Source organism: Paenibacillus sp. LS-5 (assembly GCF_056121505.1).
Genome location: NZ_JBWAVA010000005.1, coordinates 229,514 through 287,184 on the forward strand (window position 1 = coordinate 229,514; position 57,671 = coordinate 287,184).

Annotated in this window: 54 protein-coding genes (2 of these 54 running past the window's edge); 25 read left to right on the top strand and 29 right to left on the bottom strand. The window is 51.6% G+C overall.

Annotated elements, in window-relative coordinates:
- On the bottom strand, positions 1 to 1,157 hold the 5' portion of the coding sequence (locus AC0MA3_RS10655) for an MFS transporter (protein ID WP_379155861.1). The gene continues 46 nt to the left of window position 1, outside the view; only the first 1,157 of its 1,203 coding nucleotides appear in the window; it begins with the start codon at positions 1,155 to 1,157; its stop codon lies off the left edge, out of view.
- Between the two features lie 267 nt (positions 1,158 to 1,424).
- On the opposite strand from AC0MA3_RS10655, the gene AC0MA3_RS10660 reads away from it, so the two are divergent.
- On the top strand, positions 1,425 to 2,000 hold the full coding sequence (locus AC0MA3_RS10660; RefSeq protein ID WP_474656139.1) for a TetR/AcrR family transcriptional regulator: 576 nt from the start codon (positions 1,425 to 1,427) through the stop codon (positions 1,998 to 2,000).
- On the opposite strand, the gene AC0MA3_RS10665 is transcribed toward AC0MA3_RS10660, so the two are convergent.
- The 4 genes from AC0MA3_RS10665 to AC0MA3_RS10680 form a co-directional block, all read right to left on the bottom strand.
- The gene (locus AC0MA3_RS10665; RefSeq protein WP_379154868.1) at positions 1,974 to 2,153 is read right to left on the bottom strand and encodes an aspartyl-phosphate phosphatase Spo0E family protein; all 180 of its coding nucleotides are present in this window, start codon (positions 2,151 to 2,153) and stop codon (positions 1,974 to 1,976) included. The genes AC0MA3_RS10660 and AC0MA3_RS10665 overlap by 27 nt on opposite strands.
- A gap of 166 nt (positions 2,154 to 2,319) precedes the next feature.
- On the bottom strand, positions 2,320 to 3,081 hold the full coding sequence (locus tag AC0MA3_RS10670; protein ID WP_379154865.1) for a DUF3600 domain-containing protein: 762 nt from the start codon (positions 3,079 to 3,081) through the stop codon (positions 2,320 to 2,322).
- Positions 3,071 to 3,655, bottom strand: a complete 585-nt coding sequence (locus AC0MA3_RS10675) for a sigma-70 family RNA polymerase sigma factor (RefSeq protein ID WP_379154862.1) — start codon at positions 3,653 to 3,655, stop codon at positions 3,071 to 3,073. Before AC0MA3_RS10675 ends, AC0MA3_RS10670 begins: the two co-directional genes overlap by 11 nt.
- A 282-nt stretch (positions 3,656 to 3,937) precedes the next feature.
- The gene (locus AC0MA3_RS10680) at positions 3,938 to 5,341 is read right to left on the bottom strand and encodes a family 43 glycosylhydrolase (RefSeq protein WP_474656140.1); all 1,404 of its coding nucleotides are present in this window, start codon (positions 5,339 to 5,341) and stop codon (positions 3,938 to 3,940) included.
- A 532-nt stretch (positions 5,342 to 5,873) separates the two neighbouring features.
- Between AC0MA3_RS10680 and AC0MA3_RS10685 the strand changes: the two genes are divergently transcribed.
- The gene (locus tag AC0MA3_RS10685) at positions 5,874 to 7,013 is read left to right on the top strand and encodes a stalk domain-containing protein (protein WP_474656141.1); all 1,140 of its coding nucleotides are present in this window, start codon (positions 5,874 to 5,876) and stop codon (positions 7,011 to 7,013) included.
- The gene (locus AC0MA3_RS10690) at positions 7,006 to 7,785 is read left to right on the top strand and encodes a TatD family hydrolase (protein ID WP_474656142.1); all 780 of its coding nucleotides are present in this window, start codon (positions 7,006 to 7,008) and stop codon (positions 7,783 to 7,785) included. The genes AC0MA3_RS10685 and AC0MA3_RS10690 overlap by 8 nt, the downstream gene beginning before the upstream one ends.
- Before the next feature lie 61 nt (positions 7,786 to 7,846).
- Here AC0MA3_RS10690 and AC0MA3_RS10695 read toward each other — a convergent pair whose 3' ends face one another.
- The 11 genes from AC0MA3_RS10695 to AC0MA3_RS10745 all read right to left on the bottom strand — a co-directional run bounded on the left by AC0MA3_RS10695 (position 7,847) and on the right by AC0MA3_RS10745 (position 18,657).
- Positions 7,847 to 9,127 (bottom strand): B12-binding domain-containing radical SAM protein, encoded by a 1,281-nt coding sequence (locus AC0MA3_RS10695; protein WP_474656143.1) that lies wholly within the window; start codon positions 9,125 to 9,127, stop codon positions 7,847 to 7,849.
- Between the two features lie 115 nt (positions 9,128 to 9,242).
- Positions 9,243 to 10,499 carry an MFS transporter gene (locus AC0MA3_RS10700; protein ID WP_474656144.1) on the bottom strand — a complete coding sequence of 419 codons (1,257 nt, stop codon included), beginning with the start codon at positions 10,497 to 10,499 and terminating at the stop codon, positions 9,243 to 9,245.
- Positions 10,500 to 10,583: 84 nt separating this feature from the next.
- On the bottom strand, positions 10,584 to 11,738 hold the full coding sequence (locus AC0MA3_RS10705; RefSeq protein WP_474656145.1) for a winged helix-turn-helix domain-containing protein: 1,155 nt from the start codon (positions 11,736 to 11,738) through the stop codon (positions 10,584 to 10,586).
- Positions 11,739 to 11,783: 45 nt separating this feature from the next.
- On the bottom strand, positions 11,784 to 12,491 hold the full coding sequence (locus tag AC0MA3_RS10710; RefSeq protein ID WP_474656146.1) for a YjgB family protein: 708 nt from the start codon (positions 12,489 to 12,491) through the stop codon (positions 11,784 to 11,786).
- Between the two features lie 253 nt (positions 12,492 to 12,744).
- A complete protein-coding gene (locus AC0MA3_RS10715; protein ID WP_474656147.1) occupies positions 12,745 to 13,296 on the bottom strand; it encodes an RDD family protein in 552 nt (183 codons plus the stop codon).
- A gap of 14 nt (positions 13,297 to 13,310) precedes the next feature.
- Positions 13,311 to 13,796 (bottom strand): hypothetical protein, encoded by a 486-nt coding sequence (locus AC0MA3_RS10720; RefSeq protein WP_474656148.1) that lies wholly within the window; start codon positions 13,794 to 13,796, stop codon positions 13,311 to 13,313.
- 26 nt (positions 13,797 to 13,822) lie between these two features.
- Positions 13,823 to 14,251 (bottom strand): hypothetical protein, encoded by a 429-nt coding sequence (locus tag AC0MA3_RS10725; protein WP_474656149.1) that lies wholly within the window; start codon positions 14,249 to 14,251, stop codon positions 13,823 to 13,825.
- A gap of 130 nt (positions 14,252 to 14,381) precedes the next feature.
- Complete coding sequence (abc-f, locus tag AC0MA3_RS10730; RefSeq protein WP_474656150.1) at positions 14,382 to 16,208, bottom strand: ribosomal protection-like ABC-F family protein; 1,827 nt, start codon at positions 16,206 to 16,208, stop codon at positions 14,382 to 14,384.
- Positions 16,209 to 16,660: 452 nt separating this feature from the next.
- Entirely contained in the window at positions 16,661 to 16,978 is a 318-nt protein-coding gene (locus AC0MA3_RS10735; protein ID WP_474656151.1) for a hypothetical protein, read from the bottom strand.
- A 3-nt stretch (positions 16,979 to 16,981) separates the two neighbouring features.
- Positions 16,982 to 17,539 (bottom strand): P-loop NTPase family protein, encoded by a 558-nt coding sequence (locus tag AC0MA3_RS10740; protein ID WP_474656152.1) that lies wholly within the window; start codon positions 17,537 to 17,539, stop codon positions 16,982 to 16,984.
- Positions 17,540 to 17,679: 140 nt separating this feature from the next.
- On the bottom strand, positions 17,680 to 18,657 hold the full coding sequence (locus AC0MA3_RS10745; RefSeq protein WP_474656153.1) for a L,D-transpeptidase family protein: 978 nt from the start codon (positions 18,655 to 18,657) through the stop codon (positions 17,680 to 17,682).
- A 243-nt stretch (positions 18,658 to 18,900) separates the two neighbouring features.
- Here AC0MA3_RS10745 and AC0MA3_RS10750 point away from each other — a divergent pair, with 243 nt between their 5' ends.
- Positions 18,901 to 19,377 carry a hypothetical protein gene (locus AC0MA3_RS10750; protein WP_379154821.1) on the top strand — a complete coding sequence of 159 codons (477 nt, stop codon included), beginning with the start codon at positions 18,901 to 18,903 and terminating at the stop codon, positions 19,375 to 19,377.
- A 119-nt stretch (positions 19,378 to 19,496) separates the two neighbouring features.
- Here the strand turns inward: AC0MA3_RS10750 and AC0MA3_RS10755 are convergent, their stop codons facing one another.
- The 3 genes from AC0MA3_RS10755 to AC0MA3_RS10765 form a co-directional block, all read right to left on the bottom strand.
- Positions 19,497 to 20,480 carry a diacylglycerol kinase catalytic domain-containing protein gene (locus AC0MA3_RS10755; RefSeq protein ID WP_379154818.1) on the bottom strand — a complete coding sequence of 328 codons (984 nt, stop codon included), beginning with the start codon at positions 20,478 to 20,480 and terminating at the stop codon, positions 19,497 to 19,499.
- Complete coding sequence (locus AC0MA3_RS10760; RefSeq protein WP_474656154.1) at positions 20,477 to 21,532, bottom strand: SPFH domain-containing protein; 1,056 nt, start codon at positions 21,530 to 21,532, stop codon at positions 20,477 to 20,479. Before AC0MA3_RS10760 ends, AC0MA3_RS10755 begins: the two co-directional genes overlap by 4 nt.
- 229 nt (positions 21,533 to 21,761) lie before the next feature.
- Positions 21,762 to 25,121 (bottom strand): Ig-like domain-containing protein, encoded by a 3,360-nt coding sequence (locus AC0MA3_RS10765; protein ID WP_474656155.1) that lies wholly within the window; start codon positions 25,119 to 25,121, stop codon positions 21,762 to 21,764.
- Between the two features lie 327 nt (positions 25,122 to 25,448).
- Between AC0MA3_RS10765 and AC0MA3_RS10770 the strand changes: the two genes are divergently transcribed.
- The gene (locus AC0MA3_RS10770; protein ID WP_474656156.1) at positions 25,449 to 25,958 is read left to right on the top strand and encodes an N-acetyltransferase family protein; all 510 of its coding nucleotides are present in this window, start codon (positions 25,449 to 25,451) and stop codon (positions 25,956 to 25,958) included.
- Between the two features lie 258 nt (positions 25,959 to 26,216).
- Here the strand turns inward: AC0MA3_RS10770 and AC0MA3_RS10775 are convergent, their stop codons facing one another.
- The 5 genes from AC0MA3_RS10775 to AC0MA3_RS10795 all read right to left on the bottom strand — a co-directional run bounded on the left by AC0MA3_RS10775 (position 26,217) and on the right by AC0MA3_RS10795 (position 30,854).
- A complete protein-coding gene (locus AC0MA3_RS10775; protein ID WP_474656157.1) occupies positions 26,217 to 27,185 on the bottom strand; it encodes a sugar phosphate isomerase/epimerase family protein in 969 nt (322 codons plus the stop codon).
- On the bottom strand, positions 27,186 to 27,917 hold the full coding sequence (locus AC0MA3_RS10780) for a ThuA domain-containing protein (protein ID WP_379154802.1): 732 nt from the start codon (positions 27,915 to 27,917) through the stop codon (positions 27,186 to 27,188).
- A 316-nt stretch (positions 27,918 to 28,233) separates the two neighbouring features.
- A complete protein-coding gene (locus tag AC0MA3_RS10785) occupies positions 28,234 to 29,310 on the bottom strand; it encodes a Gfo/Idh/MocA family protein (RefSeq protein WP_474656158.1) in 1,077 nt (358 codons plus the stop codon).
- A 6-nt stretch (positions 29,311 to 29,316) separates the two neighbouring features.
- On the bottom strand, positions 29,317 to 30,264 hold the full coding sequence (locus AC0MA3_RS10790; protein ID WP_474656159.1) for an AraC family transcriptional regulator: 948 nt from the start codon (positions 30,262 to 30,264) through the stop codon (positions 29,317 to 29,319).
- Between the two features lie 137 nt (positions 30,265 to 30,401).
- Complete coding sequence (locus AC0MA3_RS10795; protein ID WP_474656160.1) at positions 30,402 to 30,854, bottom strand: NanQ anomerase/TabA/YiaL family protein; 453 nt, start codon at positions 30,852 to 30,854, stop codon at positions 30,402 to 30,404.
- A 206-nt stretch (positions 30,855 to 31,060) separates the two neighbouring features.
- Between AC0MA3_RS10795 and AC0MA3_RS10800 the strand changes: the two genes are divergently transcribed.
- The 3 genes from AC0MA3_RS10800 to AC0MA3_RS10810 all read left to right on the top strand — a co-directional run bounded on the left by AC0MA3_RS10800 (position 31,061) and on the right by AC0MA3_RS10810 (position 33,791).
- On the top strand, positions 31,061 to 31,660 hold the full coding sequence (locus AC0MA3_RS10800) for a hypothetical protein (RefSeq protein WP_379154790.1): 600 nt from the start codon (positions 31,061 to 31,063) through the stop codon (positions 31,658 to 31,660).
- 189 nt (positions 31,661 to 31,849) lie between these two features.
- Positions 31,850 to 32,587: a glycerophosphodiester phosphodiesterase gene (locus tag AC0MA3_RS10805; protein WP_474656161.1), complete on the top strand. Its 738-nt coding sequence runs from the start codon at positions 31,850 to 31,852 to the stop codon at positions 32,585 to 32,587.
- Between the two features lie 4 nt (positions 32,588 to 32,591).
- Positions 32,592 to 33,791 carry an SLC45 family MFS transporter gene (locus tag AC0MA3_RS10810; protein ID WP_474656162.1) on the top strand — a complete coding sequence of 400 codons (1,200 nt, stop codon included), beginning with the start codon at positions 32,592 to 32,594 and terminating at the stop codon, positions 33,789 to 33,791.
- 27 nt (positions 33,792 to 33,818) lie between these two features.
- Here the strand turns inward: AC0MA3_RS10810 and AC0MA3_RS10815 are convergent, their stop codons facing one another.
- Both AC0MA3_RS10815 and AC0MA3_RS10820 read right to left on the bottom strand, forming a co-directional pair.
- On the bottom strand, positions 33,819 to 34,736 hold the full coding sequence (locus AC0MA3_RS10815; RefSeq protein ID WP_474656163.1) for a diguanylate cyclase domain-containing protein: 918 nt from the start codon (positions 34,734 to 34,736) through the stop codon (positions 33,819 to 33,821).
- A gap of 179 nt (positions 34,737 to 34,915) precedes the next feature.
- A complete protein-coding gene (locus AC0MA3_RS10820; protein WP_474656164.1) occupies positions 34,916 to 35,506 on the bottom strand; it encodes a histidine phosphatase family protein in 591 nt (196 codons plus the stop codon).
- Positions 35,507 to 35,791: 285 nt separating this feature from the next.
- Here AC0MA3_RS10820 and AC0MA3_RS10825 point away from each other — a divergent pair, with 285 nt between their 5' ends.
- From AC0MA3_RS10825 to AC0MA3_RS10890, 14 genes are all read left to right on the top strand, one after another.
- Positions 35,792 to 36,946 (top strand): phosphodiester glycosidase family protein, encoded by a 1,155-nt coding sequence (locus AC0MA3_RS10825; protein ID WP_474656165.1) that lies wholly within the window; start codon positions 35,792 to 35,794, stop codon positions 36,944 to 36,946.
- 119 nt (positions 36,947 to 37,065) lie between these two features.
- Complete coding sequence (locus AC0MA3_RS10830; protein WP_474656166.1) at positions 37,066 to 37,764, top strand: response regulator transcription factor; 699 nt, start codon at positions 37,066 to 37,068, stop codon at positions 37,762 to 37,764.
- The gene (locus AC0MA3_RS10835; RefSeq protein WP_474656167.1) at positions 37,761 to 38,759 is read left to right on the top strand and encodes a sensor histidine kinase; all 999 of its coding nucleotides are present in this window, start codon (positions 37,761 to 37,763) and stop codon (positions 38,757 to 38,759) included. The genes AC0MA3_RS10830 and AC0MA3_RS10835 overlap by 4 nt, the downstream gene beginning before the upstream one ends.
- A gap of 185 nt (positions 38,760 to 38,944) precedes the next feature.
- Positions 38,945 to 40,570 carry a spore germination protein gene (locus AC0MA3_RS10840; RefSeq protein WP_474656168.1) on the top strand — a complete coding sequence of 542 codons (1,626 nt, stop codon included), beginning with the start codon at positions 38,945 to 38,947 and terminating at the stop codon, positions 40,568 to 40,570.
- Positions 40,567 to 41,670: a GerAB/ArcD/ProY family transporter gene (locus AC0MA3_RS10845; RefSeq protein ID WP_474656169.1), complete on the top strand. Its 1,104-nt coding sequence runs from the start codon at positions 40,567 to 40,569 to the stop codon at positions 41,668 to 41,670. Before AC0MA3_RS10840 ends, AC0MA3_RS10845 begins: the two co-directional genes overlap by 4 nt.
- Positions 41,667 to 42,899, top strand: coding sequence for a Ger(x)C family spore germination protein (locus AC0MA3_RS10850; RefSeq protein WP_379154764.1), 1,233 nt, complete (start codon positions 41,667 to 41,669; stop codon positions 42,897 to 42,899). Before AC0MA3_RS10845 ends, AC0MA3_RS10850 begins: the two co-directional genes overlap by 4 nt.
- Before the next feature lie 254 nt (positions 42,900 to 43,153).
- Complete coding sequence (locus AC0MA3_RS10855) at positions 43,154 to 44,251, top strand: GerAB/ArcD/ProY family transporter (RefSeq protein ID WP_379154759.1); 1,098 nt, start codon at positions 43,154 to 43,156, stop codon at positions 44,249 to 44,251.
- Positions 44,252 to 44,417: 166 nt separating this feature from the next.
- Entirely contained in the window at positions 44,418 to 45,188 is a 771-nt protein-coding gene (locus AC0MA3_RS10860; RefSeq protein WP_474656170.1) for an ABC transporter ATP-binding protein, read from the top strand.
- Positions 45,163 to 47,112, top strand: coding sequence for an FtsX-like permease family protein (locus AC0MA3_RS10865; RefSeq protein ID WP_474656171.1), 1,950 nt, complete (start codon positions 45,163 to 45,165; stop codon positions 47,110 to 47,112). Before AC0MA3_RS10860 ends, AC0MA3_RS10865 begins: the two co-directional genes overlap by 26 nt.
- An 85-nt stretch (positions 47,113 to 47,197) precedes the next feature.
- Positions 47,198 to 48,154, top strand: coding sequence for a helix-turn-helix transcriptional regulator (locus AC0MA3_RS10870; protein ID WP_379154750.1), 957 nt, complete (start codon positions 47,198 to 47,200; stop codon positions 48,152 to 48,154).
- Between the two features lie 206 nt (positions 48,155 to 48,360).
- A complete protein-coding gene (locus AC0MA3_RS10875) occupies positions 48,361 to 48,819 on the top strand; it encodes an SRPBCC domain-containing protein (protein ID WP_379154746.1) in 459 nt (152 codons plus the stop codon).
- 307 nt (positions 48,820 to 49,126) lie between these two features.
- Positions 49,127 to 49,381, top strand: coding sequence for a FeoA family protein (locus tag AC0MA3_RS10880; protein WP_474656172.1), 255 nt, complete (start codon positions 49,127 to 49,129; stop codon positions 49,379 to 49,381).
- Entirely contained in the window at positions 49,378 to 50,109 is a 732-nt protein-coding gene (locus tag AC0MA3_RS10885) for a FeoB small GTPase domain-containing protein (RefSeq protein ID WP_474656173.1), read from the top strand. Before AC0MA3_RS10880 ends, AC0MA3_RS10885 begins: the two co-directional genes overlap by 4 nt.
- A complete protein-coding gene (locus AC0MA3_RS10890; protein WP_474656174.1) occupies positions 50,087 to 51,496 on the top strand; it encodes a nucleoside recognition domain-containing protein in 1,410 nt (469 codons plus the stop codon). Before AC0MA3_RS10885 ends, AC0MA3_RS10890 begins: the two co-directional genes overlap by 23 nt.
- Positions 51,497 to 51,562: 66 nt before the next feature.
- Here AC0MA3_RS10890 and AC0MA3_RS10895 read toward each other — a convergent pair whose 3' ends face one another.
- The 3 genes from AC0MA3_RS10895 to AC0MA3_RS10905 form a co-directional block, all read right to left on the bottom strand.
- The gene (locus tag AC0MA3_RS10895) at positions 51,563 to 52,114 is read right to left on the bottom strand and encodes a hypothetical protein (protein WP_379154735.1); all 552 of its coding nucleotides are present in this window, start codon (positions 52,112 to 52,114) and stop codon (positions 51,563 to 51,565) included.
- 211 nt (positions 52,115 to 52,325) lie between these two features.
- Positions 52,326 to 53,594: an alkaline phosphatase gene (locus AC0MA3_RS10900; RefSeq protein WP_474656175.1), complete on the bottom strand. Its 1,269-nt coding sequence runs from the start codon at positions 53,592 to 53,594 to the stop codon at positions 52,326 to 52,328.
- A 146-nt stretch (positions 53,595 to 53,740) separates the two neighbouring features.
- Entirely contained in the window at positions 53,741 to 55,153 is a 1,413-nt protein-coding gene (locus AC0MA3_RS10905; protein WP_474656176.1) for an aminotransferase-like domain-containing protein, read from the bottom strand.
- A 185-nt stretch (positions 55,154 to 55,338) separates the two neighbouring features.
- On the opposite strand from AC0MA3_RS10905, the gene AC0MA3_RS10910 reads away from it, so the two are divergent.
- The 3 genes from AC0MA3_RS10910 to AC0MA3_RS10920 form a co-directional block, all read left to right on the top strand.
- On the top strand, positions 55,339 to 56,298 hold the full coding sequence (locus AC0MA3_RS10910; protein ID WP_474656177.1) for a DMT family transporter: 960 nt from the start codon (positions 55,339 to 55,341) through the stop codon (positions 56,296 to 56,298).
- A gap of 44 nt (positions 56,299 to 56,342) precedes the next feature.
- On the top strand, positions 56,343 to 56,666 hold the full coding sequence (locus AC0MA3_RS10915) for a hypothetical protein (RefSeq protein WP_474656178.1): 324 nt from the start codon (positions 56,343 to 56,345) through the stop codon (positions 56,664 to 56,666).
- Between the two features lie 429 nt (positions 56,667 to 57,095).
- Positions 57,096 to 57,671: the 5' portion of a helix-turn-helix transcriptional regulator gene (locus AC0MA3_RS10920; protein ID WP_474656179.1), read on the top strand. The gene runs 69 nt beyond the window's last position; 576 of the gene's 645 nt are visible here — the first part of the coding sequence; its start codon is at positions 57,096 to 57,098; the stop codon falls past the right edge of the window.

Below are 57,671 nucleotides of genomic sequence, written 5' to 3' on the forward strand. Positions count from 1 at the left end.
GGAAGCATCAGTCCGATCAAAGTGGTAAGCCCCCAGCCGCCATAGGCATAGGACCAGCTTCCGAGAGAGGAGCCAATAGCTCCGCCAATGAAGAAAATTGCCATAAATAGTCCGTTCAAGCGTCCTCTGGCTTCACTGCCAAGAGAATATATTGCACGCTGCCCAAGCACTAGATTTCCCGATACTCCCATATCCAATATAATCGCCCCAGCCACCAGCAGTCCCAGCGTCACTTTGGAATCACTCTGAAATAGATAAGCGAGTAAAAAGGCTGCGGCCGCCAGTCCAAACGCAAGACCTGTGAGCGGCCGGGTCCACCCCCGATCAGCCCATCTCCCGGCAATAGGAGCGGCTACCGCTCCGGCTACACCGGCTAGAGCAAAGAGAGCAATCCCCTGCTGGGACAGATGATAGGTATCGGCCAGACGCAGTGAAACAGTTGTCCAGAAGAGACTGAAGGCTCCGAAAAGACTGGCCTGATACATAGCGCGGCGCCGCAAGACTGGAGTGCTTTTTAGCAGGGTCCCGAGGGAACGGATCAGTCCGCCGTAGTTCATTGCAGGCACAGGCTGGCGCTCTGGAAGAACACGAGATAACAGAATCGTTAGTAGAGCGATCACTACAGCAGATATAGCAAAGATCGCATGCCAGCCCCAGAGGCCGGAGATGAAGCTGGCCAGCGGACGGGCAAACATAATTCCCAGCAGCAGCCCGCTCATCACATTTCCCACTACCCGGCCGCGATGTTCATCACTCGCCAGATAGGAAGCATACGGTACCAGAATTTGCGCAGCTACTGAACCAAGTCCAATCAATAGAGAGGCACCCAGAAACAACGGTGCATTCGGAGCGAAGGTAGCTGCTACGAGAGCAACCACCACAACAGACAGTGAGATCGCTGTGAGGCGGCGATTTTCAATAATATCACTAAGGGGCACAACGAACAGCAGGCCAATCACATAGCCGATCTGGGTCAGTGTCACAATAAGGCCCGCTGCTCCTGAAGAGAGATGGGTAGCTTCGCTGATCGGTCCAACCAGCGTTTGAGCATAATACAGATTGGCTACAATCAGGCCACAGGCTGCCGCTAATAGAAAAGTAATCCAGCCTGGGACCGCATTCCTTTCCTGTCCTTCTTGTGCATGTGTCGCACTCATCCCTCGATTTGCCTGCTTTACCTGGTTCATGTGAATACCACCCTTCATTTAAATACTGAACGAATCGTTCATTAATTATGATTTTATAATATACTGAACGTACAGTTTTGTAAATAGACAATTTAAATTTAACCTATAAAGTATTTCCATACGATTTACCCCCCGTCAGGCTGGATTACTGCATGGATGTTTTTGTATAATGAACGTATAGTTTCTCAAGTGAACCGGAGTAAGGCTCAGGGTATATTGAAATAGGAGGATTGGATTATGGATAAAAAAAGAGGACGTCCGCGCAACAACGAAGCTGAAGCTTCCATTCTTGCCGCATCCTATGATCTGCTGCTGGAGACGGGATTTGGCGCGGTAACTGTTGAGAAAATTGCGGAGCGGGCAAAAGTCAGCAAAGCGACGATCTATAAATGGTGGCCGAATAAAGCAGCCGTGGTTATTGACGGGTATCTGTCTGCCGCTTCTGCCAGGCTGCCCGTGCCGGACACGGGTTCCATACAAGAGGATATTAGAATTCATGCGACGAATCTGGCTGTTTTTCTGTGCAGCCGTGAAGGCAAAGTCATTACCGAGCTCATAGGGGAAGGACAATCGGATGCGGGCCTGGCTGAGGCGTACCGGACGAGATTCTTTGCACCACGCCGCCAGGAAGCCAGAGACCTGCTGGAGCGTGGAATAGCCAGAGGTGAACTTAGAAAGGATATAGATGTGAATTGCAGTATTGATCTTATGTATGGTCCGATATTCTACCGCCTGTTGATCACAGGAGATACACTAAATGGGGAGTATATAGAAAAGCTGTTGGCCTTAGCTTTCGAAGGAATTCTCGCGTAACGATTCTTCCTTTGTATATTTATTAATCAATTCATCCAGCTTCATGGATTGTCTGATCACTTTCGGATCCAGCAGCCCATAGACGGTTTCGATCTCATTCAGCTTCCTGCGCTCCGTTTCGATACGCTTCTGAAGGACTTCGAGCTTCTTCATATACAAAACCTCCTTAAGGTATTTTAGAGGTTTATGTGAAATTATAGGATATAAGGGAAATTGCAGCAGTGAATGAAAAACCACCGGAATGCAAGGTTATACTTTCCGGCGGTTTTTGCTGTGCTATGGATTTGAAGCAGGACGGTTCATTAGTGCAGCCTATTCCCTACTGTGAGCTTTGCCCCAGCCTGATGCCCAGCTTCTTAAGATATGGGTTCAGCTCTTCGATCAACCGTGCTTGGCTGCTTAGTTCATCCTTAGTGAACCGTTCCGGATGAGTGCTGCCATCCGGGTCCGTTACTTTGGCATCCAGAGCCTTCCATTCGGCGATTAATTGCTGGAACTCGGCAAGCTCCTCACCGCTGAAGGTCTGCTTCGCCTTGGCAAGCTGCTGTTCCAAGAATGTACCGAAATCCAGCTGTTCTACTGATTGTCGGGGTGCTCCGGTGTTCTCCAATTTGCTGTAATAGGGTTCAAGTTCTGCCACCAGCTTGTTAAACCGGTCCTGATCCGCAGCGCTCAGCTTTTCGGGATGAAGCTTCCCGGCAGCATCAGCTATTTGCAGATTGAGGCCGCCGATCTCATGCAGTAATGAAGTCATTGCTCTAAAGTCTTCTTCACTGAGGTTCTGCTTCGCCTGCTGAAGCTTGGCTTCAATCCGGTCATACTGCTCCAGGGTGCCCCCCATTTGAATAAAATGGTCCTGCGAGCCGTACATAGAATCAGCCAAATAACTGTATCCAGCATAGACTCCGGTCGGAATAATCAGTGATGCCGCTATTATCGTAGCTATTAGCCATTTTTTCATGCGTCTTCCCCCTTGTCCGGGTGAAATCCCGTTCAGGATCTTCCCCTTCAGTTCCGGTGGAGCGCTCCAGCCTTCGGTTTCTGCTTGCAGCGTCCGCCGCAGGTTCTCTTCAAGACTCATGCATATCCTCCACCTTCCCTATCCTAATGGTGTCAGCCTTTTGTTTCCGGCGCAGCTTCTGCAGTGCAGCATGAATACGGGATTTGACAGTTCCCAGCGGAATACCGAGAATGACGGCGGCCTCTTCCTGGGAATATTCCTGCAAGTAGTGCAGAACAATGACCTGCCTCAGCTTGTATGGGAGACTGTTGACCTTATCCATCAGCATCCGGCTGGACAGCCTGTCTATGACTTCACCAGTAAAATCAGCATCCAGGACTTGGCTAGTGTGCTCCGCTTTCCTGGTGATCCGGAGCTGTCTCCAGCCTTTTCTCCGGTAAGCTTGAACCTGCCGCATCACCAGTCCTATCAGCCAAGGCCTAAACGCCCGTGCCCCATCATACTGCTTCAGCGAGCGGTGCAGCTCGAGATAGATATCCTGCACCACATCATCCGCATCGGAAGGCTCGGAAATGAGGAAACGCACGATCCGGTAGACTTCACGAACAGTCGCTTCATACAATTCCCCATAAGCTTCACGGCTGCCGGCCAGCGTGCGCGCAATGAGCTGCGAGTATTCGGTTTGATCTTCCATCTGCCTTTCCCTCCTTCAGGCTTACACTATGTATTGGAATAAATCGCTCAGATCGTTCGATTTATTTTGGGAGGCTTGGAGGGAGCCCTTTCTGCTGGAATAAATACTGGACTACTGTACCGGAGAGGCCCCATACCAGGGCTCCTCCGGATGCTACAATAATTCCTTGGGTCCTCGTCATGTGAATCAAATCCCCTTTTTGTCCAGAGTGACAAATATTAGGATTCATTATACGGGACCGCAACTGTTCCGTACCGGGATATATGTCATACGACAGGGCAGCTAATTCCCCATCAGCTTCACTTCGTATAACGTTGGGGTATACCAATTATTCGGATTATTCCATAGTACGGCTTTCACCAGATTAATCCGCACATATCTTGCGCTGAAATTGACTGCATCCGTTGTAAAGCCATACGTTGTATTGCTGGTGCGGTCTATCGTCGTCCAGTTGCTTCCGTTCGTGCTGTATTGAATGGTGTACTGATGATAAGCTTCCGAACCGTTGTACAGGAACCAGGAAATATCCACCTCCTGGACAGTTTTGACCGAACCCAGATCGACCTGCCACCAGGACGGCCAGGTTACACCGCTTGCCTTCCATTCTGTTGCATAATTGCCGTCAGCCACTCTGGAAGCATCAAAGCCGGTGGCCGATGAACTGGCAGTGGTGCTTTTACCAGCAGCTAGATTCGTCCATGACGGAAGAGTAACGGCCCCCGTTACAGCATCTATTCCCCAACTGCTCTGCCATTCGAGCGATGCCGTTCCGGTCGTTCCATCCAAAGTTAGCGGCAGCCAAATGTATCTGGAATCTCCAAGCTGGCTGGATTTCCAGCGGTTCCCCATATAGATATACGTTGTCGCTGAGGTTCCTTGAACCGGCAATATATAATTGGACTGTGAGTAAAAGGCCGAGGTGTTGCCGAGGTTCTGCAACGCTGACCAGGGTCCGCTCATGGAGCTGGCTGTCATATATTTGGCCTGGTTAGGATACCAGCCGGAGGCTCCCGAGGTAATGAGGAAATACTTGCCGCCCTGCTTGGCGACTGCCGGTGCTTCCCGGTGTCCGCTTGGTGCAATCCAGCCGAGAAAGTCCGACACATTAAGATAGTCGTCCGTCAGCTTGAAGGAGGCCAGTGAATCGTTAGCCCCGCCGCCAGAATTAGATGCGCTGATCAGATAGGCGCTCCCGTCATCATCCTTGAATACCGTCATATCTCTGGACTCATATCCCAGGGGCCTGAAGCTGCCCAAGTAAGTGTAGTTCCCCCATACCGTATCACTGGTGGCAACAGCAACACGGCCAAGCGAGTAATCGGTACCGTTCTCATAATGCATCCACATCACGTATTTGTGTGTAGCTTCATTATAGATGACCTTGGGACGTTCAACCTTGCTGCTAGCCAGCTCTGTGCTGGAGGTTGGCTTCAACGGATAGCTTACCCACTTCCAGTTCTTCAGATCGGTTGAAGAATAGCAGACTACATTGCGAAATGAAGCTGAATTATGCAGCTTATCCTCACCAATCCAGTAATAAGTAGCGCCTACTTGGATTACCGAACCGCCGTGGGCTTGAATCGTGCCTCCAGTCGTGTCATACCACACGGGTCCGTTATTGATTGTAACTGCTGCTGCAGCAACAGACCCCGGCTGTCCTGTCAGCAAGTACAATAACACAACCATGCAACCCCCAATTATCCATTGCTTCCAATTAAATTCCTTGCCAGTTTTTCGCCCTATACTCAACATACAATCCCTCCTCTTATCAGATGGAAAGCGCATTCATAAATCGTTTAGAGCATAAAACAAAGGCAAGTATAAGCCCAGTGTACTTTTCTCACTTTAGTGAAGGATCTATACCACCATTTATGCACTTTATAAATATATTTGAACAAAAAACAGGAACATCCATAAATGGAACCTCTTTTCGTTCTCCTGTATGTCTTAATGGGTTCGGCAGCCAACAGGTCTATAAATTGATGCATACTCTGCACCTCCACCCGATCATCCCTACTGGCGGCGCTAACTTCATCTCTGCTCTAAAGCAATTCATTGAAATCTGCCGCAGCTTTCCGCCTGAACTGTAGCCGGGACTTCCTACTCTGCCCAAACGTAACAGCCCTGACTTCTTATTGTTAACAGATCGTGTCCTCCGGGCGGATGATTTACAGTATAATTGAACAGATTGGAACTTTTAGTCTCTGGAGGTTATTCTGTGAAAAAAATACTGACTGCTTCTGCACTCACTCTGCTCATTGCCGGATGTGCGGCAGCTCCAACTATAGATTCAATATCCGCCGCTGCACCACTTACGCTGTCCGTGGATGGCCAGCCTGTTCTGCCCATGCTTCATCCTTTTCATTCCGGAGAGCTCCTCTATGTGCCGGCAAGAGCGCTCCTGGAATATTATCCGGTTGAATTAAAATGGGATAATATCCACAAAAAGCTCACGCTTACCGATAACAGCTCCAATACGGTTCTTTCACCTGGCAGTTCAGCCATGCAGGTTCGATATACGCAGACGGACGGAGGTTATGAAGAGAGGCTGGAGGGGCCTGTCATTCTAAGGGATGGGCACGTGTATTTTTCTGCCGATATGATATCCCTGTTAACTGGTGCCGAGCTCGCAGCCTCTGGTGACACAGTAATCATAACCTCTGGAGATGTCAGTACATCCGTGCGGGTTCCCGCTGAGCCTCTGGCAGTGGCAGTTGGAAGCTCCGGCAAGGTCAAGCTGTATGCGGCCCGGAAGGATGGCAGTACCTATAAAGGATTCATCCTCGAAGTGAACGGCAGGAAGCACAGCTTCGAGTGGGAAGCCCCCAGACAATTGTCATATTCTCCGGAGCTTTACTATGCCGATGTGGATAGCGACGGCAAGCCGGAAGCTACAGTGGTATTCAACCTTGGAACAGGCACTGGAATTTCTACGGAGGAGGTTCATGTGGTCAAACCGGAAGATTGGAAGGAGCTTGCACTACCAGCAGCGGAAAAAGCAGCCTCTGCAGGGCTCTCCTCCAAGATCTCGCTCGACAACGGCGATGTTGTGGTTCACCTGGAGCTGGCTGGCTCTGCTCCATCGAAGGTTACCTTAAGGCTTCCCGGCCGCGCCGGGGATGGCGGTCTGGAGCATTTTGGCACACAGGCAGGCATCGGGGCAGTTACTCATTATCAGGTGGTAGATGACAAGCTGAAGGCAGAGACCAGCGTAAATGCTGGAATTGAGGAAAGTATGGGGACATTGATGCTGGACTACAAAGCAGGCAATGGAGGATTAATGCTGGACTCGATCAAGTTTGAACCTTACGATACCACTAAGCAATACGTGATAAAGGAGCAGTCCGACCATGATTGATGCTCATATTCATCTGGAGCAATATACAGATTCAGAGCTGGAACCTATGCTGCGCGGACTTGCAGGGCATGACCTCCATTCGCTGGTTGCGGTCTCGATGAATCTGGACTCCTGCATCCGCACACAGGACATTGCGCTGCGTTATCCCGGCCGGGTGAAACCGGCTTATGGCTTTCATCCCGAGCAGCCGGTTCCGGCGGAAAAAGAGCTTGCCGCGCTGATGAAATGGATTGGTCAGCACGCAGAAGAAATGGTGGCTGTAGGCGAGATCGGGCTTCCCTACTATTCAAGAGCCGAGGCGCTTGAGCGTGGTGAAACATTCGAAATGGAGCCCTATCTTCGGGTTCTGGATGAGCTGCTTGCTCTGGCTGCCCGGCTGGACAAGCCAGTGGTGCTGCATGCTGTATATGAGGATGCCTTAACTGTCTGCGACCTGCTGGAGAAGCATGGCATCACCAGAGCTCATTTTCATTGGTTCAAAGGCCCGGAGGAGGCGGTGCGTCGGATGGTTGAACGCGGCTATCATATCTCCTTCACACCGGATATTGTATATGAAACGGAGATTCAGGAGCTCGCCCGCCGTTATCCGCCGGGGCTGGTCATGGCTGAGACCGACGGGCCATGGGCATTCGAAGGCCCTTTTGCCGGACAATCTACCCATCCGGCGATGGTTCATCATGTTGCGGATGCCTGGGCAGCGCTACATGGATATTCTGCCGTTCAGGCGAAGGCGATGCTGACCGCCAACACGGCGCGATTTTATCAGCTGTAGCCTGGGCTACTGAATCCCCTGCCGCTTCACGTTACCACCAGACCATCCAATCAGCTTCTTATCAGCCGCGCTTGATCGCCAGACGGTAGCCAAGATTCATGACAAAATTATAAACGGGATGTGTTCTCGATACCCGCATCCGGCGGATGAATGATGGCAGTGAATAGAAGCGACGCCGGAAATCGAGATATCCCTCATACAATTGCTCAGAAGTCATGCCCAGAGGACGAAAGACCACATCAGTCTTGCCGTTATATAGACTCCAATTCTCATTCAGTAGACGCTGCTCCCGCTTCATTTGGGCATATACCGGTGTCTGGGGCAGCGGTGTCAGCAGGCTGACCGTCACACCATCAATCCCAAGTGCCTCGCAGCCATCCAGCGTCTGCCGGAAGGAATCTGTCGTGTCCTCATCGAACCCGAACACAATGCCGGCCTGAATCATAATGTTATGCCTGTGCAGCTTGGCGATAATCTCCTGGTAGGCCCCCACCCGGTTCATCCCTTTATTGACACCGCGCAGCGCGGCTGTCGAGAAGGATTCCAGGCCCACGAACAGGTATAGACAGCCTGCGGCACTGGCTTTGGCCAGCAGCTCATCGTTACTGCAATCCGCCAGAGTTACCTGTGCCGCCCATTTTTTACGCAATGGTCTTAGCTGCTCCATCACTTCCATGGCATGGGCTTTATCTGCGAAAAAGTTGTCATCCCAGAACACAAAAAAACGTGACTTCATCAGGGAAATTTCATGAATCACTTCACTGACCGGACGGGTACGGAAACGGTTATGGTAGATTTGCTTCAAGTTGCAGTAAGAGCAGTTGTAGGGACACCCGCGGGTGGAGAATACGGCCCCTTTCATCAGTGAGTTTCTATGTAACAAATCCCACCGGGGCAATGGCAGATTCGTCAGCTCCGGAATATCCACCGAACGGTACACGATCCGATAATTCCCCTGGTAAAAGTCCTCCAGCAGCAGGGGCCAAGTGGCCTCTGCCTCTCCAATGACAAGGATATCACAATGCTCCGATACCTCCTCTGGCAGCAGTGTGGCATGGGGGCCCCCCATCACTACCTTCGCGCCTCCATCCTGGAATCTCTCCGCCATCCTGTAGCAATGCCCGCTGTTTGGTGTATTTACCGTGATCGCTACCAGATCAAACCTCTCCCCGTAGGGAACTTGCTGCTGATATTCATCCACAAGTGTGATTTCGTATTTTGTTTCATCTATGAATCCGGCCAAATAAGGCATTGTAATCTGTACGAAGTTATTGAACTGCTTTCTCCGGAATTGATTAATTTTCTGGTTCTCCGGCTGGACCAGCAGAATGCTTTTTCTCATGGGACACCTGCCTGCTTCATAAATTTATGGGGGAGAAATGGGATATGCTGCGCTTCTACCTTTTTACACATTCGCCCATACGTTCCCATTTCCTCCATAAAAGAAAAAAGCCTCTTCAAGCTTGTCCTGAGGCCAGAGTTGTCGGCCAGAGTAATCGGCCAAAGAGGATACCACCCAGCCCAAGAAGGACTTGAATGATGCCAAAACTCACGAAGATGCGGCCAGGCCCGGTAATCTGGACCAGCAGTCCTCCCAGCACCGGGGCGGAAATCATCACGAAACCAAGTACGGTGCTTAAGATACCAAAGATCCTGCCGGTCATGTGGGGCGGGGTCTCTTTTTGCAGGCAATAATTGAAGGTCACGAAAAAGGTCCCATTCCCGATACCCAGGATGAATCCGAGCAGCAGCACCCACACTACAGAAGCGCCGGACTGAAGCAGACCAAGCCCCCCCACTGAGCCACCGATCAGCACATAGCCCATCCCCAGTCTGAGGCCATAGCCCGTTCCCGGATTCAGCTTATTGAGCAGAATAATGATACATACCGCACCCGCCCCGGAGGCTGCAACCATCCAGCCCAGCAACGATTCATTCACCGGTGAGATTACCCGGAACAGGCTGGTGAACTGAAAATCAATGATCTGGATCGCCAGGGATCCCACAAGTCCAAATAACATCGTATGCAGCAGCAGGCGGCTGCGCAGCATGAAGCTCCAGCCCTCTGTCCACATCATGCGTATAGGCACCCGTTCCTCCTGAGTCTGTGCCGCGGGGAGTTCACCTTCCGTATGGATGTTTTTGACGGAGAGCAGCAGCAGGTAAGAGCCCACACGAAATGCAGCGTTCAGTAAGATACACCACTGCGGGCTAAGGAGGGTTAGAGCTACGCCGCCCAGCAGAGGACCGGCGATCTTGGAGCCCTGGTTCACGATACCGTTCAGCGAGGTGGCTTGAAGCAGTTGATCTTCCTTGACAATACTTCGGGTCATGCTCTGCTGGGCCGGAACATTCAGCGTGGAGATCGCCGAACGCAGCGCAAGCAGCGGCAGAAGCCACAGCATGTTGGGTGCGAACAGCACCAGTACGGTCAGAATCGCAGTTAACAGATCGCATAGGCGCATCAGCTTCAACTTGTCGTGCCTGTCGGCTGCGGCCCCGGCTACAGATCCGAGTAAAAGGTTCGGGAGCGCCATGGCGACTGGAATCAGCGCGAGCATCAGCGGAGTGACCTGCCAACGGTAGCCGACGAGCACCTGAATAGCCAGTGTATCGAACCAGTCACCAAATGTTGCTGTGGCGAAGGCGCTGTACACGCGCATGTATACTTTGTTGTGCAGCAGGCTGTGTCCCTGCTTCATGGAAGCTTCCATCAGTCATTCCTCCAGGTTACATGTAGATTCATGGAACAGTTTCGTTCAATGATCTAACGGTAACAGGGAAATGTCAGAGAATGATCAGAGGGATTCCAGCAACTGCTGCATTAGTTCCTCCAAAGGCTGCTCCAGCCGCTTCACCCCGGATTGCTCCAGCTCCAGCGCAAAGATATTTTCATATTTATACTGCAACGCTTGCTCAGGCGGAAACATCCGGCAGAAATGCACAATCTGATACAACGCATATAGCCGCAAGGGAAGGAACCCTGTCAGCTCCTGTACCTGCAATCCCTCATCCAGCAGCTTTTCTGCCTCACGCCACCGCTTCTGGCGGACATACCAGAGTCCCTTTACCACTTTATAGCTTCCGATCTCCCGCAGAAAAGGCTTTTCCTGCAGAATCCATCCAATATCTTCTTCCATCTTAATAAGCTCATCGTCCCCGGTCCCTGCCACCAAGTTCACTAACCATTCCGTAATCTTGATGACGGGGATGAAGTTCTCATAATGGAGCTCCGCAATCACCTGATGTGATCGCTTCAACCTTTCCAGTGCTCTCTCCGGTTGTCCCGCAAAGGTGTATAAATCCAGAATCGTAAGAATCTCCAATTCTATTTGGTGGGATGGATGCAGAAGCTTATGCTCAATCACCTGCTCGCAGTAAGCCAGCCTCTCCTTGGGATCACCGGAGAGAAAGTAGAATACACACAGATAAAAAAGCCGATTCCTGAGCGGAACCTCATCCGTATACAGCAGCCAATCCAGATCTCCCTGTACAAAATGAATGACCATCCAATATTCCGGGTCCAACTCGTAGCCCAGAATGTCCTTCTGACGCGCCAAAGTGAGCATGGATTTACCTTGACCATATACATGAAATTTGGAGAACACATCGCGCATGGTATCGCGCAGTTCCGAATCCTTCGTTGTTGGATGGATCATTACACCGGCAGGAGATCCCGGCAGGGTCAGACTGTACCCAAAGCCACGGACGGTGCGAATACCCACGCCGTTCAGGACGGCCAGCTTTTTGCGCAGGCGATAGATATGGTCATCCACTGTGCGTTCTACCGGATACTCCAGCGGCCATACATGATCCAGCAACTGCTCCCGGCTGAACGTACGCTCCCGGTTGCGGTACAGAAATTGCAGAAGAGCGAATTCCTTGGGCAGCAGTGTGATCGTTATCCCGCCTGCTGTAACCGTGAACTCGCTCCCGTCTAATTCAAGATGCATAGCCGAACCTCTTTTCCAAGGATAAGTCCATGGAAGTATTATAGCTTATCCGGCCATATTGTTAATCGAATCCTGTTCGGAAAATACAGAGATATGATCCACCTTACCCGAAGCTTCTGGAATGATGAACTTGAGATCATAGCGCTTGCCTGCCTGATAAATGTAGATTTTATCACTGCCGTTGACCGTGGTGCGATCCGGTGTGCCGAGCACCGCTTCAATCTGCTTCAGCGTCAGCTTCTGCAGATCGGCAGCACTGGAGCGGACATCAAAGATCTTGCTGCCCTTGTTAAAGCCGAATACCACGTGCTTCTTACTGTACGTTGCATAGATGCCTTTGCCCGCCGACTCCTTCGTATCCGGCTCACCCCAGGCTGCTTCCACCTCGTCAATTAATGCGGTGTGTGCGGCATATTCCACACCCGGCACTTTGCCTTGCTGTGCCAGCTGTAAAAGCTCTGCGAGCAGCTTGTTACTGTCCTGTGTTACGGAAGTTTGTGGTACGGAGGTCGCGGCGGCGCCTCCGCCTGCAGCACTTGGCGAAGCGGCGGACGGTGCTGCAGGCGGTTCTGTGGAAGGGGAAGGCGCAGACGGGCTGCTTGCTTCCGGTTGTAAGGTTGCCGCAGCTTCCGCTGTAGGAGCCGCTTCCTGGGAGTCGTTCCCCGCGTTATTATTGGAAGAGCTGCAAGCGCTAAGCCCCAGCATAGCAGCAAGTATTAGAATTCCGGCTGTCGATTTGAATGAAGTTGTCATGATTTGTTTCATCTCCTTGGGTCGTCTGTTCTCTAGAGCATTCTGTTAATCCAGACGGGTGACAATAAGTAAAAGTTGCAGCAGAGATATTAGCCGGATCAGCGAAAAAAGCGTCCCCGTCTGCTCAGCAGACGGGGACGCGCAAGGTGATTTTATCTAGATCAGATTGGACTTCTGCAAAGCGTATTGCCTGTTGGGACTATAGGCTTCACGCTTATTACCACTGGTGTTGCCGTCCGTTGACTAGTCTGCTTCACTTCAAACTATCCATCGCTTCCTTATCAACCACATACGTTCCCGCCATCAGATCATGTACGGCCCGGTTACTCTTCAAGAATGCGACGCATAGACAGTCTATGATAATCACAAAACCCAAAAATGCATTCATACCAATCACAAGCGGGAGCCATTCCCCTCCATAATTGAAAAACGACAGGTTGTCATACGCACTCAAGCTCATAATAACTGCCAGCAATGAGTTCAGTATATATATACTATACCGGATCAATGCCTGCTTCACAGAGGGCAGCTGTCCGTTCGCATTAATAATTCTGACCTTCAGAAGCAGCTTTCCGGGTGTCCCGCCATACTTGACTACCATAAAAATATTAAATGCGCCAAGCAGCACAAACTGGATAAATAACGGTATCGCCGAATGATAATGCTCTGTCGCCCAGACGAAAAACTTGTTGATTAAGTAGGCTGGAAGAAGCAGCACCAGAACATCCACTATGCTGATCAGTACTCTTTTCCAAAACCCTACAAATTCACTCGCAACCAACTGATTTTCAACACTTCGCTCCATCTTCGCCTCCAGAGTTAAGAACTGTACGCAGCCAAAATATCCTTCCCTACCTGCTTCGCTTCTTCCAGCGTGCTCGCCGGACCTGCAATATTCCCCTCTCCGTTCTTAAGGTTATAACGCTTATCCAGATCGGTCAGCGTAATCCAGAACCGGTCCAGCTTCTTCGATGCAGATATCACCCCGGTTATACGTGTAGAGTGATCAGCATCCAATGCCGTCATAACCCCAAGATAATAGCCTCCACTATCCTTCAGTTTTATTTTATAGATCAGGTCCTGATCTACAGTGAGTGTTCCGTTAAACGTACTTTTGGAGAACAGCAAGACACCCCGGACAACCTGGCCTTTAAAGTGGAGAGTTGTGCTTTTTATGATTCCGGATTCATTCGTGTAGATAATACTCCCGTATTCCCGCTCCGCATGCTGCGGCCGCATCCAAAGATAGAGCAGTACAAGTACAATTAGGGTCAGTCCAATTCTTAGCCATACTTTTTTATTCATCGTTCCTCCCATGGTGTTCTTCTAGTCTATTGCTTCTGCACTGTAAACGTGAACGTCCACGTGGCTGTGTTGCCGGAATAGCGTCCCCGGTTTTCAACGACGGTCACCTTGATGGCTTTGCTGATTGTTTTGGTTATAGCCGAAGCTTTGACAGAAGCGGTCGCCGTGGCGGAGTCCGGAATTTTGTCCTGCTCTTCCGCATATGCCTTCAGTTGAACACTTTCTGTAGACTTCAGGTCCAGAACCACGGACGAGCCCTCTCGGATCTCTTTATCGTTAATAGATGCCTCGGTATACCACTCATTACCCACATGATTGTTATCGGTCAGTTTTGCACTGACCAGGGTTACCTTCACCTTGATGTTTTTGGATGCCGCCGAAGTGGATTGTACCGGTACGGCCATACTGAACAGGAGTAGCAACAGTACCATGGTTCTGATTCCCTTAATGCGCATTTGAGAGTGCCTCCCTCATATTTTAACTGTATGAATTATACATTTCGCCAAAATGGGCCATGATCCTTCACCTCATCTGTAATTTTTTGGTTTTTTCGTTATTTCGGTACCGCCAGTTGTAAAAGGTTAGCTATTCCCGCTCACGGATCGTTCGCTGCAGCTGCACGATTTCGGCCATCAGCTCACGGTCTTCTTCCACCGTCCCTTTGGCTTCGCTGTGCATCAGTTGGTTCAGCCGCAGCTTTAGCAGCTGCAGTTCTCCTTCCCGTGATTGCTCTTCCGGAGTAAGCACCCGGCTCCGATCCTTGGCCGCATATTCCTCATAGGTACCCGTGAACAACCGGGGTTCTCCTCCACGCTCCAGTACAAGCATCCGGTTGGCCACTTTAGCATGCAAATACCGGTCATGCGAGACGATAACGAGCCCGCCGGGATAAGAAGCCAGCGCTTCTTCCACTCGCTCCCGGGTATCGATATCCAAATAGTTAGTCGGCTCATCCAGCACGAGCAGATTGGCACGGCCAAAATACAGGCGCAGAAAGACCACACGGCATTTCTCACCAAGGCTTAAATCTCCGATCTGCTTATACACATCCTCCCGCGGGAACAAGAAACAGCCCAGAATCGTCCGCGCCTCCGTCTGCGTCATACCGGGAAGCTCCAGCAAGCTATCCAGGATGGTTGATGACAGAGGCAGATCATCCAGCTCCTGGGCAAAATAACCCACCCGCGTGCGGGGATGCATGCGTACTTCTCCACCGTCAGGCTCCAGCAGACCTGCGATCAGCTTCAGCAGCGTGGACTTGCCGGCACCGTTGGGTCCAAGCACAGCAAGACGGTCCCCGCGCCGCAAAGTCAGATTGAAGTTCTCCATCAGTGCAGGGGTTTCCCCATATGCATAACGGACACCGTTCATCTCAAGCAGCGAATCTCCCCGGAAAACCTCCCCTTCCAGCTTCATCTTCAGCTGGGATGCAGCCTGCGGGAGTTCCACCCTGTTCTGTTCCAGTCGCTTCAGACTCGACTCCTTGGCATGGAGGCGGGAGACATTCTTTTTGGCTTGGGCGCGCCGGAAATCGTTCTGACCGGCAGCAAGGTGGGCCTGCTGGAACCACCGCGCGTAACGGCGGATGCTCTCCAGCAGCTTTTCCTTCTCCACCTCCTGCTTTCTGTACTGCACCATAAGCGTCCGCGACTCTATCTCCTTCTGCTCCCGGTACTGTGTATAGGCTCCCGGATATCGCCGGCAGCCCTGTGGGGTCAGCTCCAGCACTGCCGTAGCCGTCCGGTCAATGAATCTCCGGTCATGGGAAACGTAAAATACCGTCCCCGGATAATTCCGCACCCATTCTTCCAGCCAGATCATTGTTTCCTCATCCAGATGGTTCGTCGGCTCATCCAGTATGAGCAGCTTCGGTTGACGGGCCAGCAGCGCAGCTAGCTGAACTCTGGTCTTCTGACCCCCGCTTAGCTGGCGGTAAGGCAGCTTCCATACCTCCGGATTCAGCATTAGCTGGCTAAGGCATTGCTCCGCTTTGGCCTCCCAGCCATATCCATCCAATTGGAGGTAGCGTTCATATACTTCCCCGTATTCAGCTACCAGCGCTTCATCGTTACCGCCTGTCGCATGGAGCATATGCCCCAGCCGCTCTAGTCTGCGCTTAAGGTCATCTACCTCAGGGGAGCCGGACAGCACATATTCCAGCGCACTGATATCAGACCGGATCTCCAGCTGTTGGTCCAGTACGCCCCGTTCCTCCGGCGGCAGACCGTGAAAGACGCTGCCTTCCTCGAAGGCATAACGTCCGAGTATCCCCTGCAGCAGTGTCGTCTTGCCGATTCCATTGCGTCCAAAGAGCAGCACGCGTTCTCCCTCGGCAATTTCAAAAGAAACATTCGTGAACAGGGAAGTACCGTTCCATTCTTTGCGTATATTTTTAACCTTGATTATGGTCATATCCATTCCTCCGCTTCGATGAAAATACAAAAAAACCGCAGCCAGCGGCCTGCGGCAGAGCATGTATGAAGGAGGGAGGATGCCATGGAACAGCCAATAGACTAGGCACCCTCTTCAATCGTTAGGTGAGTCATCCATTTAGCTAAGTCCATCATAGCAAGCATCGTAAGGTCCCCGATCGACACACGTATCCCCTAACCGTACACCCCAAGCAGAAACATCTGCGCCGTCCTAACATAGAGACGGTACGGCTTCAGCTTATATATCAAAGGGTGTCCCGTGGCTTGTGCATAAGCACATCCCTAGTTAATGGTCTTATGAGAAGGAAACGTGTTAGTTATTCATCGCTTCGGTGAACCTCCGTAATTGTCCGAAATGGAATATCACTTATAGCATATGCATCTCCAAGAGCATAAGCAAGGTCAAGAACCTCTATATTCAAAGTTTACCCATTAGTAATTGCTTAGCAGCGGGACAGCAAATGGTAGCAGAATCAACAGCAGGGAGAAGCTCGTCAAGCTAACCGTCAAATTCCGGCCCAGCTTCTGATTCTTGTCAGATTTCAACCAGCCTTTGAACTGCCAATAATTGCGGTACAGCACAAAAAATAAAATGAAATTTCCGATCGCAGCGCTCCCGGGGTATATCGTCCAACCGTACAGCAGCTTAAATAGTACGTATTCCAAGCCACCCAGTATTCCTAGCGTCAGTACCAGCATAAGACACATACGTAATATCTCGATCACAAAGGTTACCAGCTTGCTCATCATGCATCACCTCTTCCCGTGAGTAAGAACTCGTTCTGCGGCTTGACCCAAATGGATATGCGTACTGCTCCAGCGCAGAATCTCCTGATTATTTTGGACGATCATCCGCTTGTAGGCATAATCCTCGGTCAGTTCCATAATTCTGGGCATATCCACCCGCCCATAATTCCTATTCCATTCAAACAGCATCTTATACAGATTCTTTAATGTCTGGTTGTAATTTCCCCGCTCCAGGCCGAGCCTTGTTCTGATAAATCTCTGTACCACCCGCAAGTCCTGGACTAGCCGGTTAGGCTGGATCACAATAATGTAATCTGCCTGCCGGAAGCTCTCGCTCCCCCATTTATAATGAACCCCTTCGATGATCCATGCGTTAAGAGCAGCAGTTTCAGCTAATAACGAATCTCTAACCTCCGGTGTATTCCGCAAGTTCGGAACCGTTCTGTCCCATACAAAGTTATCTGTTTCAAAGTAAGGGAGGCCATAACGCTTGGATAATTCCCTGGCCGTATAGGATTTACCGCTTCCACAGCCGCCAATAATCCGAATTCGAATCTCAATCACCTTCCAATCAACCTAATCCAGCGGATTTCAGCCTCTACCTCTCTAAGCTCTAGTATAACTGCCGTACCATTAAATGGTAACAAAAAAAACAGCAGGCGTCTGCCCGCTGCGATCCGGGGATTCTCTAGTACCGATCCTTCCTAAAAGGTGACCGTTGCCTCCTGCTTACTCCATTTGAACGGAAGACCAAACAGCTCTGTAAGGCTTCCAAGCGGAAGATAGAGACGGTTGTTCACATTTTTGGAGGCGATCATTGGGAGGGTTTGGCCCTGTACAACCGCTTGAGCAGTCAATGGGATATGTGTCACCGAACGGTCACCTATGGTGATCACCAATGCTCCGGTTCCAGCATCCTGCATCAGCGTCCCTCCTAGCAAAGCTACCGTTTCCCTTAATGGGACATACACCCGTGAATTCTCCAGAATGAAGTCATCCTTAAGTTTCAGGCGTTGGTCATCAATGATGAAGGTGCCAGTAAACGCAGTAACCCCGAGCAAATAACCATTTTGGACTGCAATGCTAACCAGACTGAGTGCTGAAGAGGTAATCACTACTTTTGTGTTCTTGGCAATCTGCGGATACAGCCAGTGGATGTCTTCATTATGCATCCGGATGCAGCCGCCACTAACATATTTACCGATAGAAGATTCGTTATTATTGCCGTGAATGGCGTACGTTGTGCCCTTTGTGCCGTTTACTTCAAGTCCCAGCCAGCGGTCCCCGAGCGGATTCGCCGGATCTCCTCCGGGAATATGATCTTTGTAATAGGGCCTGTTCTTGATCTTGACGACAATTCTGAAGCTGCCTTCCGGCGTGAGGCTCTTGGTCTTGCCTGTGGCAACCGGAAAGGTCCGGACCAGCTTGCCGCCACTGAAGTAGCCCAGCGTATTCGTCTTTTTGTTCACAATAATCAGATCAGAAGACGACGCTGCCGATGCCGTAGACACTCCCTGGAAACCTAACGTTAACAGGAGCACAAACACAATCGGCACCGTAATACTCCGTGTTAGGTGGAAACGGCTTCGCCGTCCTTGTAAGAACAGTATCCGCTTCAGTAAAAAATAGAGAGGAAATTTATGGTAAGTCCTTGGTCTGGCAACTAAATCATGCAGATTCATGCAGCCCCTCCTCCAGGTTATGGGTGATTATGGAAACTCTTTTCTAGATAGACGGAAGGTTGCAGCAAAAGTTGCAGTGCAGCTCGTACCTTTCTATTGAACCCCGTCCCACCGGCAGTGAAAGAGTAATTGTACAATTGGAGCCGCCAGATCAGGCAAATCAAGCAAATGAATATTCATTACTTTCCTCAGAGATAATAAGGGTGCAATCCAAAACCGAACATGCCAAGGAGGCAAAATATTTTGAATTCCAACATGTCCAGCCAGATCAACCAATGTGAGCAAATCATTCAGCAGCTGATCTCTCAAACACAACAAGCCACCCAAAACTACCAACAGCTGCTTCAGCAGGAACAGCAAAATGCTGCCAAGCTTGAAGAATTGGCAGACCGTGAACGTAAAGCCAGTCAAATGATTCAGCAGGCTCTGCAGGGTCATCAGACAGCTATGCAGCAGCTGCAGCATGCATCCCAACTGTGTAGACAGATGGAGCAAAACGCTCAAACGTCCAGTTTCAGCACTGGCATTCAGGGATTTGGCACAGGGGCTCAAGGCTTCAACCCCTCTTTCAACCCGGCTTTCCATTCTTCCATGACCCAACCAGCACAGATGCAGCATATCCCAATGATGCCTTCCTTCAATTCGCAGCAAATGCATTCGCCTATGTCTTCAAGCCCATCCTTTGGTTCATCCATGAATCAAGGCCGCAACTTTCAGTAATTAAATAACACTTCAACTTCAAACGGGTTCCTCAGCAGCCTATTCCGGCTGACGGGGAACCCGTTTTGAAGTTGTCAGGAGCCGGGAAGACAAGAATCCATTGCAGCTGCAAGTGGGCTTCATACCACGAGCCGTCCCCGTTTCTCGGCGAGTGTGATCGTCGCTTCAACGCCGGAGTTGAACTCCAGGAAGTCGCTTTCGACCCCGTCACTGAAGATGACTCCATCCTCCGGCATCTGTGAGGTGATCTTCAGCGGGGCCTTGCTGCCAATCTGCCCGAACACCAGCCCGGCCGAAGTATTCCGGCTGGGGAAAGGCTCCCGAACCGAAAAGTACAGGTTCGGGTGATCCCACGGGAGACGCTGCTCCATCCCGGCAGTGTCTGGCTCCACCCCGGCGGATGCCCTTTCGCCAGCGACCCCCTGCAGCTGCGCCGCGCTGCGAACAATCCCCGCCGCTCCGGCGAGCACGCTTTTGAGCCAGCCGGTGGAGCCCATACCAGTGGAGACAATGATGCCGCTGGAGGATTGCTGCTCGGTGACACCGTTCAGCTCCACCTGATAGCGGGCGGACACATGGGTCTTGCGGCCAATGAACAGATCATTGACGCCATAAAGGCTCTGCCCGTCATTGAGCTGCGCTTTGGCAAGCGTAACCTCCCGCACCTGGCGCTGTCCCCGGAACACCTCCGGCACCAGCCGCCGGAGATCTTGGACGGTGAACGGCAGCAGCACACCGTCCCAGCGCTGCGGATCGGGATTGACCCCGATCAGCGGCTGCTCCTGCAAGTATTTTAGCGTATTGGCTACAAGTCCGTCCTGTCCCAGCACCACTACAGTGTCCTGCTCCCCGAAGATGAAATTCGGCACATGCTGGCGTTCCAGCAGCTGCACCCGGCCCACCGCACCCAGCTCGATGACTGCAGTCTCCACGGCCTTCCGGTAATGAAAGTCCTCGCTGAGATAATCGCTGAAATCCGCTCCGAGCCGTTCGATATTGAACTGCGCCTGCTGAATCGTATTATAACGGACTACCAGCTCTTCAAGGCGGGACTTGCGCTTGATCAGGATGATTTTGTTCTCTGTGCTCCGGCTCCCGCTCATCGCCCCCCGCCTCCTCTCGCAGCATTCCCGCCGTTTCCTGCCGAACCGCCCATCAGTCCCTGAAGCAGATCCGGCGAAATGTTCAGCTGTCCGATCTTGCCTGCATTCTCCGCCAGCTCCTGGAAGGCAATCGCAATCAGCTTATCCGGCTTCATGCCTACATTGGTCAGGGCCTGCAGCACACCAGGCGCTACGCCCTGCAGCGAATTCATCACGGCCGACAGCTCATAGGCTTTGGCATCTGCTTCGGCCCGCTGGTTGGCTACAGTCAGCCCGATCAGCTCCTGCTTCTTCTCTTCAAGTGCGGTGTCGAAGCTGAGCTGTTCCTCCTTCATCTCATTCTGCTTCTGCTTCACCGACCGTTCGGCGTCCAGCTGGGTTTCGCGGATCTGCTTTTTCTTCGTCTCGACAGCAATTTCCGTATTCAGCTCATTCTCCTTCATGCGGCGCTCCTGTTCAATGGAAGCATTACGGCGCTCATATAACGCGTTGTCCGCCACCCGAAGAATCTCTTCTCTGGCCTGTGCCTCCAGGGCGCGCAGCGTCTCCTTATTCGGGACGATCGCCAGAATCGACAGGCCCATCAGCTCAATGCCCAGCTTCTCGATCTCCGCGTTCTGTACTATTTCCTGGGTAATGCTCTTCGCCAGACGTTCGCTCGCCTTAATCGCTTCACGCAGCGGCAGCTGCTCCAGCTGCTTCTTGGTCAGCACCTTGGCGATATTGATTACGCGCTGTGCCAGCTTGCCGGGGTCATCGGAGAGATACGTATTTTTGCGCAAATTATAAGTGTAATTGAGAATCTGTGTAGTTTTGCGGTAGTCGGCAATCCGGTAGGTCAGTTGTCCCTGTACGGTCACTGTCTGGTAATCATTCGTAATCTCTTCGAACATGAACGGAACATCAATGGAGGATACCGGCACCACAACAACCGAAGTCGTAGGCGCATAATAATGAAAAGAAAGACCCACTCCCTCACGCACAACCTTGCCGTTCTTCACCTTAAGTACATAGTCGCTGGGCTGGAATTTTACGAATCTGAATCCAAACATGATTATTTCCTCCTTTTGTCATCTGTTATTAACAATTTGTTATTAACAACATCTTAGCACAGGATTTTGATATTATCAATATGTTAATAACAAAATTATCATAAAAAAATACGCCACACTCTCCAGTTTTGGAAAATGTGGCGCAAGCAGCGGCAATCTATGCATAACCATAACAACGACTGCACACAGCTGTTTATGACTATTTATTGGTGATCATTTATTATTACCGCTATTTCACAGTAACCTTAACCTTGACGGCTTTACCGCCGTATTTCACTGTAATATAGGCCGAACCTTTGCTGTTTGCCTTGATCAGGCCGTTTTTACCGGTGGCTACCAGTTCCTTGGTCGAGGCCCACACCGCGCTCCTGGACACATCGGCTTCACTGCCGTCTTCAAAAGTAGCGGTAGCGGTCAGCTGTACGGATTGACCCGCCGTCAGCGTCAGATTCATCTGGCTGATCTCCAGGTATTTCAGCACATCTACGGTGACAGGAACCTTGACGGTTTTGCCGCCATATTTGGCCGTCACATAAGACTTGCCGTAAGCCACTGCTTTGACTGTGCCTCCGGCAACCGTGGCGATTTTGTAGCTCCCGCTTTTCCATTCTGCCTTGTCTGTAACATCCTTCGTTTTGCCGTCGCTGTACGTGATTGTTACGGCTACTTTCGAGGTATCTCCGGATTTCATCGTCAGGTTGGTCACAGACGCATTAATCTCCGACACTTGATCCACTTCAACGCTGATCGTCGTCTTTTGACCGCCATAGGAGGCAGTGATGGTTGCCTTCCCTTTCAGAACGCCCGTTACCAGCCCTTTCTTCACCGTGGCAATCGTCGCCTTGGATGTGGTCCAATCCGCATCTGCGGTCACATTCGTCTCTACACCCTTCGAGTCAGTAGCCGTCAGCGTGATCTGCTCTTTGTCTGCCGCTGCCATCGTAATCAGGCTCACATCTGCCGCAAGCTCATCCACCAGTCCAACCTTGACGGTAATGGTTGCGGATACTGTACCTAGTTTGGCCGTAATTACCGCTGTACCCGTGCCTACTCCGGTAATCAGACCGTTGTCAACGTCAGCAATTTTTGCATCGCTGGTGCTCCATTCGACTTCATCCGTCAGGATCTTGTCGCTGCCATCACTATATTGTCCGGTAGCTATCGCCTGATAAGTCTCCTCTTCCTCAAACTCTGCCGTTTTGGCTTGCAGTGTCAGCTTGTTCGGGGTCCCCGCTGTTACTTTAATGGCTGCAGTCTTGCCGCCGTAGGAAGCGGTAATCACTGCGCTGCCTGTGGCGTATGCGGTGATGGTTCCATGGCTTACATCTGCCACATCGGCATGATCCGAGCTCCAGACTGCATCATCCGTCACATCCTGAGACGTGCCGTCTTCGTAATTCGCCATAACCGTTACGTCCTTGGTCTGATCCACGCCGAGATTCAGCTTGCTGATGGTGAGATTCAGCCGGGAGGCGGTCTCGACCTTCACGGTAATAGTGACGGTTTTGCCGCCGTACACTGCAGTTACTGTAGTCGATCCCGACTTATAGCCGGTAATCAGACCTTTGGTAACTGTAGCGATATTCTCGTCTGCTGTGCTCCATACCGCGTCATTCGTGACCACACCAGGGACCCCGCTCGCATCCAGCGCGGTCAACACCAGCTGCTGCGTCTTGTTCAGTCTTAGGAATACAGTGTCATCGTCGACGCTGAGCTTGTTGCTTTTGCCTACAACTGTCGTCATGGTTACCGTCTTGGATGCGTAGGTTGCAGTAATTGTCACCGTTCCTTCCGCGTATGTTGTAATCACTCCCTTAGCCACAAAAGCCACCGCATCATCACTGGAACTCCAGACAGCCTTGCTTGTCACATCCGCCGTAGTTGCATCAGCAAAAGTAGCCGTCAGCACCAGTGCCTTGGTGGCATTCACCGCAAGATTCACGCTGGTCTCACTAAGGGCAAGATGTCTAGCCGTGCCGATATCTACGGTAACCGTTGCTGCCACACCGTTATAAGTACCCGTGATCGTGGCCGTACCTACGGAATACCCTGTGATCAGACCTTTGCTGACCAGAGCCACACTCTTATCGCTTGTGGTCCACACCGCGCTGCTTGTCACATCAGAGGAAGAACCGTCTCCGGCAACAGCCGTCAGCTTCAGCTGCTTCGTCCCTCCCGATTGCAAAAACACGCTCTCTTCACTGGCAACGAGCTTGTTGACAGCCCCAACTTCAACATCAATTGAAGTCTCTAGCGTGCCGTAAGCCGCACTGATGGTAGCCGTTCCCGCGAGCTTGTAAGTGGTGATGACTCCCTTTTTGACATAGGCAACGAGTTCTTCGCTTGAGCTCCAGGCAGCCTCTGAGGTTACGTCTTCCGTACTGCCATCGGCATAGGTTGCTGTAAGTGTCAGCGTATGGGTGGAGCTTGTCTTGAGGCTAAGCTGCTCCTCACTTATATCGAGATACCGCGCTACAGCAACATCTACATCCACCACTACCGATTTATCACCGTAGGTTCCAGTGATGGTAGCTGTTCCGGCGGTATAGCCGTACACTTTGCCTTTATATACATAAGCGATGCTGGAATCGCTGGAACTCCAGATGGCTGAGTTCGTCACATCCTTGGTGGTTCCGTCAGGATATACCGCTGTCAGCTTCAGCTGCTGATCTTCTTCCAGATTCAAAAACACGCTCTGATCGTCAACCATTAGCTTACTCGTCTGATCTACCGTCACTTGAACGGTTGTTGTTTTGGTGCCATATTTGGCCGTGATAACCGCAGTTCCCTGCTTGTACCCTGTAATGACGCCTTTGAGCACGTCCGCAACTTCTTCATCACTGGAGGACCAGGTAGCAAGGGGAGTTACATTCTCCTGCGTACCGTCCGCAAACGTGGCAGTTAGAACAACAGATGAGCTGTCATTCAGCAAAAGCGCAAGCTCCGGCTGATCCACGCTAATCCGCTTGGCGACCTCTACGTTCACTGTAACAGTGATGGTTTTTTTGCCATAGACACCTGTAATAGTAGCCGTACCGGAGGAGATCCCCTTTACGTTACCGTTGACAACGGTGGCAACTGCTGCATTGCTGGTGCTCCAGACGGCCTTATCCGCCACAGTGGCATCAGTGGTATTGTCGGAAAAGGTAGCCGTCAGAATAACCCTGTCGGTCTCTCCCTTGCGGATATCCAGGCTTTGCACATTCTGCGTCAGAGCTTTGACCTTCTTCGTTACCGTAACGGTGGCCGCCTGGGAGAATCTCGTCCCGTCACTGTATGTATACACGGCCACAATGGTTGCCGTCCCTTCCGCTTTTGCGGTGACGATTCCGTTGTAGACACTTGCGACAGCCGGTTTGTCACTGGACCAGTCACTGCCTACAGTGACATCTCCTGATGTGCTGTCTGAGTAGACCGCCGTAGCTGTCAAAGCTTGCGTGTCTTCCATGGCAAGTGAGAGTTCATTTGCGCTCAGTACGATTTTGGAGACCGTAACCGCAGTACCCGCCAGTGCCAGGCCTCCGTTCCCGAACACCAAAACCATCGATAAAATCATAAGAAAAAAATAATTAACCCTTTTCTTTTTCAAATCTCTTTCCTCCTAGCCAAATTATGATTTCATTCTCTTATCGACATTTGCCGACCTTCAAATCAGGTACTAAAGAACCAAATAACTTCTTATAACAACGATAATACGTCAATATTTTCCCTTATTTATGTATGGGAGCCGCTTTGTTCAGACCTACTCTGCCGATCCGAAAAACAGGCAAGCTGAGAGCATCATAACAACCCTAACTGAATCTATTCTGAAAGCGGCAAAGAAAATTTGAACGAGCAGTTTTCTCTTCCAGGTCTCTCCAAGACTCTATATAATGAATTTCATATGATAATTCTAAGCGGAAGGAATGAACGAGGAATGAGCCAGGAAATAACGGTCACACAGCTTGAGGAATTGCAACCGGAGATCCTGCAACAACTAAATAAACTGATTATAAATGTCGTTGAAGACGGTGCCTCTATTGGTTTTCTGCCTCCGATGGCAACGGATGAGGCCGCTGGCTTCTGGCAAGGGGTACTGGCTCCTGGTGTCCTGCTCTGGGTGGCACTCGAGGGAGAAACGGTAGTAGGCACGGTGCAGCTTCACTTCGTATTGAAGCCCAACGCCCCGCACCGGGCGGAGATCGCCAAGCTGATGGTTCATCCGGAGCATCGCCGCAAAGGCATTGCCCGCCTGCTGATGGCTACCGCAGAGCAGGCAGCCGCAGCGAATGGCCGGACCCTATTGGTGCTGGATACGCGCGAGGGTGATCCTTCCAACCTGCTGTACCAGTCACGCGGATTCGTGGAAGCAGGCAAAATCCCGAATTATGTCATCAACGGCGACGGGGAAATGTCCGCCACGGTGATTTATTACAAGCACAGCTAAGCTAGGGAGCAACCGGACCAGCTCCGGGGAGCAGCGCTTTTCGGCAGAGGGGTCGGGTGCCAGGCCGTAAACAACGTCAAACGCCCGCGCGCGAGCTCAGCAACGGCATTTCTGCCGTTGTTTCCAGGCCACCCTATTCCCTGGGATAACTCCATCCATGGAATAGGTTCTAAGCATAGCAAAAAAGCCATCACCAGCCTGCGAAATAAGCAGGCCAGTGATGGCTTTTGAACATTTACGTATACAACGGTTGTTCCCCTACGCCCACCACATATCAAGCGGCTGTTCGCGGATCAGGATTGATTGCAGATTGGTCACTGCGCGGTAGAAACCCTCATCCACAGACATCAGCGGATCTTCGTGCTCAATGCTTACCACATAATCATAACCGTAGGTACGCAGTGCACTCATGATATCCGACCATTCGGACAGGCTGTGACCGCAGCCGACGGAACGGAAGGTCCATGCCCGGGTCTGCACATCGCCATATGGCTGCATATCTGTAAGACCGTACATATTGATGTTGTCCTGATCCAGATAGGTGTCCTTGGCATGAAAATGGTGAATCGCTCCGGCCTTACCAAGAATTTTGATCGCACCCACAGGCTCAATCCCCTGCCACCACAAATGGCTTGGGTCCAGATTTGCACCAATCGCCGGACCCGTAGCTTCTCTCAGCTTGAGGATCGTGTACGGAGTATGGCACAGGAAGCCCCCATGCAGCTCGATGCCAATCTTTACGCCATGCTCTTCCGCAAGCTGGGCGATCTCCTTCCAATAAGGGATCAGCTTGTGCTCCCACTGCCAGGTCAGAATATCACTGTACACTGTTGGCCAAGGGGTGACCGGCCAGTTCGGCGCTTTGGCCTCATCGCTGTCCCCGGCGGTTCCCGAGAAGGTGTTGACCACAGCAACGCCCATCAGCGAGGCGAGCTTGATCGACTTGCGCAGGATTTCATCCCCTTCGCGGGCTTCCTCTTTATCCGGTGAAATCGGGTTGTTATGGCAGCTGAAGGCGCTTATCATAATGCCGCGTTTCGTGAACTTGTCCAGATAGGCCTCACGGGCCGCTTCGCTCGCCAGCAGCTCATCCGTAGGACAATGCGGATTGCCGGGATTGCCCCCGGAACCGATCTCGACGGCGTTCAGGCCGGCGGCAGCGATTTTATCCAGCATTTCATCCAGGCTTAGACTTCCGAATACGGGATCAAATACTCCTAATTTCATCTAGACTCCCACCTTTTCTCTAATCGGCTCGAGCGCCTCGGAATGTCCGTATACCGGATAATCCCGCTTAGCTGGCGCACACCAGTTGACGCCGTTGATTATGACCCGCTGAATCTCTTTGTTGTAATAGGTCGGATACGATTCATGTCCGGGCTGAAAATAAAAAATCTTCCCGCTGCCGCGCCGGTAGGTCGAACCGCTCGGGAACACATTCCCGCCTTCGAACCAGCCGACAAAAATCAGCGATTCCGGTGCCGGCACATCGAAATGCGCTCCGTACATCTCTTCCTGCTCCAGGTCGATATATTCGCCAATCCCTTCGGCGATCGGATGGCCTGGCTCCATGACCCACAGGCGTTCTTTTTCCCCGGCTTCGCGCCATTTCAGATCACAGCTTGTGCCCATCAGCTTCATGAAGATTTTGGACATATGCCCTGAATGCAGCACCACCAGCCCCATTCCCTGAAGCACACGCTGATGAACACGGTTCACAACCTCGTCGCTCACTTCCTGATGGGCCACATGCCCCCACCATACCAGCACGTCGGTATTATTCAGTACTTCCTCCGTCAATCCGTGCTCCGGTTCATCCAGCGTTGCCGTCGCTGTATCCAGTCCGGCCTCGCTGAGGAAGGAAGCCAACTGGGCATGAATCCCCTGCGGGTAAACCTCGCGGATCCGCTCCTCCTCGCGTTCATGACGATATTCATTCCATACAGTTACTCTGGTCACTATGAACACACTCCTGGGATTTCATGTCGTTGAACTATTTTGGGATTTTGATGGAATTAAGGGGGAAAAGACCCGCTATTTCTTAGCAATGCCCCATTATTTCTCAATTAGCGGGAATTACTCCCTGTATAATCACCCACACAGGTACGGCGGAAGAGATAAGCCAAATCTAGAGGGAGGATATCCCGTTATTTGCCTAAACTATCCACCCTTTTCTCAATTAGAGGGTGTTTTTCCCTTTATGTTGGCGTTATTAGACTTTTCCCTCATTATTTCAAACAAGTAGATCTGTCTAAATTTTTCAAGTTGAATCGGTTTAGTCAAAAAATACAGGCATACCCGTCTCCGACGATTTGTAGATGGCCTCCAAAATACGGGTAACCACCAGCGCCTGCTCCGGCTTCACGACTGGCTCTGTATCATTCACAATGCTGTCGATCCACTGCTTGGCTTCAGCCACCGCAGGATCATCTCCTGCACCGTCGTAGAAATCCACTCCGGCAGCATCCAGGCCAATCAGCTTCTCATACGTTTTGCCGTATTCTTCCCCGTTAATGCGCAGGCCCTTCTCCATATCCGCTCCGCCTTCTGTACCACAGAGTACGGTTTTGGCTTCACCGACATCCAGGATATTCAGCGCCCAACTGGCTTCAAGGACAATGGTTGCCCCGTTCTCCATGGTAATGAACCCGATGGCAGAGTCTTCAACAGTGAACTTCTCCGGGTCCCACGACCCCCAGGCATTCGCGGCATTCTTGCGGCCGGACAGCTTGTGATAAGCATTGCCCACAGCGTATTTCGGCTTGTAATTATCCATCATCCAAAGAGTAAGATCCAGGGCATGAGTCCCGATGTCAATCAGTGGTCCTCCGCCTTGGGCTTCCTCATCCAGGAAGACACCCCAGGTCGGCACAGCGCGGCGGCGGATCGCCTTGGCTTTGGCATAATAGATTTCTCCAAGTCCGTTATTCTCACATACAGTATGCAGGTAAGTTGAATCCGCTCTGAAGCGGTTCTGGTATCCGATCGTCAGCTTGCGGCCAGTCCGCTTAGAAGCATCAATCATCGCCTGCGCTTCCGCCGTGGTCTTAGCCATAGGCTTCTCACACATCACATGCTTACCGGCTTCCATGGCAGTGATGGAAATTTCCGCATGGGAAATGTTTGGTGTGCACACATGAATCACATCTATACTTGTATCCTTGAGCAGCTCTCGATAATCGGTGTAGACCGTAGCGCTTTCATTACCGAACTCTGCTTTTGCCTTCTCGGCACGTTCAGGCACGATATCGCAGAAGGCAACCATCTCGGCTCCCTCCACTTTTTGAAGTGCTGGCATATGCTTGCCGTTCGCAATTCCGCCGCAGCCAATTATTCCTATTTTCAACGTCATACTAGCTTAACCTCCACTGGTTTTGATATCTCTATCATACAAATCCGCCCCGGTGCTTTCTTCCTGCATTCTTGCTGTATTATTCCTGAATATTGTCTTATGGTATTTCAGCGGAGAAATCCCGGTAGCATCCTTGAAAAAATGGTGAAAGGTCTTCACGCTCCCAAACCCGGCGGCTTCAGCCACAGCAGACATGGGCAAGTCCTCGTTCAGCAGAATCCACTTCGCCTTGTTGAGCCGGTATTCATTCAGGAAGGCTACAAAGGTCATCCCCGTATTCCGCTTGAACAGCTTCGTGAAATAATACGGGCTGAAGCCCATGTAGCGGGCCACCTCATTCAGGGAAATCGCTTTCTGATAATGCTGCTCCACATAGGAAAAAACCCGTTCCAGACGCTCTAGCGTCTCCCTTGACTGGGTCAGCGTATCTTCTGTGAACTTGGGCTGCCGCTTCAACCCGCTCCTCGGCACCTCGCGCAAAATAACGGTCAGCAGCTCAAACATCCTCGCTTTGATTAAATAGGCATACCCTTCACGCCGCTGGGTATCCTCCTCGTAGATGCTCTCGATCAGGGAGATCATCCGGGCGGTGGCCTCCTCCGGCCATGACTGGCTTGAGTACTCCATCTCCGTAAACAGATCCCGCAGGGAATAGCCGCTGCCCCCAAGTGCCGCAACCTCCTGAAACAAATTCAGGTCGAACTGGATCACCACCCGTTCACTTTCAGGCGAAGCGAGAAAATAATGCACATCCCCGCCGTTAATGAACTGAACTTCGCCTTGTTCCATACGAATGGGGGTATCATTAATTCCCAGATTTAGTCTTCCTTTAGTCACATAGATGATCTCGATTTCCTTATGCCAATGCGGATAACAGAGCTCATCCCCTCCACAAATCAGGCTGCGAAAGGGAAAATGCTTATCCACGTCCGGAAGTTCCAGATATATACTCATGAGTGCGGCTCCTTGTCCGATTTCAGATGTAATTCATTATACTCCGTAACCGCTATGGCGGCATGAAAAAAGGAGCCTCACGGCTCCTTGGATGTGTCTGCATACATGAAAATGTGAAGCTGAACCTATCCGATGAATCACAGCTTAATCTTCAATACTACCTTCCGTACCGCTTCCCGTCTTCCCGCTTCAATCCCCGTCATATGACCGTCCTGCGGATAACAGACCACGAGCGCTCCCGGTCCTGCAGTTACTGTGGATTTCACTTCTCCTGTGAAGAAAATGGCATCCTTGTCTGCACTGTAGTCATCTCTAACTGCCAGCTGTTCAATAGCGGCATAGCCGATTTTTTCGGTACCTTCCAGAATATAATGCAGGTCCAGGTTCAACCGGTGTGCTTCCCAGAAGCATTCCCCAGCATCCTTTGTTTCATATTCATTAATGAAATAGAACATGTCATCGTTCACATCATGGCGTCCAGCCGCCTGTCCGGCAAAATCAGTATCGCGCAGGAACTGCAGTCCTCTCTGAATCTTCTCCCCGTAAGCCGCCTCATTCTCCAGCAAATGTTCCAGTGTATCTACTATCATCACCGATATCCTCCTAATAATCTCTATTGTGTTCCCCCACTGCGGAATAGAAAAATATTATATGATCCGTACAGACTCAGTCTATGTATTTGTTCACGTCCCTTGCGCATATCTATTACTATTGGAGCTATTCGCTTCCAAGCCGAGTTTCATTATGAAGCCCCTTGTCATCCGATGCTCCATAAAAAATTTAAGGAGGCGGCCAAATGCTCATTTTCCTGATGTACATGTTCGCCGGATTAGGAATTGCATTGCTGCTGGCAGCAGCTGTACTGCAGATACAACGCTCTTCATCTCCGCCCGCCCGGAACACACCCGCCTTTGGCATGGCGTCTTTCAATTGCAAATTTACCGAACAATATATCACGCCGGATCACTGCCACATTATCGCACTGGATGAGGAAGGCCATAACCTGGCGGTTGGCAGGTATGATCCCGGCAGCCCGGAAGCAGCCGTTCCTACCCTGTTTCCTTGTGAGCAAATTCTGGGATCGGAGATTGTTGAAAATGCACTTACCCTCACCAAGGTCAGCAAAACCAGCCGGATTACAACCAGCGCTTCCAGACGTACACCCGGCTTGGCTGTAAAGTCAGGTGTACTCCACACGGCCCAGGGACCTGACAACACTGAAGAAATCAAGGAACTTACATTAAAAATCTATCTCAACAGTGCGGATACACCCGTTCTCTCCATTCCCTTCCTTCCAAGGCTTGCTCCTGCCAAAAAATGCGACCTTCAATATTCCCAAGCCTTCTCCCAAGTCCAGCAGATACACGAAAAGATTCGCGGGATTGTCTCTGCCTGATTCCCTCAGCCGCATAATCCTGTTATTTGTTCCATTAGCGTTATGGCAATGTTAAACTTACCCTATATTGCACCCTTCCCCTAAAAAGGGACAGGGTTTCTTGCTATAGTGTGGAATATGAAATAGGAAAGCCCACACCTGCTGCGGCAGAATTACACTAACATTAACGAGACGGAGGAAATGAACACCATGAATAAGACGATTAATTTTGCACACCGCGGCGCTTCTGCAGTCTGCCCGGAGAATACGATGGCAGCTTTCCGCAAGGGGCTTGAGCTGGGTGCAACCGGCATCGAAACCGATGTGCAAATGACCCTTGACGGAGGGCTGGTCATCATTCATGACGAAGATTTAAGCCGTACTACGAACCGCAGTGGACTCATTAAGGATACAACCTTAAGTGAGGTACTTGAAGCAGACGCCGGTTCTTGGTTTGGCAGTGAATTTGCGGGGGAACGCATTCCTATCCTTGAAGAGCTGCTGGATTTGCTCCAAGGACGTGACACGATCCTAAATATCGAGCTGAAAAATGGCATATACCTCTATCCCGGCATGGAAGAAAAGGTGATCGCTGCTGTACGGGAGTATGGCATGAGCGAGCGGGTTGTGCTGTCCAGCTTCAATCATTATTCACTCGCGTACTGCAAATCGCTGGCACCGGAGATCCGTACGGGTATTCTGTATGGAGAAGGCTTATACCGCCCTTGGGATTACGCGGCCACTCTGCAGGCAGATGCGCTGCATGCCTATCATTTCGCTGTACTGCCGGAGTTTGTTGCCGAAGCGTCAGAGCACGGGGTCCTTTATCATCCATGGACTGTAAATGATCCGGAACGGATGAAATACCTGATCGATGCCGGTGTTGCGGGGATTATTACCGATGTTCCCGATGTGCTAGCCAGTCTGCTCGTGTCCAAGGGAGTGTGATATTTTGAAAAAAGTCTGGCTGCTCGGCTTCGGCTTTTTCAGCATCAGCATTACATGGAGCTTGTACAACGCGTTCGTTCCGTTTTTTCTGGAGAAATATGTGCATAGCGTGGCCCTGATCAGCTTCATGATGACCATTGATAACTACTTCGCGCTATTTCTGCAGCCGTGGATCGGCAACCGCAGTGACCGGACCGTGACACGCTTCGGGCGAAGAATGCCCTATTTGATGATCGGCATGCCGCTGGCTGCCGTGCTGACCCTGCTGATTCCGTTCCACAGCGGACTGTTCACTCTCCTGCTGTTCATGATGATGATGAACCTTGCCATGAGCCTGTACCGTTCACCGACGGTAGCGCTAATGCCGGATATCACGCCGGAGCCTCAGCGCACCAAGGCGAACGGACTAATCAACTTTATGGGCGGAATAGGGTCTATTTTGGCTTTTGGCGCAGGGTCCTACCTCTATGATGTAAGCCCTGTGCTGCCCTTTGCTGTAGCTGGTCTGATCACACTCTTATGTCTGTATATTGTCTCGCGGTTCATTAAAGAGAATCATCTCCAGCCCAAAGACGAGAGCGGCCCGATCGGCAAGCCGGCACGCATCTCCCTCAAAAAACAGCTGGACCGGACAACGGTTTGGCTGCTGGCGGCGATTTTTTTCTGGTTCGTGGCTTATCAGGGGGTGGAGACTTTATTCACCTTGTACGGCAAACATCATCTGGGGCTTAGTGAACAAGCAGCTTCGTTCTCGCTTACCTTCTTTTCGCTTGCTTTTGTGATCTTTGCGATTCCCAGCGGCTGGCTGGGCGGTCGGTTCGGGAAGAAATATATCATTATTCTCGGCGTATGCGGATTGATGGGGGTATTTGCTCTTGTAGGGTTTGCGGAAAATGTGCTCCTGCTGCGCATTCTGCTTCTGCTGGGCGGGATATTCTGGGCTTGCATCAATATCAATTCCTATCCCTATGTAGTGACTACAGGGGACGAAGAGAGTATCGGCACGCGGACGGGAATCTACTATCTGGTCTCATCACTCGCTGCCATTACATCACCGCCCCTGCTGGGGCTGCTGATTGATCTCACCGATTACTCTATTCTGTTCTATGCCGCCGCCGTCAGTATGGCCATTGCCCTGATCTGCCTGCTGATGATGAAGGGGCGTGCAAAAGCAGTGAACACCGTTCATCCCAGAAAAGCGTAAGAAATGAGCTAAGTGTTGATTTCCTGCTCAAGCCCGCATGGAGCTTTCTTTGTTGCCAAGTCCACTTGGACGGGCTGCATCACCGTTGATCTGGCTCACCGGGTTGGCAGCGGGCTTGACGGGGGAGCTTTTCTCCTCCTTATACACCGAGTAACGGCCACTTCCCAGCTGCTTGGCGTTATACATGGCCGCATCGGCCTCTTTGAGCAGCCTCTGACGGTTGATCCGCCCATGACTCATAGTGATGCCGATGCTGGCTGAAACAAACAGCTCATGCTTCTCAAGTCTATAATTCCGGGTCGTCTTCTCCAGAACCCGCAGTGCCAACTGTTCCGCCTCCTTGCGGCTGCAGTGCTTGGCGATCATCACGAATTCATCCCCGCCAATGCGGAAAATATGCCGTTTGCCCTTGCTCGAGAATTGGATCAGTGCGGTACCGACCGCCTGAAGCAGTAAATCACCCACATGATGTCCAAGCGTATCGTTGATGGCTTTGAAACGGTTGAGATCCAGAAACAGCACCGCGAGCTGTTCATGGGGCTTGCAATGATCCCAAAAGTGATCCATGCCATTCTTGTTTAGGAGACCCGTCAATGAATCCCGGTAAGCCAGTTCCTTCAGCTGTTCACGTTCTGCAAGCAGCATACGCAGCCGGTAGAACAGGTAGAACATCCCTGCCAGTGTCAGGACATACAGGGTAAGCGGAAGGATATATCCCTCGTTACTGGAACCGGGTGCGAATCCAGCGTCCTGAAGGGACTGCAAGCCCAGCAGGTGCATCACGCCCAGTCCGGCACTACCCGATACGATCATGAAGACCGCGCGCACTGCGCGGGCTTTTTGAGTTCTGCCGCTGAATTTGCGGGACAGATAGAACATACTATAGACGGTCAATGCTGCGATGAGCACCGAGGATACGGCGAGCATATAGTTGCGGGCTTCCATGGTTCGTCTGCACTCCCTTTGGCGTGTGAATAATTTCGCGCTTTGAAGCTTTACTGTACAATAATACACTGATCATTATCTAAACACCACCATGAGGGTCATTTGGAGATTACGGGCGCACTTAAAAAATCCTCCCCTGACAGGACGGATTTGTAGGCCGGATGTTACTGCACCAGCCTTTATTCTGACCGATCAGCATCCATATGCGACACACAGTTATACAACGCACACGTCCAGCCGTTATCGTCCTTGACAATATGCGATATCGAGGTATTTTTCAGCAGCACAGTTACATCGAGTTCTGGAACCAGTCTTCTCAGCGTGCTGCGCAAAATGGCGCCATGACTGACCACCAGGATCTTTTTGCCGGGATGCCTTGCCGCAATTTCTTCAATGGCCCTGCTGCCCCTCTCCTGGCCGGAATCGTCGCTCTCCAGCTTCATATCCATATTCCTCCAACCACTTCCCCAGCGCTGCACACGTTCATTTTCTGTGGTGCCCTCGATCAGACCACCGTTCATCTCCCGAATCCCCGGGACCAGCCCTGTGATTGGAATCCCAAGCCGCTCCGAGATCACCTCCGCTGTCTGCACCGCTCTCAGCAGGTCGCTTGAATAAAGATAATCCCATTCCTCCCCGCAGAGACGCGCGGCAATGGCCGCTGCCTGACGCAGCCCTTCCTCATCCAGCGGATTATTGGTATGTCCCTGTATCCGGCCTTCTTTATTCCACAATGTGCTGCCATGCCGAATCAAGCCTATGGTTGTCATTATGCTACCTGCCTTTATTTAAGTATGAAGGTTCCTGAACCATTCTGTAGATTATAAACCATCGCTGCAGAAGATGCATAACGCTCCCACCAGAATCTTATACAAGATACATGAATAATGGAGTGGAAATAATTGACGCTACTGTTACACGGCTATATGATAATATGGGCACGTTTGCTGGCATGCTGGCATTCACGCCCTTTTCCATCCTGCCTGCTCCAAGAGGCGGCTTCCGTTGCTCTGCAACGGATGTGTATTTTAATTCAAAGGAGATTACTGTTTATTATGAAAAAGCTGTACGTACTATCGCTTACCCTCATCATCTTGCTCTCAGCACTAACCTCTCTACCCGCCAACACAGCCGCTGCTGCGGCACCCAAAACCGCTGTCTATGTGGACAAAAACAATCACTCTTTCATCCCGCTGCGCTTCCTGAACGGTTTTGCCGGCATTCAGGCAGTGGTTGGCGGCCAAACCGGGAAAGATATCACCATCTCCAAAGACGGGGTATCCGTAGTTCTGGCATCCGGACAAGCGGCCGCCACCGTAGATGGCAAGTCCGTACCGCTAACTGAGCGGCCTTTCAGCAGCAATGGGACCACCTATGTTCCCCTGTCCCTCATTAGTCAAACTCTCGGTATCCAAATGACATGGAGCAGAACCGCTGCCTCTCTTACGCTTGCAGCAGATGAGACCTCTGCCACATTGCCTGTATTATCCGGCAATCTGATCTCGGCTGGCTCTCCGGCAGTAGCAAGCTCCACACAGACCTACAGGGTAGGCGGCAGATCCTTTACAGTACAAATGGTGACTGTGTCCCTGCTGCATCCCGCTCTCAAGCTGGATGTTGTTCTTGCAGGCAACACCATAGGCAAGACAGAAGCGCTCGGCAGCATCGCCAAGCGCAGTGGGGCTGTCGCCGCCATAAACGGTACATATTTCAATGCCTATGCCGACGGGGCCTACAAGGTTCCTTATGGATATATTATCAGCGGCGGGAAAATGCTCAAGAACAGCCCGGCTGACAAGCGGACCGTATTCACTTATGACAACAACCTTCTGGCCGAGATGATCCCTGGCAGCGAATTCATGGATCACTTCAATTCCGGGAGGGTTACAGGCGCAATCCAGGCTGGTCCACGACTGCTCGTAAACGGCAAAGTGGCCCTGAATGTGGCTGGTGAAGGCTTCAAAGACCCTAAAATATTGACGGGCGGCGGCTCTCGCAGCGCGCTCGGGCTGACCCAAGACCATAAGCTGATCCTGCTGACCTCCGGCGGGGCAACCATTCCCCAGCTCGCCCAGATCATGAAGCAGGCCGGGGCGTATCAGGCGATGAACCTGGATGGCGGGGCTTCCAGCGGACTGTTCTATGGCGGCAAATATTTGACTACGCCTGGGCGGCTGATTAGCAACGCCCTTGTGGTCAAAACCAAATAATCTAATTTCATAAACCTCCATGCACCGGTCTTCGGATCGGATGCCATGGAGGTTTTGTAGTTTTTTTGCAAGATTTTCCCTGAACATGTTACTGTATATGGCATAAAGGGAGGGAGCTCATGGAAACCATTCTGATTGTTGAGGATGACGCCAAGCTGGCAGACCTGCTGGGGGCGTATCTTTCGAAATATGATTTTCGCATAGTAGCTGTTGAAGATTTCAACCGAGTGCTTGAGACCTTTGAGCAAGCTGAGCCAAGCCTGGTGCTGCTGGATGTCAACCTGCCCAAATATGACGGTTTCTATTGGTGCCGGCAGCTGCGCAAGTCCTCGCTGTGCCCGATCCTGTTCATCTCGGCACGTGAGAGCGGAATGGATCAGGTAATGGCTCTGGAGAACGGCGGCGACGATTATATCACCAAGCCCTTTCAGTACGAGGTGGTGCTGGCCAAAATCCGCAGCCATCTGCGCAGGGCCTACGGCTCGTATGCCCAGAATCAGAATGAGCGCAAGCTGCAGGCGGGTGGGCTTACGCTTTTACCGGAAAGGTATGTCATTCAATACGCCGGACAGTCTGCAGAGCTTACCCAAAAGGAGGCCATTCTGCTGGAAGCGTTGCTGCAGCGGGAAGGCCGGGTCGTCAGCCGGGAGCGGCTGCTGGATCTAATGTGGGAGGATCAGCATTTCATTGATGACAATACACTTAACGTCTATATTACGCGGGTACGGCGGAAGCTCAAGGATCTGGGGCTTGATGAAATCGTGGAAACGGTGAGAGGTGCAGGCTACCGGCTGAGCACTTCAGGAGAACCATTGTGAGGCTTTTTATGAAAGACCAGGTTCCCCTGCTGCTCTTCTATCTGCTGCAGATGATCCTCGTACCGTCTCTGTACTATCTGTCCGGCGAATCCAGGCCTCTGTCTATAATTCTGTATGGAATGTCGCTCAGCGCTGCGATTCTTCTCGTCTATCTGCTGTACAGATATATCCAGCATCACAAGATGTACATCCGTCTGGAACAGCATGCCTCCGCCACCGGGGAGCTTCCCGCCCCGCTGGATGATGCGCCGCTGCCCGAAGCCGTAAGCGAACTGCTCCAGGTTACCCACCGCCATTATCAGGAACAGCTGCAGACCCATATCAGCCGGATGGATCAGCATATCGTATTTATCAACCGCTGGGTACACCAGATGAAGACTCCGCTGTCCGTTATCCAGCTTACTCTGCAGGAGCTCGACGATGAGGCGGCAAACAGCATTCAGGAAGAGCTGGAGCGGCTTCGCAAGGGGCTGGAAATGGTGATTTATACCTCCCGTCTGGAACGGTTTGAAGATGATTTCCAGGTTCAATACCTTCAGCTGCGCAGAATCGTCAGTGAAACAGTCGCCGAGAACCGCAGGCTGTTCATCCGCAGGGGAATCAAGGCAGACATCCGGGTAAATGAAGGCTTGTCTGTCTACAGTGATCCCAAGTGGCTGATGTTCGTACTGACACAGATTCTGGTGAATGCCGTAAATTATACTTCCGGTTCGGGCAAAACCGTTACATTCACCGCACAAAGCGACGATAAGGATACAGTGCTCAAGATTACCGATCAGGGTATCGGCATCTCTCCTGAAGATCTGAAAAGGGTATTCAATCCTTATTTCACGGGTGAACGCGGACGGCAGTATCATGAATCGACAGGCATGGGCCTGTATCTGGTCCGTGAGATTTGCGGCCGTCTCGGCCACAAGGTCAGCCTGGAGTCCTCGCCCGGAACGGGAACCACGGTATGTATTACGTTTAGCGGAACGGCCAGATTGAAAGAGTAGTTACAGAGAGTACATCTCATATCTTCGAACAAAAGCTCCGTCCACAGCCATCACGGCTATGGACGGAGCTTTTGTTGTACCGCAGACGCTAAGGACAGTGTGCGCATACAGGCAGAATAAGGAATTGAGAACCCGGGGATAATAACGCCAAAGAATCCAGATTCCAGCAGAATGGAGGTGTTACGATGACAACCAAACCTAAGCCGGCCCGCAAGAATGCCAGTGATCCCGTAGAAAACTCCGTTCCCGCGCCGCTTCCTCTGGATCCCTCACTGGAGGTGAACCTCCAGGAGCTGGACCAACGGATCGGCCAAAGCTCAGATGTCATCGTCCGCAGATTCATTAATGAGTCTTTAAGCTCACTTTCGCTGGCTTTTGTGTACATTGACGGCTTGGTCAACGCCGATGTAGTGAATCAGACCGTACTTCAGCCTTTGCTGGAAACGGTCACGCTAAAGAGCGAGTCCATCACCGCCACAGAGGCTTACCGTATGATCAAGGATCAAATACTGCCCATTGGCGGGGTCAAAGAGGGCAAAACACTTGGAACGCTCCTATCCATGCTCTTCGATGGTTATACTCTCATCCTGTTCGACGGGCTCCAGATGGCGCTGGCCGCCGATACCTCCGGCTGGGAGAAGCGCAGTATCAATGAGCCGACCTCTCAGGGCGTCATCCGGGGTCCCAAGGAGGGCTTTACTGAAAGCCTGCGGACAGGCACCTCTATGCTGCGGCGCAGACTCAAGACCTCAGATCTGCGTATCGAGGAGTATAAAATCGGCCGGCGCACCCAGACCGGAGTAGCTCTGGTCTATTTGGAGGGAATCGCCAGCGGGCAGGTGCTGGAAGAAGTTCGGCGCCGCCTGAATGCGATTAATACGGACAGTATTCTGGAGAGCAACTACATTGAAGAGTTCATCCAGGACGGCGGTCTGACACCCTTTCCGACGATCCAGAACACGGAGCGCCCGGACGCGATGGCCGGAGGTATTCTGGAAGGGCAAATCGGGATTATTATTGACGGCACACCCTTTGCGCTGCTAGCGCCGTCTACATTTTTCAACTTTTTCCAGTCCAGCGAGGACTACTACCAGCGTTATGATATTTCCTCGTTCCTGCGGCTGATCCGCTATGGGGCTTTTTTCGTATCTATGCTGCTGCCTGCTCTGTATATTGCCATTACTACCTTTCATCAGGAGATGCTGCCGACCACCCTGCTGGTCAGCCTCGCTGCCCAGCGGGAGGGGGTCCCGCTGCCGGCACTGGCAGAGGCGCTGCTTATGGAGCTGACCTTCGATGTGCTGCGTGAAGCCGGAGTCCGCATGCCGCGCACCATCGGCCCCGCAATTTCAATCGTAGGCGCCTTGGTGCTGGGACAGGCTGCCGTTCAGGCCGGGCTCGTCTCCGCAGCTATGGTTATTGTGGTTTCTTTTACGGCAATCTCCAACTTTGTGATTCCATCGCTGGCCATCGCCAACTCCATCCGGCTCATCCGTTTTGTGATGATGTTCATCGCTGCTACTCTGGGACTCTTTGGCATCATGTCCTTTCTGATGGTGCTGCTGATTCACTTGGCCGGGCTGCGCTCGTTCGGTGTTCCATACCTGTCACCGGTAGCCCCGATGGTTCCGCGTTACCTTAAGGATATCTTAATCCGTGTTCCACTCTGGAGCATGACGATGCGTCCCAAGACCAATCTTGGTAAGGAAACGCGCAGACAAGGCTCGGACCAGAAGCCACAACCGGCGGAAGGCAAGCGTGGCCAGGTGCAGTCCGGGAAGCCCAAGCCACAAGGGGAGGACTCTGTATGAATGGAAAAGTCGGCACCACCCAGGCAGCTATGCTGATTGTGAATACAATCCTACCCACAGCCACCGTCGTACTGCCCGTGATCATCAGCAACTATGCCGAGCAGGATGCGCCGCTGGCTATTCTGCTGTCCACTTTCTTCGGGCTACTTATCGCAGCTCTTGTCGGCAGCGCCGTCGCCCGTACCCAGGGAGCGCCGTTCCTCCAATGGGTGGGTGAGAAAAGCTCGCCTGTTGCCGCCACGGTCCTCGGTCTCTTGATGCTGCAATTTTACCTGGACACTACCTCGACCATTCTGCGTGAATTCGTCAATTTCCTGAAGGATAATGTGTTGTTCAATACGCCAATCCCGTTACTGTGCACGCTGATCCTGCTCATTACCATCTATATGGTCAGACAAGGTCTGGAAGCCATCGCACGGGTGAACAGCCTTGTGCTGCTGCTCTTTGTCTTTTTTGTGCCACTGTATCTGTTCGGACTGTTCAATGAGATGAATGTGCACCGGCTGCTGCCTATGTTTGATCATTCTCTGACGGAGTTGACGCTCGCCAGTATTACACCAACCACATGGATGTCCGAGGTGGCAGTGCTGCTGTTCCTGACACCTTATCTCCAAAATCCGCAGAAGGCCAGGATCATCGGCTGGACAGGTTTGATGATTGTTGCTGCCCTGATGATGTTTTCCCTGGTTACGACACTTATGCTCTTTGGTCCTGATTTTATCAAACTGAGTGCTTATCCCGGATTCACTGCAGCCAGCATTGTACACCTCGGGAGATTTATCGAGAAGCTCGATATTCTGTTCATTTCCTACTGGGTTCTGTCCATCTACCTGAAGTTTTCAATATTCCTGTTTGCTACCGTAGAGTGCTTCAAGCAGACCTTCAAGACGGGCAGCAGCAGTCCGTTCCTCGGTGCCCTGGGCCTGCTCATCACTCTGGAATGTATGTATACGTGGCAAAGCACAGAGAAATTGAACCTCTATAACAAGGAAGGGCGGTTTCTTGTCTTCTTCCTCTTCAATGTACTCGTACCTTTAGGAGCGGTCGGACTGGACCTGTTCAAGAAGAGCAAACCTAAGCAGAAAGGATGGGACACTTGAATATTCATAAAAAAGGTCTCATTCCCCTGCTGGGCCTTACTCTCTTATCCACGCTGCTGACCAGCTGCTGGGATGCACGGGAGCTGAGTGAGCTTGGCATTACTTCCGGGTCGGCATATGACTGGGAGGATAACCAGTGGAAGGCCACCTACCAGGTCATTAACCCCTCATCCGGATCCAGTGGTATGGGAGGCAGTGCGGGAGGAAGCACCAGTTCGCCTCCGTTTGTCACCTTTACAGTCAAAGGAAAGACCATTATGGAGGCGATTGAAAAAACCAATCTGACAAGCACCCGTGAGATGTTCTTCTCCCATTCCAGAATTACCGTGCTGGGGGAAAGTGTCGCCAGACATGGTGTTAACCAATTGGTCGATATGTTCCTGCGCAAGCAGGATGCCCGGGAGACTGTCTATGTATTTATTACCAAGGGGGAGGCTGGAAGTATACTTAATCAGCTCATGCAGCTGTCCAAAAATCAGGGAGCCGGCATCCAATTGATGATCGAACAGGAATCCCGTCTGCTCTCTTATTATCCAGGCCTGCGGATGTTCGAACTGGCGATGGCCCTATCCTCCGAATCAGGCAGCGCGCTCCTTCCCGAGATCATGCTTACCGGGCAGAAGGTTATGGACGAAACGACAGAAACCGGACGTACAGATCTGCAGACCCGGCTGGCCCTCGGGAGACTGGGTGTGCTGAAAGGAGATAAGCTCATCGGCTGGCTAAGTCAAAAGCAGGCGTTCGGCTTGTCCTTCATGACAGATAAGATTAAAACAGCGACCATAGCCTTCACTTCAAGACCCAAGTCCGGCGAAAACCCGGATGCCTCTTTTATCCTCCAAAAATCCAAAACCATCGTTCATCCCAAGTGGGATCAAGACCATTATGTAATTGATATGGATATCAAAGGCAGCGGTGTGTTAACGGAAGTTGGCAGTGTTATGGATTTGAACGACCGCGCTTCGATTACAGAAATGGAAGCTTCTATTGAACAGCAGGTACTGGAGCTGGTGAACAATTCATGGAAAGAGGTTAGAGCGCTGGGGGCTGATGTTACAGGCTTTGCGGTCAGAATACACCGCAGTGACCGTAAACGCTTCAAGCAGATTAAGAAGGACAAGAACTGGGACAAGACGTTCCAACAGATTGAAATCCGGCCCCATGTTTCGATGAAAATTGAGCGGACAGGGCTCAGCAATAAATCTTTCGAATCTGTGCACGAGAAATAAAGGGGCTTATCTATGAATATAGCTGTAATTCTGGGGCTCTATATCCTAGCGTTCTGGCGGGGCTGCACTATGCTATCAGGAAAGAGGCGCAAGCTGAACAGGCTGTGGTTCGGCTTAATATTGGTTTACTGTGCCTACGTTAATATTTGCGGTATTACCAGAACTCCGCATATTGGTGTGTCCAGCCTGTACACCTCTTTCTTCCAGCCTACGGGCAGAGCAATTATCAAATGGTTAGGAGGTTGAATCCTGTCATGCAAAAAAAGGAACAGGTGTCTGCCCTGCAAATCTCATTCATGATCATGCTGTTTGAGATCGGCAGCACGCCGCTGTTTCTGCTTGGAGGCAAGGCCAAGCAAGATTCCTGGCTCGCTATGTGCACCGGCTCGATAGCCGGCTTTATTCTGCTTATGCTTTTGATATGGATTCAGCAACGTTCGCCGAATACAGACCTTATCGGCATGCTTACCTTCCATTTCGGTCGTTATGCAGGTTATATAATCGGGGGAACCTACAGCCTCTATTTCGCCTATGAGGCGATGCGCAATGTACGTGACTTGGGTGAACTAACGGCGCTTACCATGCTGCCGAGATCACCCATGTCCATGACGATGCTGATATTTGTCGGGATTGCCATTTATGCTATCTGGAAAGGGGCCGAGGTGATGTTCCGCCTGCCGGAGGTTCTGCTGCCGATGGTACTGTTCTTCTATCTCTTGCTAGTTCTGTTGCTCGGAATCATGGGCTCCCTGGATTTCAATCGTCTGGCACCTGTCTTCGAGAATGGATTCAAGCCGATTGCAGACGCCGCGCTTCCCGAAATCGTCTCTTTCCCCTTCGGGCAGATGATTGTATTCCTGATGCTGTGGTCCTTATGGGACAAGCCGGGGGTTCCCGTGAAAAACACTTTGACAGCCTATCTTCTGATCAGTATATTTCTGATCTTCATGAACGCCTTGAATGTAGCCGTCCTGGGACCTACAGTTGCAGGAATCAGCCAATTGCCCTTTTTACAAACGGTACGCACCTTGTCCAGTCTGAAGTTCATCGAACGTCTGGATATTCTGGTGACCATCCAGCTCTTCGTCGGCCTGCTGATTAAGATGATGCTTTTCTTCTTCTGTTCGGTGAAGGCAGTCGCGGAGCTGACTGGAAAACCGGCTAAATGGTGGGTGTTCCCCGTAGGTGCGGTCATTTATGGTGCTTCCTTCCTGGAGAGGGATTACACGCAGCATATTGCGATTGGCCTAGGACCCAGCCTTAAGGTCGACCCTGTATTCCAGGTAGCCATCCCTCTCCTGCTGGCTCTTTCCATCCTGCTGCGCAGCAGATTTGCCCGCTCCCCCTCTTAAAGTACGAACATAACCTTAACCGGACTGTAAGGGTACATTAAGGTAAACCCATAGCTTACTGGAAGTCCATCCTGTACACTCGGAAACAGAGGCGAAACATTAAGCACAGCCGCATCCTGAAGACTGGGATGACACTCATGTTTCCGGCAGGAAGGAATGGAATAGAATGAATGTACTCGAAGTAACCGCACTGAATAAAGTGTATCCGGGCAAGGTCAATACCCAGGCCCTCACCGATATTCATCTCAGCATGGAGCAAGGCGAGTTCGTCGGCATAATGGGACCCTCGGGCAGCGGAAAAACAACACTGCTCAACATGGTTTCGACGATTGACCAGCCCACTTCAGGTCTTGTCAAGATCGGAGGAAACAATCCTTATCTTATGAATAAAAAGGAACTGGCCTTGTTCCGCCGCAGGCAGCTGGGCTTTATCTTTCAGGATTTCAATCTTCTGGAGACATTAACCGTAGCCGAGAATATCGTACTCCCCTTGACCCTCGACAACCGCAAACTGACCGAGATGGACTCGCTGCTACTCAAGGTTGCCGACCGGCTGAATATCAAGGATATTCTGCATAAGCGGACCTATGAAATCTCCGGCGGACAACGTCAGCGAACAGCTATCGCCCGGGCTATGATCACTTCCCCCGCAATGATCCTGGCCGATGAGCCTACTGGGGCGCTGGATTCCCAATCATCTCGGATTGTGATGGAGTCGCTGGAAGACATCAACCGTAAGGAAGGCACGACACTGATGCTGGTCACACATGACCCGCTGGCGGCCAGCTACTGCAACCGCATCGTCTTTATCAAGGACGGCAAGCTGGCAGCGGAAATCCACCGCGGAGACAACCGCCAGGCCTTCTTCCAGAAGATTATCGACACACTTTCATTCTGGGGAGGGAATTCGCATGAGCTTTCCTCAATTCGCGTTTAACAACGTTCGGCGCAATATGCGCGCTTACATGGCCTTTTTTCTCAGCAGTTCTTTCATGGTCATGATCTTTTTCTCTTATTCGGTGTTTATGTACCACCCTGGCGTTACGTCTGTGAAGATGGGCGCGAGTTCGGCTGCCGGGATGAAGATCGCTTCATACATTGTGTTCGTCTTTGCTTTTTTCTTCGTACTATATTCGATTAGCGCCTTTCTTAAACTGCGGAACCAGGAATTCGGAATTCTGATGATCCTGGGTGCACGTCCGGGGCAGATTAACCGGCTGATTCTACTGGAAAATATGCTGATCGGCCTGCTGTCCATCGTAACCGGGATGGCCGCCGGGATGCTGCTGTCGAAGCTGTTTCTGCTGCTCAGCACCACCGCAATAGGGGTGGACAATCTGCCGTTTTATTGGCCGGTGAAGGCGCTCATCACGACCTCGGCTGCTTTTGTTGCCCTGTTCCTGGCCAATTCCGTGTTCACACTGCTGTTCATCCGCAAAAACCAGGTCCTTGAGCTGCTGAAGGGCACCGTGAAGCCCAAAAAAGAACCCAAGGCCTCCTGGCTGCTATCGTTCCTAGGGGTGGCCCTCCTATCCGCCGGTGCCTACGCCATCTGGAGCCCCCTATCCCCTATATCTCTGCTGGCAGCCGCTGTTACAGGGATTCCCGGCACCTATTTCTTCTATTCGCAGCTGTCGGTGCTGGGGATGCGCCTGCTGAAGCTAAGCCGCAAACGGGTATGGCGGGGAACCCGTCTGCTGTGGATATCGGAGATGAGCTATAAGATCAAGGACAACGCCCGGATGCTGTTTATGGTCACAGTTGTTACCTCTTTGGCTTGTATGGCTGCGAGTCTACTGCTGTCCATGAGCCAGGCCAACCGGACAAGTTATATGAACAGCCCGTTTGCCATTGATTACACCATTTATAAAGATACAGCCGCTATCACTGACTCCGGGCTACAGAAGATCCGCAGCACGCTGGATAAAGCCGGAATCGAGTATACCGAGAACAAGGTTGAATTCGTCCGCAGCTCCATCATGGAAATAGGCAATAATAAGTCCAACAGCGTTCAACTTCTTCCCCTCTTCCGCTATAACGAGCTCGCCGGGCAGATCAGATCTGCAGGGCTGCCTCCTCTAACGGATGGGGAAGCGGTGCTGATTATTAATCCCCAATACGATAACTATGATTATGAGCCGGGCCAGAATGTGGTAGTATCTGGACCGAATAGACAGACGTTAACCTTGAAGCAGGTACAGAAGCCAAAGGCGATGCCATTCGGTCTATATGATTCACCTGTATTAATTGTGAGTGAAGGGTTCTATAAGCAATCAGCAGCTTCTTCCGGCAGCTCCTCCCGGATAGAGAACTATTACTATTCCGTCCCGGCATGGGGTGAGGCTGTGCCGCAGTCCGATGAACTGGAGTCAGTCCTTTCAAGTGAACTGGTGAAGTGGAGTCAGGACCGGAACCATGCGAATGACAACTGGGATACCTCAATCCTTACCCGGGCAGACAGCTATATGGCTACGAAGCAGGGGACATCCATGCTCAGCTTCATCGGGGTCTTCATCGCGCTGATCTTCTCGCTCTCGTCTGCGAGCTTCCTCTATTTCAAGCTCCATACTGAGCTGAATTCAGATATGCGAATGTACCATTCCTTATCCAAAATCGGCCTGAGCGTCAAAGAAATGTCGTCTTCCGCAACCCGGCAAATCGCTCTGCTGTTCTACATTCCTATTGTGATCGCTGCGGTGCAGACGCTGGTAGTGATCCGCCCGATACTGGATCAGATCCACATCCAGAATGTCACTGTTCCGGTTGTGATTACGACCGCAGCCTTTTTAGCTGTGCAAACTGTTTATTTTATTATTGTCAGATCCCGCTATATTCACAGTCTGAAGAAAATGATGGTGTAATCAGGCATTGGTTGGACGACAGGCAGTTCTACATGTACACTGGCTATATTAAAGCAGTCAAGGGTACAAGGGGGTTCCAAGGCTCATGTCCAAAGCCGATTATATGTTGTCCATTCTATGGATGCTGCAGCAGCGCAAGCGAACGGCTGCCGAGCTGGCCGAAGAGCTGGAGCTGAGTGTCCGCTCGGTCTACCGCTATATTGATGCCCTCTGTGCCAGCGGTGTCCCCGTAATCGCCGATTCCGGTCCAAGAGGCGGTTATAGTCTCCCCGAGCATTTCAGTTCAGCTCCACTGTTCTTCGACGCCGGGGAACGGCGGGCGCTAGTCCACGCCTCAGCCTTCGCACGGGGAAGTGGATATCCTTACGAGCAAGCGCTGGATGCAGCGATCACCAAGCTTAAACGTTACAGCAATGCCGAACAGCTGTCGCACATGGAGCGTCATGAGACTGGGTTGGAGACGCTGCATGCACCGGCCGCTCCGCTTGCGCAGCTGCTGGAAGAACTGGAGGCTTGTACAGCGGACAGCCTTAGGGTGGAGATGGATTACCGCAAAGGCAGCGGCTCTCCCTCCTCCTCTCGTAATATAGATCCATACGGACTGGTGCTGTGGAAAGGCCAATGGTATCTGGCCGGATTCTGCCACCAGCGTCAGGAAATCCGCAGCTTCCGGGTGGACCGTATCACTGGCGTGCGGAGGACAGGAGAAAGGTTCCTCCGCCCCGCCGGATTCTCGGCACGTGAGTTCCTGCTACAGAGCCTTCTGCCCGGCCATGACAATCCGGCAAAGCTGACTACAGTGGTCATAGCCGCCGCAGAGGAAGTATTAAATGACCTTTGCAGCCACTGGCTGTTCGGTCATACGCTGGAGCAGCGCAGTGCAGATACAGCGAAATTTCTGCTGGATGAGGCTACTCTCTACAGCTACGCCCCTTACTTTCTGCTGCCCTACGGCAAAGCACTGTCCATCCTGGAGCCTGCTGCCTTGAAGCAGAAGCTCGCAGCGGTGACAGCAGAGCTGGCGGTATATTATTCAACCTAGAACGCGACTTGAGAATGTCAGGCTCATCATGGCGGAATGCCTTGTTATACAAATCGGTTCCACTAATATCGTAGTCCATTCTCCAGTTCATCTTACCCACAGTATTTTTCTAAGGATCACTGACCGTATCTGTCAGTGATCCTTTTGTATAGTGGAGACAAGGTTACGGTTAGTTAAGAATATACTTTCAGGGAGGAACGATTGGAATGAACGAATTGAAATATGAATTTTATATTGCCGGCACCCCGGCGAAGGTGTGGGACACGCTGGTTTCACCCGGGCAAGTCAAGCAGATCTATTATGGGTCTGTGATCCGCTCCACCTTCAACCCTGGTGAGCTGCTGGAATACGTGGGTCCCGGAGCAGAAGGTGACGAGACGATCCATGTATTCGGAACGGTGCTGGAATACATCCCGGAGAAAGTATTAAGCTTCACACACCAGGTAGGTCCTTCCTATCTTAAAGACCGGGAAAACTACGAATCCCGTATCTCCTGGCGGCTGGAGGCGACTGGCGGCTGCACCCGGCTGACACTCATTCACGATAACTGGCATCCGGACGATCCTGCTTATGCAGCCAGCGACAGCGCCTGGTGGCATATTCTGAGCAATATCAAAACCCTGGTTGAGACCGGACGGACTCTCGACTTTGGAAGCTTCGAGTAAAAAATAACCGTTCAGAGTCCCACAGACCGCTAAGCTTCGTCTTAGGCATGATGGAAGTAGTCCTTAACCTAAACGCCCAGCAACCTGCCATCGGCTAGGTTACTGGGCGTTTAGCGCGTTTAGGGCGTTCTGGCCGCGGCCCGCTCAACAACGGCATTTCTCTGCAATTTTTCTTTCCCTAGGGAAACTTTTTTGTTGCAGGGACAAATTTATTTACGTATACTACTATTGTGGCACACTACAAGAATCTATCCCTAGCGCACAATATATAATTTTATCTGAATATGAAATGAAAGAAGGGGAAATTATGGCTGGAGCTCTTATACCATTGTCTGAGGCGGTGAACGGCAGCAAGCTGGTGATCAGCGGCATCGAAGTGCAGGGGGTGTTGCGGAGAAGGCTGCTGGATCTCGGCTTTGTCATCGGCAACGCAGTTGAGGTGCTGCGGCGCAGCCCTCTGGGTGACCCTACCGCATTCCGGGTGAGCAATACAACGATTGCGCTGCGGCGCGAAGAAAGTGCATTAATCTACGGAACTTTGATCGGAGGCGGAGAAGAATGAGTCTATTTACTGTAGCTTTTGCCGGGAACCCCAATACGGGTAAAAGCACGCTGTTCAATCTTCTGACCGGACTGCGTCAGCACACTGGCAACTGGGCAGGCAAAACCGTTATAACAGCCGAAGGCGAATTCACCCACAACCACCACACCTACCGTGCAGTCGATCTTCCAGGCACCTATTCGCTGTACTCCAATTCCGCCGACGAAGAGGCAGCCAGAGACTACATCATTTTCGGGGAACCGGATGTGACACTCGTAGTTCTGGACGCAACTTCGCTGGAGCGCAATCTCAACTTAGCGCTGCAGGTGCTGGAGATTACCGGGAGGGCCGTGATCTGCATCAACCTGATCGATGAAGCCCGCAGACTGGGCATCGACATCAATCTGAAGTCAATCTCGAAGCGGCTGGGGGTTCCGGTCGTAGCCATTTCCGCCAGGGGCAAAATCGGCATCGGCCCTCTTCTGGATCAGATTGAACGTGTCGCTACGGGTGCTTTCACGGCACAGCCGCTTCGCATCAGATATAGTGAGGACATTGAACAGGGTATTACCGAGCTCATCCCCATGATTGAGCAGGCCATCGGTACAAAATATCCGGCGCGCTGGATTGCCCTCAGGCTGCTGGACGGTGATGACAGCCTCCTCACTTCACTTAAAGCCCATATGGGACGCAAAAATAGTTACGTAGCAAAGGAGGTTGTGCCCCATGGAGTCACCGCCTGTCATTAAAGGAACGGATGCCATGGATTCCCTCCTGTCTATCGCGAAGAAGCTGGCGGACAAAGGGGCAATCCGTGACGATATTGTCAGTGGAATCTACGGGGTGTCGGCAGGTATTTGCCACGACTCTGTTACCTACAACGATCAGAAGAAACTTGCAAGCACCTATAAGCTGGATCATATCGTCACCTCCAAAATCTGGGGTTTCCCCATTATGCTCGCCGCCCTCGGCCTGGTGTTCTGGATTACGATTGCAGGTGCCAACTATCCTTCAGGATGGCTCGCTTCCTTCTTTGGCTGGATTGAAGGCTATTTGACGGCGGGATTCGAGGCGGTAAATGCACCAGCTTGGCTGCATGGGGTACTCGTGCTTGGACTGTACCGCGGAACCTCCTGGGTAATCAGCGTCATGCTGCCGCCCATGATGATCTTCTTCCCGGTGTTTGCCCTGCTTGAGAATTTCGGCTATCTGCCGCGCGTGGCGTTCAACATGGACCGGTTATTCAAAAAATCCGGCGGTCACGGCAAGCAGGCTCTGACCATGTCGATGGGCTTCGGCTGCAACGCTGCCGCCATTCTCTCCACCCGCATTATCGAATCCCCCAGGGAGCGGATGCTGGCCATTCTGACCAATAACTTTGTACCCTGTAACGGACGCTGGCCGACGCTGATTCTGCTCTCTTCCCTGTTCATGGTAGGAGGTGCCGCAACAGGCGCACTGCACACTTTATCAACAGCACTGGTGCTGATGGGTATTGTCCTGATCGGGATCACTGTCACCTTGAGCGTCTCCTGGGTCATGTCAAAGACTGCGCTGCGCGGAGTACCCACCCACTATACTCTGGAGCTTCCTCCGTACCGCCGTCCACAAATATGGAAAACCATACTGATCTCCTCCAAAGAGAAATCACTGAACGTGCTAACCCGTGCCATCGTCGTCGCTGCACCGGCGGGAATCATCACCTGGATTCTGGGAAATGTGATGGTCGGAGGTGACAGCGTACTTAACCACATGGCTGCTTTTTTTGATCCCTTTGCACATTTGCTCGGTCTGGACGGCTTCATTATTATGGCTTTCATCCTGGGACTGCCGGCCAATGAAATCGTGCTGCCGATCCTGCTTATGGGATATATGTCCTCAGGCGCGATGGTCGATATCGATGGCCTCGCCGGTATCAAGGATATATTCCTGAGTCATGGCTGGACCTGGCTGACCGCGCTGAATATGATGCTCTTCTCTCTGCTTCACTATCCATGCGGTACCACACTTATCAATATTTACAAAGAAACCCGCAGTATGAAATGGGCTGTCCTCTCTGCCGTCATCCCGCTTGGAATCGCGATTGCGGTAACCTTTACCGTTGCCCAGGCCGCCCGGTTGTTCGGCTGGGTTTGACGCAAAAACTCCTTCACAGATGTAACCGTGAAGGAGTTTTTATATGAACATGATGCAATCAATAGTTTACTTGGCAGCCTTGGCAGCAGCTAGAATAGCTTTCAGGTAGCCTTGGGTATCGACAAGAGTAGCTCCGCTTACAGCGTCAACCATTTGCTCTTTGCTCTTTGCAGCCAGTGAAGCTTCAAGTGACTTGATCGTTCTGCCTGTTGCATATTTCTCAATGGCAGCCATATTCTTGTCATAGGAAACTGTTGATTTGGCTTCTTCTTTCATATGTTCGCTATAGTATTTGGCATTTGCTTTCTTGGAAGCCAGGACCATTGCAGGATCTTTATAGTTCTGTCCAAAATCCTTATCTGAGTTAGGTACTCCTGTTGCAACATCAGCACCCAGGAATTGATAGTCATCCAGCGAAGCGGCTACGATTACACCATTTTGGACTACGGCAACTGCCACCGTGAAGCATTTCGTACCATGAGCGGCAGCTTCTACCCGGCCAACCTTAAGCGGTGCACTTGCGGCAGAAGATACACTGTTCAGGGCGCCGCTGTTTCCTACGCCTACCACAGCCAGCGAGATGCCGGCTACCAGCAATAATTTTGTTACCTTTTTCACAACCATTCCCCCAGTCAATATGATTAAAACGCTTACATTTTATTATTATCAATATCTAGCAATTCAGTCAGTTACAAATGTTACTAGAAAAATGTAAATACATGGAACCCATGCAAATGGGCTCTGGATAGAATGCTTAACTCAAAAGAAAAAAGCTAGCCGGAAATCCGGCCAGCTTCTCTATTGCAAAGGGACTAGCTTCCTCTGCGATTTATTTCTTCACCTTAAAACCATAAGCCTGCATCATCTTATCGAACACCGCTGTGTTCTCGAAGACTCCTGTGAAGAGCTGGGCGTTCTTACCCATCGCTGTTACCGGAATATCAACCGCTGTATGGCCTGAGGTTGTCCAGTCCACCACAAAGCTTTCTTTGGAATTAGCGATTGCGAACGGGCCGTCTTCTTTGGAGATGCCGTCACCTGTCTCATCGTCTGCATCGACAGATTCGATGGAAAGCCCTCCGGTTTCATGGTCAGCCAGCACCAATACCAGCGTGTCCGGGTTCTTTTTGGCAAAATCCTTAGCCACCCGCACAGATGCATCCAGTGCCTGTCCGGATTTAATCGTCATTTTGGCATTGTTTTTGTGACCGAATTCATCCGTACCTTCTTCCTCCACCATCAGGAAAAAGCCTTTCTTATTCGCGGACAGGGTGTCGATCGCTTTCTGGGTCATTTCCGGCAGGGAGACTACAGGGTTGTAGATATCCCCTTGGCCCTCCTCATTCTGCTGGAACATCTCCTCGTTGGCGAACAACCCGAGCAGCTTGCCGTTCTTGGCCTGCTTCAAGCCGTCTTTGGTCGATACATAATTATAACCCAGCTGTTTCGCTTTGGTGATCAGATTGCCCTGGGTTCCTTTGCTCTTCTCCGAAGGATCTTCTGCCGGAGCATCCGGGAACTTGCCTGCTTCGCCGGCCGGATACCAGAAGTCCTCACCACCGCCGAGCAGAACGTCCACTTTACTCGAGGTCAGGAGCTGCAGTGCGATGTCGCTTTGCTTCTTACGGTCATCCACGTGTGCGCCAAAAGCTGCACCCGTAGCATCCGTAATCTGGCTGGTGGTTACCACGCCTGTGGACATGCCCGCATCTTTAGCGTATTCCGCAATGGTTTTAACTGATTTCTTGTTGGCATCCATACCGATGGCGCCATTATATGTCTTCACTCCGCTGGCATAAGCTGTGGCGGATGCAGCTGAATCTGTAACCGGTACGGTAGAGCTTGTATGTACCAGACCCGCGTAGGGCATATCATCCATGGCCAATTTCCCGTTTTCGCCTACGGTCGCCAGCCGGATCGCATTACGCGCCGCTGCCCCCATGCCGTCGCCGACAAAAAGAATGACATTCTTCGTCTTTGAGGAAGCCGCCTCTGCCGGTTTGGAAGGCTGTGCAACCACTACACTAGTAGCCAAAAGCGCCCCAGCTGCAGTTACGGTAAGAGCAGTCTTGAATCTATTCTTTTTCTGAGAATTCATATATACCCTCCTTAAGGTTAATTACTACCTCATACTAGAGCACATATGTTAAGGGGATATTTTATCAATATCGGATTAATGTAAAACGTTGCTAAATCCATTCAGTAATTGTAAAAATCGAATATTCCATTTTTGAAGGCAGCCTGTTATAGCTCGCGAGCCAGCGCCGCCAGACGGCGTATTCCTTCGCGGAGCACCCCTTCGCTGGCGAAGGAGTAGCTTAGACGCAGCCAGGACTTCATCTCACCCAGCGGATCGAGAATCTCACCAGGGACAAAGGAGATGGACTGTTCCATAGCGCGCGCAAACAGCGCGGACACGGATATAGACTCCGGCAGCTTCACCCAAAGATTAAGCCCGCCCTGCGGGGGCGTCCATACCCATCCGGTAGCGGCAAGCTCCTCCTCCATAATCTCCTTATGCACCTGGAGTGCGATCCGCAGCTTCCCGAGATGCTGCTGCAGTCGCGGCGAGGTGTAGTAGTGCAGAAAGATTTTCTGGTTCAAAATCGGTGTTCCGTTATCCGCCAGCGATTTGGCGGTAATCAGCTGCTCCATGAACGGGTACCGGCAGCCAATAGCACAGATCCGCAATCCCGGAGCGACATATTTACTGAAGCTGCTAATGTAGATGACCCACCCCTCCGTATCATAGGCAAAAAATGGCGGAGGAGGTTCCTTCTCGAAATACATGTCACGAAACGGATCATCCTCCACGAGCAGACAGCGGTAACGCTCCGCCAGCTCAACCAGGAGCTTGCGCTGCCGCGCCGGAACCGTATAACCCGTAGGATTGTGGTGTGTAGGATTCATATAGAACATTCTTGGCCGGTGTCTGCGCATCAGTTCCTCGACCTGCTGAAGATCATAACCCTCAGGAGTAATCTCAACGGGTACCAGCCGGGCTCCCAAGCGCCGGAAAATATCCATCGCCACACTATACGTCGGCCGCTCCACCAGCACCGCATCCATCGGCCCGAGCATAATGCCCGCGATCAGATTGATCGCCTGCTGGGCGCCCGAGGTGATCAGCAGCTCGCGCGTCGACAACTGCAGCCTGTGCTTTTCCTGGAAGTGGCGGCTGAGCGTCCCCCGCAATTCCTCGTCCCCCTGGACAGAGGAGTAGGTTCCCATGACCTTTGGATAGAGGTCGAACACTTTTTTGACATAGTCGGACAAGAATAGGTTGGGCAGCAGTCCAGGATCAATCAAAGCTTGCGAGAACTGGAAGCTGACCGGAATCCGCTGAATATCGGACATCGGGTTCGTCAGCATATAGGAGGCTATAGCCGAATTTTCTGCCGCTTCTTCTGCCACACTGCTGACCGGTGACACGTAATAGCCGGATTTATCTTTTACATACACCTTCCCGTCTTCCATCAGCTCCCTATAAGCCTTGAATACGGTAAGCCTGTGAACCTTCAGCTCTTCAGCCAGCAGCCGGATCGACGGCAGCTTGTCATGCGTCCGCCATTCTCCACGCTCCATCCGGTTGTGCAAGTATTGATACACCTGGCGAAACAATGGGGGGTTCTGCTCTGCTCCTGCCGCTTTTTTCATCAGTCTGCGTCTCCTTTACCTAATAACTCCACCAAACCGCGAAGCCATCATTCACTTGGCCCTATTGTACAATATTTCACTCCCTATCTGTTCTGTGGTCTGCAATCTGTTCTGTCCGGTTGACGCTATGATTAACCAAACACAGGGGCGACTGCCACCTTACCATCACAAAGGGGAACTGAAACATGATTATGCTTGCTTACTCGCTCGTCTGTCTGATTTTTGGCACGACCTTCCTGGCTATCAAAATTGGCGTAGACGCCGGAATGCCTCCATTCTTCTCAGCGGGTTTACGCTTTTTCGTTGCAGGTGCAGTCCTCTTCCTCTTTATGGCCTGGAAAGGCAAAACCAGCTTGCGCCTGCTCCTGCGCAAAGAAATGCTGTTCACCGGCGCGGCGCTGACCTTCGGAACCTTTTCCGCGCTGTACTGGGCCGAGCAATATGTCTCTTCAGGGCTTGCCGCTGTGCTGTCAGCTACCGGTCCGATGATGATTCTGCTAATGCAAGCCACGTTACTCCGGCAAAAAGCACCCTCCTATTCGCTGATCGGCTGCATCATCGGATTCACCGGGGTTCTGCTGCTCGTGCTGCCTAGTCTTGCAATTGATGTCTCTCCCCTATGGCTTACCGGCTGTGCTGTAGTGCTGATCGGAGAAATATGCTACGCGGCGGGAGCCATTTACTCCAAAAACGTAACCCGCACCTTCTCCGGCGAATCGCCCGTCGCCCTAAATGCAGTCCAGATGATGTACGGCGGCGCGCTGCTGTTTCTACTATCCCTGTTTACAGAAAAGGTACACCCTGAGGTACTCCTGTCCTTTCGTACAGCCGGCTCTCTGCTCTACCTGACCGTAATCGGCTCCATGGTCGGGCATACACTGTTCTACTGGCTGGTGGCCAGAACCAATCCGGTCTTCCCGTCCACCTGGCTGTATATCTCCCCGCCGATTGCTGTCGGTGTAGGCTTCATTTTCTACGGAGAATCCGTAACCTGGATCACCCTGCTCGGCGTATTCACCATCATCGCCGGCACCGTGCTCGTCAATGCCGTCGCACTCAAGCAGCTGCTGTTCAAGCCGAAGCGAAGTACCCCGCTGGTGCAGCCAGTAGCTGCGGATGCTTATTCGCAGAAGCAGATTCTGTAAGAGCGGCTGCCTGCGCTGGAGAGCGCTGGTCGCGGAGCCGGGCGGTGCTGGCGGCGGTGCTGGGCCGCGTTCGGCGCCAACAACGGCGTTTTTGCCGTTGTTTTGGCCTACAGGCCGCGTTCGGCGCTAACAACGGCGTTTTTGCCGTTGTTTTGGCCTACAGGGCCGCGTTCGGCGCTAACAACGGCACTTTTGCCGTTGTTTTGGCCTACCAGCCCGCGCTCGGTGCTAACAACGGCATTTTTGCCGTTGTTTTGGCCTACAGGGCCGCGTTCGGCGCTAACAACGGCTTTTTCGCCGTTGTTTCTTTTTTCCTCGCCTTTACCTTTGCCCTCGCCTTTGCAAATGCCCTTGCACCTGCTCTATGAATCCACCACTTCTCTCTTCTAGCTTCTCACTTCAAGCTTGACTCTCTTCTCAACCACTCCTCTCCTCTCCTAACCTAGCTACCATCCCTTATTCCTCTTTATCCCATAGCCCTTGTTCCCTCTTCCTCATCCCCTTCCTCAATCAATCCCCCTTTCTCTCAGGTAACCCCCATACCACACTATTCATACCCTTCCCCCACAGCAAATCTCCATCATCTCCCTGGGCAGAGCATTGATGATACGCCTATCTCAATAAAAAATATATATGACGTATTATATATTGCATTAATGACCATTATTGCGTATTATATAAGCAAGTTATGGATAATATGTTTCAATAGGACGTAAGAATGGAAGGGGGGAATCGGTTATCGGTACTCCTGTTCTGTGAAGGAATGCCTGTATGTATCCGGAAAGTGGAGGGAACTTGTGATCGAACTGACATCCCGTCAACTGCAAATTATTGAAATTGTCAAAAAAAGAGCACCTATTACCGCCGAGCAGATTGCGGAGCATCTCAATCTCAGCAAGCCGACGATCCGCTCGGACTTATCCGTGCTCGTCATGCTGGAGTACATTGACGCAAAACCCAAGGTCGGGTATTTTCCCGGCAAAAAAACCTCGCAACGCCTCAGCGGCAGCTATTTGCTGAAGGAAACCAAGGTCAAGGACATTCAGAGTATCCCGATTATTATCCGCGAGACGACAACGATTCAGGATGCTGTTGTCACTCTGTTTCTGCAGGATGTCGGTACGCTGATTATCTGTGACGGGGACGGCAAGCTGACCGGAGTGGCCTCGCGCAAGGATTTCTTGAAGGTTACACTGGGCAATCCCGGTGCGGTATCCATGCCTGTGAGCATGGTAATGACCCGCCAACCCAAGGTCGTGACGGTTTCTCCCGAAGATACGGTGCTGGATGCCGCACAAAAAATGATTTTTCACGAGGTGGACAGTTTGCCGGTGGTGCTTCCCGGCATTATGGAAGAAAACAGCCCAAGTCTC

Excerpts from the sequence above, each read along its gene's own strand:
- AC0MA3_RS10660 (WP_474656139.1), top strand. The coding sequence starts at position 1,425 with ATGGATAAAAAAAGAGGACGTCCGCGCAACAACGAAGCTGAAGCTTCC.
- AC0MA3_RS10665 (WP_379154868.1), bottom strand. The coding sequence starts at position 2,153 with ATGAAGAAGCTCGAAGTCCTTCAGAAGCGTATCGAAACGGAGCGCAGG.
- AC0MA3_RS10670 (WP_379154865.1), bottom strand. The coding sequence starts at position 3,081 with ATGAGTCTTGAAGAGAACCTGCGGCGGACGCTGCAAGCAGAAACCGAA.
- AC0MA3_RS10675 (WP_379154862.1), bottom strand. The coding sequence starts at position 3,655 with ATGGAAGATCAAACCGAATACTCGCAGCTCATTGCGCGCACGCTGGCC.
- AC0MA3_RS10680 (WP_474656140.1), bottom strand. The coding sequence starts at position 5,341 with ATGGTTGTGTTATTGTACTTGCTGACAGGACAGCCGGGGTCTGTTGCT.
- AC0MA3_RS10690 (WP_474656142.1), top strand. The coding sequence starts at position 7,006 with ATGATTGATGCTCATATTCATCTGGAGCAATATACAGATTCAGAGCTG.
- AC0MA3_RS10695 (WP_474656143.1), bottom strand. The coding sequence starts at position 9,127 with ATGAGAAAAAGCATTCTGCTGGTCCAGCCGGAGAACCAGAAAATTAAT.
- AC0MA3_RS10700 (WP_474656144.1), bottom strand. The coding sequence starts at position 10,499 with ATGGAAGCTTCCATGAAGCAGGGACACAGCCTGCTGCACAACAAAGTA.
- AC0MA3_RS10705 (WP_474656145.1), bottom strand. The coding sequence starts at position 11,738 with ATGCATCTTGAATTAGACGGGAGCGAGTTCACGGTTACAGCAGGCGGG.
- AC0MA3_RS10710 (WP_474656146.1), bottom strand. The coding sequence starts at position 12,491 with ATGACAACTTCATTCAAATCGACAGCCGGAATTCTAATACTTGCTGCT.
- AC0MA3_RS10715 (WP_474656147.1), bottom strand. The coding sequence starts at position 13,296 with ATGGAGCGAAGTGTTGAAAATCAGTTGGTTGCGAGTGAATTTGTAGGG.
- AC0MA3_RS10720 (WP_474656148.1), bottom strand. The coding sequence starts at position 13,796 with ATGAATAAAAAAGTATGGCTAAGAATTGGACTGACCCTAATTGTACTT.
- AC0MA3_RS10725 (WP_474656149.1), bottom strand. The coding sequence starts at position 14,251 with ATGCGCATTAAGGGAATCAGAACCATGGTACTGTTGCTACTCCTGTTC.
- abc-f (WP_474656150.1), bottom strand. The coding sequence starts at position 16,208 with ATGACCATAATCAAGGTTAAAAATATACGCAAAGAATGGAACGGTACT.
- AC0MA3_RS10735 (WP_474656151.1), bottom strand. The coding sequence starts at position 16,978 with ATGATGAGCAAGCTGGTAACCTTTGTGATCGAGATATTACGTATGTGT.
- AC0MA3_RS10745 (WP_474656153.1), bottom strand. The coding sequence starts at position 18,657 with ATGAATCTGCATGATTTAGTTGCCAGACCAAGGACTTACCATAAATTT.
- AC0MA3_RS10755 (WP_379154818.1), bottom strand. The coding sequence starts at position 20,480 with ATGAGCGGGAGCCGGAGCACAGAGAACAAAATCATCCTGATCAAGCGC.
- AC0MA3_RS10760 (WP_474656154.1), bottom strand. The coding sequence starts at position 21,532 with ATGTTTGGATTCAGATTCGTAAAATTCCAGCCCAGCGACTATGTACTT.
- AC0MA3_RS10770 (WP_474656156.1), top strand. The coding sequence starts at position 25,449 with ATGAGCCAGGAAATAACGGTCACACAGCTTGAGGAATTGCAACCGGAG.
- AC0MA3_RS10775 (WP_474656157.1), bottom strand. The coding sequence starts at position 27,185 with ATGAAATTAGGAGTATTTGATCCCGTATTCGGAAGTCTAAGCCTGGAT.
- AC0MA3_RS10785 (WP_474656158.1), bottom strand. The coding sequence starts at position 29,310 with ATGACGTTGAAAATAGGAATAATTGGCTGCGGCGGAATTGCGAACGGC.
- AC0MA3_RS10790 (WP_474656159.1), bottom strand. The coding sequence starts at position 30,264 with ATGAGTATATATCTGGAACTTCCGGACGTGGATAAGCATTTTCCCTTT.
- AC0MA3_RS10795 (WP_474656160.1), bottom strand. The coding sequence starts at position 30,854 with ATGATAGTAGATACACTGGAACATTTGCTGGAGAATGAGGCGGCTTAC.
- AC0MA3_RS10800 (WP_379154790.1), top strand. The coding sequence starts at position 31,061 with ATGCTCATTTTCCTGATGTACATGTTCGCCGGATTAGGAATTGCATTG.
- AC0MA3_RS10805 (WP_474656161.1), top strand. The coding sequence starts at position 31,850 with ATGAATAAGACGATTAATTTTGCACACCGCGGCGCTTCTGCAGTCTGC.
- AC0MA3_RS10815 (WP_474656163.1), bottom strand. The coding sequence starts at position 34,736 with ATGGAAGCCCGCAACTATATGCTCGCCGTATCCTCGGTGCTCATCGCA.
- AC0MA3_RS10820 (WP_474656164.1), bottom strand. The coding sequence starts at position 35,506 with ATGACAACCATAGGCTTGATTCGGCATGGCAGCACATTGTGGAATAAA.
- AC0MA3_RS10825 (WP_474656165.1), top strand. The coding sequence starts at position 35,792 with ATGAAAAAGCTGTACGTACTATCGCTTACCCTCATCATCTTGCTCTCA.
- AC0MA3_RS10830 (WP_474656166.1), top strand. The coding sequence starts at position 37,066 with ATGGAAACCATTCTGATTGTTGAGGATGACGCCAAGCTGGCAGACCTG.
- AC0MA3_RS10840 (WP_474656168.1), top strand. The coding sequence starts at position 38,945 with ATGACAACCAAACCTAAGCCGGCCCGCAAGAATGCCAGTGATCCCGTA.
- AC0MA3_RS10845 (WP_474656169.1), top strand. The coding sequence starts at position 40,567 with ATGAATGGAAAAGTCGGCACCACCCAGGCAGCTATGCTGATTGTGAAT.
- AC0MA3_RS10855 (WP_379154759.1), top strand. The coding sequence starts at position 43,154 with ATGCAAAAAAAGGAACAGGTGTCTGCCCTGCAAATCTCATTCATGATC.
- AC0MA3_RS10860 (WP_474656170.1), top strand. The coding sequence starts at position 44,418 with ATGAATGTACTCGAAGTAACCGCACTGAATAAAGTGTATCCGGGCAAG.
- AC0MA3_RS10865 (WP_474656171.1), top strand. The coding sequence starts at position 45,163 with ATGAGCTTTCCTCAATTCGCGTTTAACAACGTTCGGCGCAATATGCGC.
- AC0MA3_RS10870 (WP_379154750.1), top strand. The coding sequence starts at position 47,198 with ATGTCCAAAGCCGATTATATGTTGTCCATTCTATGGATGCTGCAGCAG.
- AC0MA3_RS10875 (WP_379154746.1), top strand. The coding sequence starts at position 48,361 with ATGAACGAATTGAAATATGAATTTTATATTGCCGGCACCCCGGCGAAG.
- AC0MA3_RS10880 (WP_474656172.1), top strand. The coding sequence starts at position 49,127 with ATGGCTGGAGCTCTTATACCATTGTCTGAGGCGGTGAACGGCAGCAAG.
- AC0MA3_RS10885 (WP_474656173.1), top strand. The coding sequence starts at position 49,378 with ATGAGTCTATTTACTGTAGCTTTTGCCGGGAACCCCAATACGGGTAAA.
- AC0MA3_RS10890 (WP_474656174.1), top strand. The coding sequence starts at position 50,087 with ATGGAGTCACCGCCTGTCATTAAAGGAACGGATGCCATGGATTCCCTC.
- AC0MA3_RS10900 (WP_474656175.1), bottom strand. The coding sequence starts at position 53,594 with ATGAATTCTCAGAAAAAGAATAGATTCAAGACTGCTCTTACCGTAACT.
- AC0MA3_RS10905 (WP_474656176.1), bottom strand. The coding sequence starts at position 55,153 with ATGAAAAAAGCGGCAGGAGCAGAGCAGAACCCCCCATTGTTTCGCCAG.
- AC0MA3_RS10910 (WP_474656177.1), top strand. The coding sequence starts at position 55,339 with ATGATTATGCTTGCTTACTCGCTCGTCTGTCTGATTTTTGGCACGACC.